The organism is Chitinophaga sp. (assembly GCF_039596155.1).
Classification (GTDB): domain Bacteria; phylum Bacteroidota; class Bacteroidia; order Chitinophagales; family Chitinophagaceae; genus Chitinophaga.
Genome location: NZ_JBCNKF010000040.1, coordinates 1 through 57,671 on the forward strand (window position 1 = coordinate 1; position 57,671 = coordinate 57,671).

Below are 57,671 nucleotides of genomic sequence, written 5' to 3' on the forward strand. Positions count from 1 at the left end.
CTTTTAAAATTTACCCACATGCAAGAGTTAAACATCGTAGAACTGGAAAACCGCGTAGAACTGGCGGCAGCTGCAGCAGCAATCGACATCACGATCAATTGCTAGTCCGGCAGGGTGCTATTCAAAAGAAATAGCCAATTGAACACCATTTTCAACCTTTTAAAATTTACCCACATGCAAGAGTTAAACATCGTAGAACTGGAAAATCGCGTAGAACTGGCGGCAGCTGCAGCAGCAATCGACATCACGATCAATTGCTAATCCGGCAGAGTGCTATTCAAAAGGAATAGCCAATTGAACACCATTTTCAACCTTTTAAAATTTACCCACATGCAAGAGTTAAACATCGTAGAACTGGAAAACCGCGTAGAACTGGCGGCAGCTGCAGCAGCAATCGACATTACGATCAATTGCTAATCCTGCAGGGCGCTATTCAGAAGGAATAGCCAATTGAACACCATTTTCAACCTTTTAAAATTTACCCACATGCAAGAGTTAAACATCGTAGAACTGGAAAACCGCGTAGAACTGGCGGCAGCTGCAGCAGCAATCGACATCACGATCAATTGCTAATCCGGCAGGGTGCTATTCAAAAAGAATAGCCAATTGAACACCATTTTCAACCTTTTAAAATTTACCCACATGCAAGAGTTAAACATCGTAGAACTGGAAAACCGCGTAGAACTGGCGGCAGCTGCAGCGGCAATCGACATCACGATCAATTGCTAATCCGGCAGAGTGCTATTCAAAAGAAATAGCCAATTGAACACCATTTTCAACCTTTTAAAATTTACCCACATGCAAGAGTTAAACATCGTAGAACTGGAAAGCCGCGTAGAACTGGCGGCAGCTGCAGCAGCAATCGACATCACGATCAATTGCTAATCCTGCAGGGCGCTATTCAGAAAGAGTAGCAAAATATCACCTCTATTTAACAACCAATTAAAACCTGATAACATGCAAGAAACAAATATCGTAGAACTGGAAAGCCGTATCGAACAGGCAGCAGCTTCCGTGATTGATTCTATCACAATCAACTGCTAATCACGGCAGCCTGTAACCACCGGCAGGAGCACGCGGAACCCTCAATTATAACAGTCTAAAATCGATTCATATGAAAAGATCAGATCCTTGTTATAAGTCATTACCCAAAGTTGGTGTTGGTGTATGTTACCCGGCAATATATGATCACTAATGATGGGCATTTGATAAAAATGCCCATCATTTAAAAACCCTTCAAATCAGTTGATATGAATACTCTGCAAACAGAAAATTCCTTGTTGAACTATGATTACACAATTACCAGTGCATCCAACAACGAATTTGTACTTTCCTACGAGGGCAGGTACTTTAAGATAGGCGAGTTCATGTATCAGATCTTAAGGGAAGGCCAGCAAGCCAAATACCTCGAAGACTTACAAGCCCGACTTGGTAATGTCAGCCTGGCCGGCCTGAAAGAGATAATCGACACGAAGATTCTGCCCATCTTCAAAACCACAGAAAGCAAAGCCAGTGCAGCGCCCGACGATGGATTCTGGTATAAGAAACAAGTTCTTTCCAGCAGGCAATCCACCACACTAGCCAAACCGTTATCTTTCCTGTTTGGCAAATCATTCTACTTCCTGTTCCTGTTACTGACAGGTGTGAACATTGCCCTCTATTCCCGCACGCACACCATCGTGGCCAACGATGATCTGCCACTGGGAACTGAGATCCTGACCTGGGTCGCCTCTTATTTTTCCCTTTTCTTCATCATGTTTGTGCATGAACTGGGACACACGGCCGCCGCCTATAAGTCAGGTATCAACGCACGAAGCATCGGCCTTGGCTTTTACACCATCATGCCCGCGATGTATACTGACCTGACAGATGTATGGACAGTATCCAAAAGCAACAGGATCAAAATTAACCTGGCAGGGATCTACATCCAGCTGATCATCAACCTCGGCCTTGTAGCAGCCTTGCATACGATAAGTAATGACTTTGCGCAAAGCTTTGTATGGAAGATCTACATCTTCAACAGTATCCTGATGGTGGCCAACCTTGTACCACTGCTGAAACTCGACGGCTACTGGGTACTATCAGACTTCCTGGGCGTGCCCAACCTGATACAGACATCCAATCAGCTCCTCCTGAATGCGGTCACTAAAAAGGACCCTTTCGAAGAAGAGAAGCCGCGCGATTATAGTGTCAAAAAGATCTTACTGATCGTATATACCCTCATTCGCGTATCGTTTATAGCATTCGTCACCTTCATGGCATTTGCCTTCATATATGCCTCCATATTGAAGACCATCGCACTGATCAGGTATATACCTTACTTAAGTTTTAATTTCGAGACGGCCATTGAAGTGCTCAAGCGCATAGTGACCATAGTGATCATATCACTGTTTACCCGGAAGTACAGGAAGCTATTTTCAAACGTCATATTAAAACGTGTAAAATGGTACAGAGCATAAATAAAAATGCGGATGAATGCCTGATATTCTTCAACCCCATGAGTTCAGACAGCCGCTTCTGGACAACCAATATCCCCAGGGAATTATTGGAGCGTTTTGAGGTCATCTTTTATGAATATCCAGGCTACAACAGGCCATTTATCAAGCTGGAAAATTTTAAGGAACTGGCCCGGTTTATCGACAAGGAAGTATTGGAAAACATTCATAAACCCATACACCTGGTTGGTTACAGTTATGGCGGTCTCCTGGTACAGCACCTGCTGAATCTGAATCGTCACAATATCAAGTCAGCCGTACTCATAGCCTGTGCGAACAGGATCCTGGCAAGAGATAAAGAGCTGTTGTCTGTACTGAAAAAAGTGAGTGATGTAGATATGTACCTGTTCTGTAGGGTGCTTAGTCTCTTCTCTCACGGATACGAAGACTTTAACAAGAATCCTTTGATCGGATTACAGAAGTTTTCAAACCTGAAACTCTCTATTCCTGATAAGGTGCCTATCATCCAGCAAATGAATCACATTATTCGTACCGCACGCATTGAGATTCAGAAGCAGCCTACCAGGACCATGCTGATATATGGATCAGAAGACAGGATGATCGATATGGACACATTGGATAGCTTACATGAATATTTGGAAAATCTGAGTTTTAAGAAGTTGACTGGCGAGGCACACATCATCGATCCGGCAAAAATGTTTCACCACATTCATCAATTCCTAAAAGAAGAGGAATATGCAATCTAAAAGTTTAAGGCTCGAAATATTCGAGGAAAGCAAACAGGAACTGAAAGTATCATTTGAAAAAAAGTGGGAAAGCCACAGTCTGCAGACGTTTCAGTTCCTGTCTGCCAACCTTTTCCGATGCTTTCCTGATATGCCGGAGTCTGCGCACAAGAAGGCCTACTTCGACATCCTTTCTTACAAAGTGCTACAGGGAGTAGACACCCAGTTTAGCTCAAATTTCAGTGGGTTGGATGATTTTAATGAGTTTAATTTTGAGGAGATTAAAAAGCACTTACCTGCGTTGTTTGTTTCTCATCATATAGGTTCTTATCGATCCGCCATCGCGTTCCTGGTGAAATATAATATCAATGTAGTGATGATGGTTGATCCATTGGCTTACAGGTATAGTTTGGAAAAGATGCAGCATCAGTTCCAACAGGTGAAAGATACTTTCAACTCTACTTCTGATTTTATCATATTTCCTTCAGACAAGGCGGACCTCACGTTGCAGATCATGGGGAAGGTAAAACAGGGCTATTCTGTACTGGCTTTTATGGACGGTAATTCAGGTGCGAACGGCTACCTCAATAGGGATAACAGTATGCAGATCCCATTTTTCGGACAGGAGATGTATGTAAGAACAGGTTTACCCACTTTATCATTCTATCTGAAGATTCCGATTATACCGATGTTATCCTACTATGATGACAACTTAACGCCCAGGTGGAATGTGTATGACCCCATTGTACCGCCCACGGGAGAGAGGAACCCGGCTGCATATGTAGCACAAAGTACCCGTTATCTGTATGGTATATTGGAGAATGCGCTGCAGCAATACCCTATGCAGTGGGAGGGCTGGATGTTTATGCACCGGTACCTGACTTTAGCACCTGTAGACGCGGGGATCCCGGATAGTCTTTCTAATATCGGGATTAATGATAAAGCAGGATTGTTCATGCTCGATGGCAGGTACTATATACTCAACAGAGAAAATTACAAACTAATGGAGCTGGAGGAAGAAGTCTTCCATTTGTTTAATAATAAAAACCGCGATGCTATTCTGGAACGTCCATTGGCAGATGTTCACTTGCTTTATAAAAACAGATTCTTAATTCATAACTAATCACCATGAAAAAAATATTCACAGCCATGTTGTTGTTGACAGCAGCTACGGGCTTCGCACAGCGGAATTGTTCTATCAAGGTCAATGTAAAAAATGTGCTGATCAATAAAGGAGATTTCTATTTTGCACTTTACAATAAGGAAGGTGACTTTATGAAGACGCCTTATTCAAAGATCAGGATACCGGCCAGCCGTGTGAAGAACGGTGTAATCTTTACGAAGTTGCCTGCAGGAGATTATGCAATAACTATCTTCCAGGATCTGAACAGCAATAAGACGCTTGATAAAGTAATGTCAGTGCCTGTAGAACCGTATGGTCTTTCGAACAATGTGCCCGCGTATCCGACTTATGCAAGTACTAAGTTTACAGTGACAGATCAGTCGTCTATTACTGTTAGCTTACGTAATTAGGACTTGTCAATATATTGATTTCTGGAAGTATAGTCCTGTCCAGTTAAATGTTAGCTTGTACAATTAGACATATCAACATATTGATTTATTATCGGCCGGGAGCGTACAGTTCACCCCTTGCTTCCTTACATATACTTACACTGATATTACTACTGCCGCTTCACTTTAGGGAAGGGGCAGTCAGGCTTTTAAGCCATATTAGACGGGTTAGTTATCCTCCACCCAGCAGCAATTCCTTTACCGTTTCATTACCCGGCAAATCGACCGCTACAGCTACTACTTTACCCCCGGCTGGCAGATGGGTTGCTTTATAATACCAGTTTACGCCATTCCTGCCTAAAACAGCTTTACCTCTTTCTAATTGCGTTCCAGTGGCATCAATTACCCTTACATCCACTTCTGCCACCCTGAATTCATCTTTCGCAGTCACGACTATCGTGGTGTCTTCCAGCTGGATCTGCTGTATTTCCGGTGAATTGTAGGCGTCTTTTACCGCCATGTTGTAGGCGTTCTGCCCGGAACCGGCTTTGGATTTATAATACGCTTTCACTTCGGGATCGGTCAATATGGCTGTGGCATAAGCAGCTGCGATCTTCATCTTTTCCCGCGCTAACAGCTGTTTTTGCGTTGGCTTTTTCTTTGACGGGCCGCGTTTTTTCGCCAGTATAATCTGGTCGTCCCTTTCGTAGATCGTGAATTGATTGCCGAGGGAACCCCGGACAAATTGGAGCAACATATTGCCTTTAACTAGTGCCATAATAGACAATTTTTAATGGGGTGAAAAACAATATTCAATTTTAAGAAATAGTAGTGATATATAGCACGTTTTCGATACAAAATGAGTATTAATACATCACTTATTTATCACTATAAGTACACTTCAATATCCAATCGATATTGAAGTGTACTTATAGTGTCCTTATAGTGTACTAATGATGATATGATAGCATAGATGGCGCGCACCGGAATGGGAAGCGCCTGTCCAGGTAAGTTCCAGCCTTATTTATATAGATTCCTTACCAAATTATGTAAGACGGGTACTTTATTATGCTCTTTCAATAGGGATGGACATGCATACTGAAAGAATGCTGTAATTGCCGGGGATGTTGATGCTACCTTGCCGCCATTAATCGTAATGATCCATGGGATATAAAAAGCATTCGGCTTAGAATAGCTGCATTGCACCGACAGTTGGTTGCCGGCTTCATTTTCCAGTGTTACGCTGATCCAATTGGTAGTCGTGCTAAAAAAATGATTCAAATCAGGGAGCAAATTGTTGAGTGTAATCGAGTCAATGGTCCTGATGCTATCGACAGTTACAAGGAGCTTATCGAAGTCGATATTGTTTCTGTGAAAGTAGAAGTCTGTTTTAGTCCCATCAGTAGTATTTTGATAGGCTTTTATATCTGCTTTACATTTTTGGTAATCTGCTTCTGAGAACTCCAGGTCTTTGATGACTGGACATCTGTTATATTTTAAACATACTTCTTTTACGAATTGTGCCACTTTCTCCCGGCTTAATTCTTCTTTTTCAGGTTTTAAACTGGTAGTGTGTTTTCCTCCCCACGAAGGATTATCAGCCAGTACAAAAACATCATGATCTGATTTGTAGACCAGGTTATCGGAATAGGAATGAAAACATCCGTTAGAGCCTTCTGAGAAGATCACAGTTGTTACCTGGTGCTGGATAAAACTGGTCAACAGGTCTTTTGTCGTCGTGACTGTTTGGGTCTGCTTCACAATATCGTAGTAATATAACGAATCAGGGGTGGTATAAACGACGGTGTTTTTATTAATTGAAATGTTTTCTGAAGTAGTCACTGTAAATGGCAAGGAAAAGGCATATTTCCATTTTTCTTTAGTCTGGATAAATATCATGTTGCCTTTTGCTCCATATATTTTATCAGTATTCAAAGTATAAATGTAGGAGGGCGCAATATCTTCGGTAGCTATCGTTTGCAGGGGATACTGTTGAAGGTGTCCTTTGGTATCTACTTTACAAATACCTGCATTGGCCAGTACGAACAGTTGCCCGTTCCGGGTGAATAGATCACTTATTCCTTTGATGGTTGCCGTAGTTTGTAACGGTTGTAATTGTTCATCAGTTTTTACAACCTGTTGGGAGGAGTTGATCAGGTATAAAGCAGTATTAGCTGCATCGCTACTAAATGATATGTAATCAGGCAGTAATTTCCAGTGGATGCTATCTTTTTTAGTGTAGAAAACCATGCCCTCTTCAATTACAAGGAGCAGGTCCTTATAAATGCACACTTTGTTTATCGTTGGCCGGCTACTCTTATCGGTTTTATTGTATGCCTGCTGGTCTAGTGGGGTAGGGATTTTCTCCCAGGAGTAGCAGTTATCTTTGGTATAGGCAATGGTGTTCCATACTGACCCGATCATTCCTTCATGTTGCTGATTAAAAAAGATCGTGTGATAGCGTTGTTTTGCATCATATACCGCCAGTTTTTTCCAGGTAAAGCCATAATCTTTTGAATAAACAACGCCTTCGCCGCCGATAGTCATCCAGGCTTCTCCATTGGGAAGGTTCCATGCACAGTCAGCCCAGCCTGAGGTGCCGAAGTCTACTTTGGACCAGCTTTTTCCGCCATTTTGTGTATGATAAATGATATTGTATTTGCGATCATTATAAATAAACCCTGATACGAAGCCGGTATCACGATTAAAAAAGTTAGCATTATCCAGTGTATTTGAGATGGGGGATGCAATCTGAGAGAAATGCCATAGCCCATTCAGCGAATCGGTCATGGCTACCTCCCCGGCTTTTGTACAGATGATCAATTGCTCATCTGGCAGCACATAGAGCTTTTGTGCAGAGCTCTGGAAACGCAGGGGGATTTGCTGTGCAATAATCTGGCAGGAGAGATGGATAAGCAGCAGGAGAACAATGAGGATCTTTTTCATATACAGCAGGTAGTTTTGTGGTATGATTCAATTTATAATGAAATTCCATAATTTGGAGAAGGTTGATGGAGGGAGTGGGGGCTATTTATATACCAGGAGGGGCAACTATTGGTAAAATAAAAAAGCCGGCAAATCTGCCAGTCATGGTAGGAAGATTTATCCTCCGGCTTTTTAATAATAGATTATTTGTTAATAATTTATTGACAATCAATATTATGAATCGATGAATATCAATCTGAGAGACGGCTTTCTATTAGTGCTTTACGTCAAATTCTAAATCAGCTAAAGGATTTACCTTTTTATCGGAATGAAAGTTAACTGATAATAAATTTTGACCGATTACTAAATACCTGACGAAAACTAAATCATTTGGCCTTTTTTCATCATAGTAAAACACATGTGAAAGTGCTGCAGGATGTGTTTCTATATAATAAACCCCTTTAAATTTATATCCGGCAATCTCCATGGGAATTTTCTTCAGATCTTCGGAATGGTTTTTTGTTTCGTTTATAAATCTGGAGGGCGGTTCGTTTCGATTAAAGGTTACAGTCAAGTCTCCATTCTCTTCTTCGTGACATTTAAAGTCTCCTGCTGGAGTTTCTTGGATAGGACGCCAATGAGCATGGCCGGAAGTGTCTCCCAGGTACAAAGCGATGTACTTTGCAGTGATATCCAACTTGCCTTTATTTTGGCAAGAGCCCATTAATGGTAGAACAATTAAGAATATTAACCAGATATTTTTCATCATAGAGAAGTTTCGTTTAATGTATGGCACGGCTTGCGATGGCCGTCGCATTATAAGTTACATTTGGATTTAATGGGTCATTATAAGGTCAAAAGCATGCATTATAATCAAGTTTCCACCTCGGAGTACATTTTGGGTTACAATTCATTTTTATTTTATTTAACCGCTCTTTTTCTTCCTTCATCAGAATATCCACAACTGTAAAAGAAAACAGCCAATTCCGGAGAAACCGAAATTGGCTGAAAATGTGTTTTTGTAGCCCGGACAAGAATCGAACTTGTATCTAAAGTTTAGGAAACTTCTATTCTATCCATTGAACTACCGGGCCGTCACTTCAGGAAAAACCCTCCTTTAGCGGAGTGCAAAAGTAAAGGATTTTTCCAAAATTCCTTCACACAATTAATTAATTATAGATTTTCTCAATCTGATCTGCATATTTCTGGGCTATCACCTTCCGCTTCACTTTCAGCGTACCCGACAGCTCTCCGTTTGCAATCGTCCATTCATGTGGCAGCAACTCAAACTTCTTTACCTGTTCTATGTGGCTGAAATAAGCATTGTACTTTTCTACTATCTGTTGAAAGAGTGTCTGGATCTCCGGCAACCGGCACAAGGCCTCGTGGTCACTGACCTGGATCCCTTTCTTCTGTGCCCAGCGTTCCAGCTGTGCGAACGATGGTACGATCAGCGCCCCGGTGAACTTCCTGTCTTCACCTACGACCATCATCTGCTCAATGAATACCGATTCCTTGAACTTGTTTTCGATAGGCTGGGGAGCAACAAATTTCCCCCCGGAGGTCTTGAACAGTTCCTTCTTGCGGTCTGTGATCTTCAGGTATTTATTATTCACCAGTACCCCGATATCTCCTGTATGAAACCAGCCATCTTTAATGGCTTCCGCAGTGAGGTCGGGGCGTTTATAATAGCCGATTGTCACGTTCGGGCCTTTGGCCAGGATTTCACCATCTTCGGCAATTTTCACTTCTACATTGTTGATCAGCGGGCCTACGGTACCAAACATGCGGTCTTTTTCTTCCGTACGGTTTACGCTGATCACGGGAGAGGTTTCAGTCAGTCCATACCCTTCCAGGATAGGTATTTGTGCAGCCGTGAATATCTTCAGTAATCTTACCTGGCAGGCAGCAGAGCCTACTACGATCACGTCAATGTTTCCACCCAGGGCTTCCCGCCATTTGTTGAATATCAGTTTGTTGGCAATAGACAGTTGCACTTTGTACCACCAGCTCTGTGCCTGGTTGATATCGAATTGCTTGCCCAGGTCCACGGCCCAGAAGAACAGTGCCCTTTTGATGCCTTTCAGTTCCAGTCCTTTGCCCATGATCCTTTCATACACTTTCTCCAGCAGCCGTGGTACGGTGGTAAAGATGCTGGGTTTTACTTCCCGCAGGTTATCTGCAATGGTGTCCAGGCTTTCCGCATAGTAAATGGGAACACCGGCGGTCATATAGATGTACGAGACAGTGCGTTCGAAGATGTGGTTCAGGGGCAGGAAGCTCAGTGCCTTGGCAGTAGAATTGACTGGCAGGCAGGGAATACAGGCATGTACATTGCTCATGATGTTTTCATGGGTCAGCATCACGCCTTTGGGAGTACCGGTAGTTCCTGATGTATAAATGATAGTTGCCAGTTGGGCAGGATCAATACTTTCTTTGATAGCAGCGATCTTTGGGAAGTCTGCCTCGTCGGCCATTGCAGGTATTTCTAACCAGTGCCTGGCATTGGGGACCTGGTTAAAAGAAAACACCTCTCTGAGGTGTGGCAGTTTGCCCCGGATGGCCGAGACCTTGTCGTAAAGGTCTTTGTCACTCACAAAAAGCAGGCTGGCGGCAGCATCATTCAGAATATATTCCAGGTCGTGCTCGCTTAAGGTTGGGTAAATGGGAGCCAGTACGGCGCCCGCCTGCTGGCAGGCCAGATCCGTTATGAGCCACTCTGGTCTGTTGGGCGATAAGATGGCTATCTTATCAACTCCTTCAGGCGTATGGTCTCCATTGCCAATACCTAATTTCAGCAAGCCAGCACTGAAGCGCAGTGTCAGATCGGCTACATCCTGTGTGCTATATTTTTTCCAGGCGTTGTTTTCTTTTCCTACCAGCATGTCAGCTTTGGGAAAGTGTGCCAGCTGGTATGCGATAATGTCGAATAATCTCCTTGGCTGATCAGTCATGTTGCTTTTGATTTATTACAGGCCTCTTTGTTCTTTCTCAGCTTGTAACTTCTCGTATTCTCTGAGGGTATCTCCAAAAGGGTCGCGATGGAATGCATTGAAGTATTGGAATGCAATAGCTAATCCCCATCCCAGACCAGGCCATACCGGCCATGGAGTGCCTCCGTAATAGTGCCCGGAAGTGGCATACCAGATAGCCCAGAAGAAGAGGTTCATAACGAGGTATACAATCAGGGAATTCTTAAAAGCAGTTCTGGATTTTGCAATCTTCCAGAGCCTTTCATCCCTCTGTTGTGTAGTTTCCATATGTTTCGTGGTTTAAGAGATAGGCGCGTATCTAAATATAGATATTTTTTTTGAATTATCCGGGAGGAGGTATTACAACCGTATGCGAGTGGTTGTATTGATACAGGGAACCCGAACACCGGGAAGCCTGCCTTACATAGCCGGCAGACCCATAGTTTTTTCAGGTACTATTCGAACAATTACAGGGGTACTTAGGTGTGAATTTTAAGCCTGCTGTTATCAGAAAGCAGGTAAAATGCAAAATGAGTCGCTGATCTTATGGCTGCAATAATATTTCAGCGGAAGAGATTAATTTTGGTTAGACAGCCAGACAGACTACGAACAACTTATAACTACCAGATCAGCGCATTACGACATTCCACGGAATTACACATAAACTTATTGACGATCATTACCTGCAACGATATTCAAAGATTGTGTCTTAATGGTTATTTAATTGATGAAACCCAGGGCGTTTTGTTTAATAATGCACTCACCAGTCCCTGGTGATATATTTATCTTTTATCAGCAGGGACCGGTGAGCTGGTTTTTACGCAACGTTATTGATGGGATTTCTCAACATCCGGCAATAGTCCTGTTAATAAACCTATCAATGGCAGATAGGCGCATAACTGGAATACATAATCTATGCCCTTGCTGTCTGCCAGGTTGCCCAGTACTGCAGATCCAATACCTCCCATGCCGAATGCAAGGCCGAAGAAAAGGCCGGCAATCATACCCACTTTTCCCGGTACTAACTCCTGTGCGTATACTAAAATAGCCGAGAAGGCTGAAGAGAGTATAACACCTATAAATATACTCAGTACACACGTCCACATCAGATTGGCATGTGGTAACAACAGTGAGAAAGGGGCGACACCGAGAATAGAGATCCAGATTACATATTTACGTCCGATGCGGTCGCCCAGTGGGCCGCCGAAGAAAGTACCTGCCGCCACTGCAAAGAGAAATACAAACAGGTAGATCTGCGAGGCCTGTACACTCACGTTGAACTTATGCATGAGATAGAAGGTGTAATAACTGGTCATGCCTGCCATGTAGAAATACTTGGAAAATATCAGTACCAGCAAGATGCTCAGCGCAAAAAGTACTTTCCCGTTTGACAATTGATTACCTGTATGTACCTGTACTTTTTTGGGTTTCAGGCGATGTGTATTCAGCTTATACCAGGAGCCGATATTGATCATTACCACGATAGCGAGAATAGCCAGTACAGAGAACCAGCTCAGGCTGGATTGTCCATGTGGTACGATGATCAGGGCTGCCAGCAATGGTCCGAGTGAGCTGCCGGCATTCCCACCCAGCTGAAAGAGTGATTGTGCCAGGCCATGCTGCCCGCCGGAAGCCATGTGTGCCAGCCGGCTGGATTCGGGGTGAAATACAGAAGAACCGACACCGACCAGGCCTACAGAGATCAATACAAAGTAGAAGTGATGTGCCTGCGAAAGGCAGACAAGGCCCAGCAACGTAAAGCCCATACCGATGATCAGGGAATAGGGTTGTGGTTTCTTGTCTGTATACAGACCTACCAGGGGTTGTAACAGGGAGGCGGTGAGCTGGTAAGTCAGGGTAATGTACCCTACCTGGCTGAAGTTGAGACGCAATGAGTCTTTTACAATCGGGTAAATAGCGGGGATCAGTGACTGGATAGCATCATTGATCAGGTGTGAGAAGCTGAGGGCCAATAAAACGGAGAATACGGTCCTCTCGGCAGCCTGTTGTACAGGCGCTTTGGCAGTGGCGATCTTTTCCATAAAATGTATCAGTGAAATAATAGGTAATACAATCCCTTGCTGCTTTCCGGCAGTGAAAAGCAGTTTCAATAGAAGTTGATATTACCGGTTGAAAATGACGGTATAAATACCGTTTTGTAAAAGTGACCGGATTGGCTGGATGCTGCGTCGATCAAGGCAACAATTAATAGCTATCGTTAACGCCGATCTGTAAAGATGGCCGGAACTACCAGATGAATGCTGCTCCATCTTCGCGATTGTTATCCACTGCGAATGCCGATCTGTAAAATTATCGAACCTTCAGGTGCAAAACCGATCAACAGTATTGATGAATAATTACCTACTCAACATGTAAGTTAATTGCTGTCATTGTGGTCAATGATCTTCTGTACACATTGCCATGCTTTCTGATCATCCTGCGCCACAATACTATTCAATAGATTTTTGTGCAGTTGCTGCGTATTCGTAAAAGTATCAGTTGTTTTAAATCGTTCCAGGAACGTGGCCTTCAGGTGCATGGCAACGGTTTTGTACAGATCCGTCAGGATGCTGTTGCCGGAAGCCTGTGCAATGGCAAGGTGAAAATCAATATCAGCCTCAATACAGGCAGCTACCTCATTGGCAGCGCCGTATTCCTTCCTCTTTTTCAGCGCTTCCTTCATCCGCTCTATGTCCTGATCAGTCCTGTTGAGCGCTGCTTTCTGTGCTATTTTCAGTTCCATCAGCTGTCTTACCTCGTCCAGGTCTTCAAACTGTGCGCGTTTTAGCCGCTGGGGGAGGGGTTCCACAATGCCTGTCTGCTCTTCGACAAAAGTGCCCAGACCCTGCTGTACTCTGAGTACCCCACTGTTTGCCAGGATGCGTACGGCTTCCCTGATGGTAGAACGACCTACCCCGAAGGTCTCCATAAGCGCCGGTTCGGTAGGTAATTTTTCCCCGGTTTTATAAGTTCCCAGGGAAATCTGTTCTTGTAGCCGCTGCGCAACCTCGTCTGCAAGGCTGTTTCGCTTAATTGGTAATAGCTGTTTATTCATCATATCATCTGATGATTCAAAGGTAGTAATTCCTTTTAAATCCTCACATCTTTTTTTATTTATCTTTGCGCCTCTTGTAATAGATTTGACAGATGAAAGCATTAAACTTATTTATTCGTTATAGGTTACCACTGGGTATCATTCTTTTGTTGGGCGGGATTGCGCTGGGTGTTTCGGTAGGTTGGTGGGAAGCCACTATTGTGCTGTTGCTGGCGGTGATCTGTCTGGTTACACATTTTATGTTTGGCCCGATGCGGTTGGTACAGGAAGCGGTTGAAGCTGGTGATATCGATGGTGCCATGGCGATGATGAATACGATTAAATTCCCTAAGCTGTTATATAAGCCAATCCAGTCTGTTTATTATTTTATGCAGAGTAACCTGGCCATGTACAATAAGGATCTGGACAAGGCGGAGGCGACTATTCGCCAGAGCATCAAGTCTGGTAGCCCGATGAAGGAATATGAGGGCATGCAGTATTTCCAGCTGGGTACCATTGCTTACCAGAAGAATGACCTGAAGGAAGCGGATTCAAACCTGAAGAAAGCGGTGAGAATGGGCCTGCCTGATAAGGAGAATACCGCTGCTGCGCTGCTAACGCTGGCATCAATTGCTATGAGCCGCAGGGATTTTAAGACTGCAAAGGACTTTTTCCGCAGGGCAAAGGCGCAGAAGCCGACGACTGCCCAGATCGTAAGCCAGATCAAGGAAATGGACAAATATATTTCCCGTATGCCTGGCTGATGCCGGCTATGGAACTTTGAAAAGGGTGCTCCGGTGGGGGGCACCCTTTTTTATTGGACGCAATTCTTACTACTTTCAGGGATATCACCAGCGCATTCCCCTCTGCCAGGCATTTTCATTCCTGAAATAGTACCCCACTTCCCGCCCTTACGACAATCTTTAATAGCCAATTAAATATTACATTTGCAGGAAATACGAACCCTGCATGTTTCATTTTGACCAGATCTTAGCCATCACCTTTACACTATTTGCTGTAATTGATATTGTTGGTTCCATACCTGTTCTCATTTCCATGAAAGAAAAACTCGGACATATTGACTCGGGCAAGGCTACTTTGGCTTCCGGTGTACTGATGATCCTTTTCCTTTATGTAGGTGAGCCGTTCCTGAAATTATTAAGTGTAGATGTTCACTCTTTTGCCGTAGCAGGGTCGATTGTGATCTTTGTGATCGGGTTGGAGATGATCCTGGGCGTGGAGTTCTTTAAGAGTGAGAAGGATACTAAAACAGGGAGCCTGATTCCTATAGCATTCCCGCTGATCGCGGGTTCCGGTACTTTGACCACGATTATGTCACTGAAAGCGAACTTTGACCAGTGGAATATTTTTGCGGGTATTCTCATTAACCTGGTGATCATATATATAGTGCTTCGCTCTCTTTCCTTTATTGAAAGGATCCTGGGTAAAGCGGGGTTGATGGTGGTGCGTAAATTCTTCGGCGTCATCCTCCTGGCGATCGCAGTGAAGATATTTAAGAGCAATCTTAACCTGTAGTTTTTGTAATTGAGATATAAAACGTTAGTTTTGCCTTCCTTGCTCAAAGAGAGAAGGTGTTTTGGCCTCGTAGTACAATGGATAGTATAAGAGTTTCCGAAGCTCCAGATACAGGTTCGATTCCTGTCGAGGCTACAAAGGCCTGTAAGCAATTAGCTTACAGGCCTTTTTTCTAATGATCGGGTGGTACGGCTTAAAACGTATTTAAAAAATTCATATAAGCTTCCACACTCCCCTCTATCCGATCAGGGGTAGCAAAATATTCCAATCCATAAAAAGCGAAGAACGGGCGAAAATCAGCTTTTATGTACCTGAAAGTCAGTTCAAATGGTGCAGTGAGCTGCTGCATCGTGTACTTGTATTCGCCATCAGCACTATATTCTGCTTCATCAACACCCACGGATATAGCCAGTGTTACACGTTTGTCCTTCATCTTATACCCGCTTTGACTCCCGTATGCCCAACCATGAGTCAGCACTTCGTCCAGCCATTTTTTTAATAATGGCGGAGAACTAAACCAATAAAAAGGAAACTGGAAAACGATACGCTCATACTGTTCCATTAACATTTGTTCCTTTTGCACATCTATATTTCCTGATGGATATAATGCATACAGATCGTGTATTACATAATGATCTGGCCACTTACTTAATGCTTCTACCCATCTTTTATTCACTACCGACTCTTTCAGGTTCGGGTGAATCACAACAACCAGTACTTTTTCCATTTATCTTAGATTTTTAACCTCGGCAAAAATATCTAAGTTGCATAACTTGTAACTGCCTGCAACCTGCTGTTAGCAGCTAACACTCGTGTAAGTATGACCAAAATTAAACCGACATCAACACATGATGAAAACAAGCGTCTGCTGGAAGCAGAATGCCTGGAAATATATGCAGCTAACCAAATTAGTGGCCAATGGACCCTGGCAATTTGCAGCTTCCTGGCCACAGGTAAAATGCGCTTTGGCGAACTGAAGAAAAACCTGCAGACGATCACGGACCGTATGCTCACGCTGGAACTGAAGAAAATAGAAGAGAAAGGATTGATTACACGCAATGTGTACCCGGAAGTACCCGTAAGAGTAGAATATGAGTTGACAGCGCTGGGTATGGATTTATTACCTATCATCAGAGAGCTGGAAAAATGGGGCAAAAAGCATAAGGAGCACTTTGCGGCAAAAAACACATTACCGGCCCCGGCTATTGACAACCGGTATTAGTTATTATTGACGCCCGGCAATGCCAGTAGATTGAACAGTGGTGGTTCCAAATTTCCCCCTACATTTGTGCCGTATGTTCAAGCGTTTTATTTGTACTGCCATCCTCTTTTTGTCTGTACAATTACTTTGGGGCCAAAACTATCAATACCATACATTCAAAAACATCGCGATCGGGCCGGAAGCAACTACCATCAATGCTTTCGCCCAGGATAGTCTTGGCCTGATGTGGCTGGGCACCAACAATGGCCTCTATAGCTACGACGGCTTCTCTATACAACCCCACCTTGGCAACGACACTTCTCATAAAACCTTTGTCTACGATATCATCGTTATCAACAAAGAATTGATATGCCTGGCCATGGAAAATGGCATCTTCTTTTACAACTATCAGAAAGATCTATACGAACCCAACCCGGTACAGTTCCCCACCGACGTACGTACCCTGCTACTGGAAAACGATAACCTGTGGATAGGCTCGTTCAAAGGACTCTTTAAATATAATCTCACCCACAAAAAATTAGAAAGTGCCGCCTATAAAGGCCTTTCGAACCACACCATCTATTCCCTCACCCGCACCAGTGCCGGCGATATCTTTATTGGTACCTACAATGGGCTTTATTGTCTTTCTGCCGATAAATCACAGATCCGGCAAATCCCATTATCCGACCTCCATAAGCGCAGCAACCTCTTTGTGAATGCTTTGCTGGAAGACACCACCCGGAATATGGTTTGGGTAGGTACGGAAGGTGGCATCTATTATTATAATTTTACTACTGGTCAGGCCGTTAAATTGCCCATTCTCCAGGACCATTCTGTCAAGTCGCTGATGACTGATAGCAGGCATAACCTGCTGATAGGTACAGATGCCGGGTTCTATATTTATAACCCGGCTACTGAACAGTTGGAACATATCGTACATGATGCCCGTAATAAAGGCTCTATCGTTAACAATATTATCTGGAGCCTGTTTACCGACAAAGAAGCCAATGTATGGTTAGGAACTGATTACGGTATCTCCCTGCTGCAAAGCCAGAAGCGCCTGCAGGTGATCCCTATTTTTGAGATCACCCACGAAAAGGATGGTAACCGGTTCTATAATATCTATAAGGACAGTTTTGGTACCTATTGGCTGGGTGGTAATAATGGAATTATACGGTCATCTTCGCCCACAGGTACATCCGGCGCTGCTTCCGAAGGACGTGATCCCCTCTCTGCCTGGTATAAGATGGGAGATAAGACCCTGCCTATTTCACACAACCGCATCCGCGACATCTTTGAAGATAAAGACAGGAATGTATGGGTCGCTACCGATGGGGGGATCAACCGGTACAACCGGCAGACAAAGGCATTCGTCAATTACAATATTATCGACAGCTCCCAGACCCGCAATGCCAACTGGGCTTACAGTATACAGGAAGACGATCAGCAACGGCTATGGATTGCCACTTACCTTGGAGGCATCTTTGTAGTAGACAGATCCATGCTGACAGGCGTCGCTCACACGGCTTCAAAATCGCTGGTGGCTACTCCCGGAACAACAACCGGAAATTTGGTGCCTGGCTCAAACCAGACTGCCGGCCCACTGGTCGCTGCTTCCCACATCGCTGTCCACAACCTCGCCGCACACAACGGCCTCGCCGGCAATTCCGTGAATCAGCTCACCAAAGACCAGCAGGGCAATATCTGGGCACTGATCTATAACAGGGCGATACATAAGATCAATCCCCACACCTTCCAGGTGGAAACCGTAATTGATGCTTCAAAACACCCCTCTTATCTCATTTCCGACGACGCGGGGATTATCTGGATCGCCTGCCAGGGAAGTATTGTTCAAATAAAAAACGGCCAGGTCAGGTCCATTCCTTTTAAAGCCGACCAGGTTCTCAGCATGGAGCAGGTGGAAGGAAATATCTGGCTCTCCACCAGCGAAGGGATCTGGATGCTTGACAGAAATACGACCACCCTGCAGCGCTTTAACAGTAGTCAATCTGCTTTTACTGCTATGTACTACGACAAAGACCTGCACGAGGTATTGATGGGAGGCGCAGATGAACTGGCCATCGCGTCTCCGGCTACCCAACCTGCTACAGGCGCCGGGAACCGGTTGTACCTCACCGCCCTTTATATCAATGGTAAGTTATCAGCATCTATAAGATATAAGGATGAGATCCGCCTGAGCCACGAACAGAATAACCTGGCTTTTGCCGTTTCTGACCTGAACTACTCCGATCCCGAAGGGACTCGCTATGTATACCGCATCACCCAGATCGACGATGACTGGAATACTTTGCCACTCAATAACAACCTGGTTACGTATAATAATCTCAGCTACGGACACTATACCCTGTTGGTGAGCAAACTTGATGCATATGGAAAACCATCTGCCAGCCCGCTCAGCATGTCCATCACCATTGTTCCACCCTGGTATTACACCAACCTGGCCAAAGCGATCTATTGCCTGATCGTGGTCGGACTGGGAATTTGGGTGATCAATTTCTTCAGGGTAAGACACAACCTGAAGATTGAACGTATCGAAAAGCAAAAGACCGTAGAACTGACCAACCTGAAGATCAACTTCTTCACTGATATCTCTCATGAGCTAAAGACGCCCCTGAGCCTTATTCTGGCACCCGTCAGCCAGATGCTGGCGGAGACAAGAAGTCCGCTGAAGAAGAAGCAATTGGAAGGGATACAACAAAATGCACTGAAATTGAACGCTTTAATTCATAGGGTGTTGAAGTTCAACAGGGAAGATAGCAGTGCACTCTCTGCACTGGTAATGTCAAAGCTGGAACTGGTTGCATTTGCCCGTAAGCTCTATGAATCTTTTATTAACAAGCAGCTATCTTACTCCTTCACCTGCAACAGGGAGGAGATCTATATTGATACCGACATCATTAGAACAGAGGCCATCATCAGCAACCTGCTGTCCAATGCCAGTCGTTATACGCCTGATGGGGGAGCCATCCACCTGGATGTCAGGGACCAGGGGAATACGGTAACGATCAGCGTGACGGATACGGGTATCGGCATTCCCGCCGCCGATCTTCCCTATGTTTTTGAGCGGTTCTTCAAATCTTCTATTACAGCCAGAAACAAAGAAGGTTCCGGCATTGGCCTGTACCTGGTAAAGAGCTACACAGAACAGCTGGGCGGATACGTGAACATTGAGTCAACAGAAGGAGAGGGGACTACGGTCACCGTGACCCTGCCTGTTCCGGAAACCACACCCCTGTTCCACCCGGAACAACCCGGGCATACCGTACTGCCCGGTGAGCAGGAACCTACCGGTCAAATCATGCCACCTGCTGGGGGGAAAAAGATCCTCGTAGTAGACGACAACCAGGAAATAACTGAATTTCTCCAGCAGGCGCTCAGCGCCCGATACCAGGTGAAAGTGGCACACGACGGTAAAAAAGGAGAGTTCCTCAGCCTCGAATGGCAACCAGACCTGATTATTGTAGACGTGATGATGCCGGTGATGGACGGCCTGGAAATGAGCAAACGTCTCAGGAAACAGGTGATGACTGCGACCATCCCCATTATATTATTAACAGCAAAAGACGACAGGAAGACTGAACTGGATAGCATCGACCTCGGTGCCGATGCCTTCATGTCCAAACCTTTCGACATCAACATCCTGTTCTCCCGGATCGAACAACTCCTGAAGCGCCGGGAAGAAATGGAAAATCAGTTGAGGATTTCGTCTCTCACCGACCCTAAAGAAGAAAAAACCTTGTCACGGGATGAGCAATTCCTGTCCGACATCACCCAGATCATAGAAGAAAAAATGGATGACCCCCAGTTCAATGTGCAGGTGCTCAGCGAACTGAGTTTCACGAATTCCAAACAACTGTACCGAAAAATAAAGCAACTTACCAGCCTGACCCCGGTAGAATACATCCGCTCTATCCGGATGAAAAAAGCGGCCGTTCTACTCCAGCAGAATAAATTCTCCGTGGCTGAAGTTATGTACATGGTCGGATTTTCAGAGGCGTCTTATTTCTCGAAATGTTTCCAGGCAGAATTCGGACTTACTCCTTCTCAATTCATTAAGAATAATTTATAAATATTTATTGTCAATATTTATTCCCTTTGTCTGAATTTTATCCTATTATGTCCGATATCAGCCGCCCTTGAAATCGAATCTTAAATAGTTTAGAACCGTACAAAAACTGATACGGTTAATTATGTCCCTAAAGGCAATTCCACTCCTTTGCATGTGTTTGTATTTTACAGCCACGTTCGCTCAGCAGACTATCTATGTAGATAAGTCCGGGGTCATGCGTTGGTCAGGTAATCACCAGGAGGCCTCCTTTTATGGCGTGAACTATACCCTTCCTTTTGCCCATGCTTACCGTTCAGTAAAAGATCACAAAGCAGCCATTGATAAAGATGTATATCATTTTTCCCGACTTGGACTGAATGCTTACCGGATACATATATGGGATGTAGAAATTACAGACTCCCTCGGAAGGTTACAACAAAATGAGCACCTGGATCTGCTTGACTACCTGATTGCCCGGGTGCAGCAAAGGGGTATCAGCGTGCTGATCACCTGTATGACCAACTTTGGGAATGGCTACCCGGAAAGGAATGAGCCAACCGGCGGGTTCTCCTACTTATATGACAAATGTGACGTACACCGGCATCCCAAGGCCATTGCCGCCCAGGAAACGTATGTTCGCCAGCTGCTCTCTCATGTCAATCCGTATACCGGAAAGGCTTATAAAGAGGAGCCTGCGATAGTAGGCTTTGAAATCAATAATGAACCCTGCCATACGGGCGACCCGGCGCTGACCAAAAAATACATCAGTACTATGGTCGCAGCTATCAAATCAACAGGTAATAAGAAACCGGTATTTTATAATGTCAGCCACAACCAGGAGCATGTGCCGGCTTACTATTCATCTGATATTCAGGGTACGACTTATCAATGGTACCCTATTGGCCTGGTAGCCGGGCATACCCGTACCGGCAACTTTTTGCCCTATGTGGACCAGTACAATATCCCTTTCTCCAACGAAAAAGGATTTGCGACCAAAGCGAAAGCTATTTACGAATTCGATCCGGCAGATATTACCTATAGTTATATGTACCCGGCTATGACCCGTACATTCCGGAGTCAGGGCTTCCAGTGGATCACCCAGTTTGCCTATGACCCCATCGATATCGCGGCTTATAATACTGAATACCAGACCCACTACCTGAACCTGGCCTATACACCCAGGAAGGCGCTGAGTATGAAAATCGCGGCAGAAGTAGCGAAGACAGTAAAACGAGGGGAACATTTCCCGGCCTATCCGGCTGATACTGCTTTTGGTGATTTCCTGGTGAGTTACATGCAGGATCTTAGTCTGCTCAACACTCCCACGCAATATTTTTATTCCAACAATACAGCTACTCCACCGGTAGCTCCGGCACAGTTAACCACTGTTGCTGGTTATGGCAATTCTCCTGTCGTAAAGTACGAAGGCACAGGCGCGTATTTCCTCGACAAACTGGAAAACGGGGTATGGCGGTTAGAACTGATGCCCGATGCTGTTCAGGTGGCTGATCCTTTTGCCAAACCTTCTCCTGACAAGCAAGTGGTGAGCATCGCCTGGAACAAGTGGCCTATGCAGTTGCAGCTACCAGATCTGGGAGATCATTTTATGATCAGGAATCTTCATTCAGAAAGAGATACCATCGCCGAAAAAGGTGCTTTTTCCGTTAGTCCTGGTGTTTATATACTGATGAAAGAAGATACCAGGCGATGGTCTGCTTCCTCTGATTGGGGGCATATTAAACTGGGTGAATATGTAGCACCGCCTGCTCAGTTAAAGCAATTCGCGGTTATACACCAACCCCGTACAACGGTGGAAGGTGGTAAAGACATTGCGATACGCGCAGAGATCGCAGGACCTGCTTTCCCTGACTCTGTGATCCTGCAAACAGATCGCGTCTCTTTCTGGTCAGATCGCAATCCATATATTCGCCTGGAGCGCGTACACGGGTATACCTACCAGGGTACAATTCCAGCCAGTATGGTAAAAGGAAGTGAATTAAAATATACCATCACTATCTTTACTAACGGAAGAAAATATACGTTTCCACAACAGGAAGCAGGCGCTCCGCTTGACTGGAACTTCACTGTTACCCGCTACTGGGAAACAGTGGTCACCACACCGGCAGACCCTGTCATACTGGATGGAGAGCTGGAATGCTTCTCAATGACCGATAAGTCTTTTATGTCTGCATCCCGCTACCGGGAACATCCTTATACCGCTACAGTGCAGCGATATACCATGCATGTGAATGATGATAATGCCAGCTTTTTCTGGAGAAAAACAGTGAACAATGAAAGGGACTTACAGGCTGTTAAATACCTGTGCATTTATATTCCGGCCACTACCATCAAAGCATTGAATGTCGGGTTCATTACAACAGATGGATACACTTATTCGCAGCATCTGCCGATAGACAACAAGCAGCATATTTATAAGGTGCCTGTAGCCACTTTACAACAGGATAGTACAGCATTATTACCGCGTCCATACCCGGTCTTTCTGAACCGGTATTTTATACCAAAAACCAACATTGACTTTAACATTAATAACATTGAATCACTAAACATTTCCACATCAGACAAGGTGCCAGATAACGCTTCAATAGACATCGGAGCTATTTGGCTGGAGTAATCAGATCGTTTAAAAATTTTAATTCCACAATATGAAGAAATCAATTTTCCGCAAATTCCTATTCTGCCTATGCATGGTGATGAGCAGCCTGGGTGTTTATGCCCAGGAACAAAGCCGTACCGTAAAAGGTACTGTGACCGACGAGGGCGGGAAAGCACTTGAAAGAGTGTCTGTATTAGTCAGCGGTACGACCACCAGCACCCTTACCAACGCCTCTGGTGGGTTTACGGTGCAATTACCTCCGGGAAAAGATGTATTGGAATTCACCTACGTAGGTGCTGCCAAAAAAATGGTGAAAGTTGAAGGAGACACACTGCATGTAGTGATGACCTTCGAAGACAAAAAACTCGACGAAATAGTCGTGATCGGTTACGGTACCAAGACGAAGAAGGACATGACCGGTTCCGCTGTCAGCATTAGCAGTAAAGAGTTTAACCCCGGGTTGGTAGGTTCTTCTGAACAGCTGATCAGTGGTAAATCTTCTGGTGTGCAGATCATGACAAATGGAGGTTCTCCGACCGCAGGTAGTACCATCCGTATTCGTGGTGGGGCCTCTTTGAGCGCCAGCAATGCACCACTGATCGTACTGGATGGGGTGCCGCTGGAAACAGGCGGTATCAGCGGGAATTCATCCAACTTCCTCAGTATGATCAACCCGAATGATATTGAAAGCATCACGGTACTGAAAGATGCCGCATCTACGGCTATCTATGGTTCACGTGCATCTAATGGGGTGATGATGATCACTACTAAAAAGGGGAAGGGCGACCAGTTAAAGATTAACTTCTCTACAGTGGTTACCCTCCAGCAAAGAAAGAACGTGGCCGATATGATGTCGCCTGCGCAATTCAGATCCGTGATCAATGCTGAAGGAACAGATGCTCAGAAAGCCCTGTTAGGTAGCGCCAATACTGACTGGCAGAAAGAAGTATTTAAGAATGCCATGGGTACAGACAATAACCTCGGTGTAACCGGTAAGATCGCGAAAGCCATTCCTTTCCGCGCTTCCGCGGGTTATTACAACCAGCATGGTAACCTGCAGACGGATAAAACACAACGTTTCACAGGATCACTGGTAGTGACGCCCAGCTTCTTCGACAAACATTTAAATCTGACATTGAACCTGAAAGGTGCTGCCAATAATAACCGGTTTGCCAATACAGATGCTATCTGGAATTCCGTGGCCTTCAATCCGACACAGCCTGTCTACTCCGGTAAATCAGCTTTTGGCGGTTTCTATGAAAGTCTTGATAACAGCGGCATACCTGCTACGGGGGCTAACCGCAATCCGGTAGGTTTGTTGGAACAGGAAACAAGAAAAAGTGATGTATACAGAAGTATCGGCAACTTCGATGTAGACTATCGTTTCCATTTCCTGCCTGATCTGAAAGCCCACGTAACGGTAGGTTATGATTACAGTAAAGGGGAAGGTTCTGTATGGATCCCTGCTACTTCTGCAAATGGCTATAATGTGGGCGGGTCTAATAATTCATATTCACAGACGCTGAAGAATAAATTGTTCACCGGTTACCTGAACTACAGCAAGAATATCAACAACGTTCACCGTTTTGATGCAACTGCCGGTTATGACTACCAGCACTGGAGTGCAAAGGCGCCGGCTATCACTTACTACAATGAAAAGGGGCAATTGCAGTCTACCGCCAAAGCGTCAGATGAGCGCCACGTATTATTATCTTACTATGGAAGAGTGAACTATACCTTATTCTCCAAATATATGATTACAGGAACCGTGAGAAGAGACGGTACATCCCGCTTTAGTCCTGAGAACAGGTGGGGTACTTTCCCTTCCGTAGCAGTAGCCTGGAATGTAATTGACGAGAATTTCCTGAAATACAATAAGGTACTTTCCAACTTAAAATTAAGGGCCAGTTATGGTGTGACCGGACAACAGGATGGTATAGGCAACTATAGTTACATGTCCGTGTATCAGCAAGGTAACAGCTATGCTAATTACCGCTTTGGGGATGAATATTTATACGTATACAGACCATCTGTGTATGTCTACGATCTGAAATGGGAGACAACAAAAGCATTTAACTACGGTGTAGACTTTGGATTCCTCAACAACAGGATTGCCGGTTCTGTAGAGTATTACACCCGCAAAACCTATGACCTGCTGGCGAATGTATCTGTACCTGCAGGTACTAACTTTGACCAGACTGCTACTACCAACGTAGGTAACATCGAAAGTCACGGTTTTGAGTTCCAGCTGAATACGACACCTATCAGTCAGCGTGATTTCAAACTGGATGTGAACTTCAATGCAACCAATCAATATACTAAAGTGACCAATATTACACTGGTAAAAGGCGCAACCACAGTCGGTACTTATGCGGGCCCCGCTGTAGCCGGCAGAGGTATCCAAATCCTGACACCCGGTTACCAGCCCAATATGTTCTATGTGTACAAGCAGGTATATGATGCTGCCGGCAAACCGCTGGAAGGTGTCTATGCTGATCTGAACAAAGATGGTGTGATCAACGAACAGGACCTGTATCGTTATCATTCTCCCGCTGCTACCTGGATGTTAGGTTTTAATACGCAGGCGACATATAAGAAATGGTCTGCCGGATTCACCATGCGTGCTAACATCGGTAACTATGTATACAACAATACAAAGATGGGATTGAGCGCCTGGGAAACCGTACAGTATGTAGATGCTGCGCTGAACAACCTGCATAAAGATTACCTGCACACCGGTTTCAAAACCCGTCAGTATTATTCAGACTATTATGTAGAGAATGCCTCTTTCCTGAGAATGGATAATATGTCTGTCGCTTATAACTTTGGAAAAGTAGCAAAGCATGTGAATATGCGCATTGGCGCCATCGCACAGAATGTATTCACTATTACGAAATACAGCGGACAGGACCCGGAAGTAACCAATGGTTTTGAAAGTGCATTCTATCCTCGTCCACGTACTTATTCCATCAACATTAATCTTGAGTTCTAACGTTTATGAAAAAGATACTATCACTCATATTAATAGTCAGCCTGCTGGCATCCTGTACCAAGGATCTGAACCAGGTACCCAGTGTGGAAGCGACTTCTGAATCTGTATATACCTCTCTTGCCAATTATAAATCTGTATTGGCAAAACTCTATTCCTCATTTGCCGTAGCGGGTATTGAAAAAGGAGATGGCAATGCGGATATGGCCAGCAGCACGGCATCGTGGGGGTATTTGAGAGTATATTTCAACCTGCAGGAAATACCCACTGACGAGGTGGTTTATACCTGGGCTGGTGGCGATAATCTTACCAACATCCAGTACATGACCTGGGGCGCTTCAGATACCTGGGTAAGTGCCATGTACTACCGTATATATTACACAGTGGCACTTTGTAATGAGTTCCTGAGAAATGCGACTGACGAGAAGATCGCTTCTTTTTCTGCAGCTGATCAGGCATCACTGAAAGTGTTCAGGGCAGAAGCCCGTTTCCTGCGTGCATTGGCGTACACACATGCGATGGACCTGTACGGGAATGTCCCTTTCGTAACCGAAGCTGACAAAGCAGGTGCTTTCATCCCTCCACGTATCAAAAGAGCAGATCTGTATGCTTATATCCAGTCTGAATTGCAGGCGGTAGAAGAAGTGCTGCCAGCCCCGTTACAGAACGAATACGGCCGTGTGAGCAGAGCTGCTGCATGGACATTGCTGGCCAGGAATTACCTCAATGCCGCTGTATATACCGGAACGGCAGATTATACTAACTGCCTTACCTATTGCAATAAAGTGATTGCAGGTGGTTATACGCTGGAGCCGGTTTATAAAAAACTTTTTAACGGAGACAATGACAAACGTACTAAAAATGAGATCATCTTCCCGATTGAAGCAGATGTAACGCATACCACCACCTGGGGCGCTACCACTTACCTGGTGAATGGTCCTATTGTAGGTAGTATGAAAGCCGCTGACTATGGTGTAGTATCAGGCTGGAACAGTATTCGCACACTCAGGGAGTTCGTTAGTTATTTCCCTGATCAGACAGGTACCGCTGATAAGCGTGGTGATTTCTGGACGAATGGGCAGACATTGAATGTAGATGATCCGTCTTCTTCCAGCCAGGGATATTCCATCGTTAAATTTACCAACCTGAATGATGATGGTAGTTATACCACAGATGGAGGTTTGGTAAACACTGATTTCCCTATGTTCCGCCTGGCTGATGTATACCTGATGTATGCAGAAGCCGTATTAAGAGGCGGTAGCGGTGGTACTGTGGGCGACGCAGTGAACTATGTGAACCTGATTCGTGAACGTGCATATCTGAATAAAACAGGTGATATCAATGCATCTACCTTAACGCTTGATTTCATCCTGGCAGAGCGTGCCCGTGAACTCTTCTGGGAATGCACCCGTCGTACAGACCTGATCCGCTTTGGCAGGTTTACAGGTGGCAATTATTTATGGCAATGGAAAGGTGGCACCGTGAATGGGGTGGCTGTTGATGCAAAGTATAACCTGTATCCAATCCCGACAACAGACCTGGCTTCCAATCCTAATCTCATCCAAAACACTGGCTACTAAACACCTTTCCATGAAAAGAATACTTAGCTATATACAATTACTGGCGCTGGGCATGCTCTTGTTTGCCAGTTGTAAAAAAGATGGCTCACAGCCCGTATTAAGCGGCTTTACAGATGCATCGCTGACAGCAACATCTACACAGTTAGCGTTATCACAGTCTGCAAAAGATAGTGTGGTATTGCAGTTGATGTGGGATGCAGGAAAATTAAATGTTTCCGACGATTACGCGGTAAAAGAGGCGCTTATGCAAACGACTGTGCAGTATGCAGTAGATGCCGGTTTTAGCAACATCAAAAAAGAAGTGGCCGTGACCAGTTCATCGCTCTCCTATACCAGTGCTGCATTAAACACATTGGTATTAGGGTTTGGGTTGACGGCCGGTGAAAGCGGTACTGTATACGTTCGCGTAAAATCCGTACTGACTGCTAATACAGCTGCCAGATACAGTAATACATTGACACTCCGCATTACGCCTTATGAGGCGGTGAGTGATGCTGCATACTTATACATGGCCAGCACAGATCTGACTTCCTTCCCCTGGAAATTGTGTGCGAGGAATAAGGATGGAAAGTATGATGGGTTTGTGAAGGTAGACCAATGGCACAATTTCCTGCTCACCAGCGAAGAGAGCAACAGTGCTGGTGTGATCTATGGCGGCTACCCTGCAAACGGTAACCAGTATGTATTGTATAAAGGGAGTGATCGCTGGAATTGCTGGACGGCAAACGGTGGTTACCTGTATATCACTGCCAATACAAACGCACTGACCTGGAGCGAAACAGTCGTCAACTCACTCAGTGTGGTAGGTGACTTTAACGGCTGGAATACGACTGCTACCCCTATGACCTATGATGCTGCCAATAAGATCTGGACAGCAACCATTACCACTACCTCAGCAGAGCAATGGGGCATCAAAGTCCTGATCAACCAGAGCTGGAGCTGGTTCTTTGGTGCGGGTGATGAAGCCGGGGTATGTACGCTGTATACTGCGGATAACAGCGGATTCCCGTACACGAAGGTAGGTACTTACACATTGAAACTGGACCTGAGCGATCCACATAAATTTAAATATACTGTAGAATGAAACAGTTCAGAATAATAGTAGCCATCATGTTGTTGCTTGCATGCAATAAGAACGACGGGGCTACAACCATCAATACAGATACGTCGGGCTTTGCCAAAGGTGCAGATATCAGCTGGATCACAGAGATGGAAGCCTCCGGGAAGAAGTTTTATAATAGCGCCGGTACAGAAATGGATGGTATCCGGTTATTGCAAACGTTGGGTGTCAATTCAGTGCGCCTGCGGGTTTGGGTAGATCCGGCTGACGGTTGGTGCAATAAGAATGACCTGCTGGTAAAGGCGTACCGGGCGAAGAGCCTTGGCATGCGGATCATGATCGATTTTCACTACAGCGATAGTTGGGCAGATCCTTCCCAGCAGGCCAAGCCTGCCGCCTGGGCCAGTATGAACTTTGATGCATTGAAAACAGCGGTAGCGGGTCATACGAAAGAAGTGTTGACACTGTTGAAAGAGAAAGGGATTACGCCTGAGTGGGTACAGGTGGGCAATGAAACAGGCAACGGTATGCTATGGGACGACGGGAAGGCATCTGTGAGTATGGCTAACTATGCAGCGCTGACCAGTACAGGTTATGATGCAGTCAAGGCAATCTTTCCGGATGCCAAAGTAATTGTGCACCTGCAGAACGGCCATGACAATTCTCTCTTCAGGTGGCTGTTCGACGGATTGAAGGCGAACGGCGGTAAGTGGGATGTAATTGGAATGTCGCTGTATCCAACCAAAGATAACTGGCAGACATTGAATACAGCCTGCTATCAGAATATGCAGGATATGATTTCCCGGTATGGGTCTGATGTGATGATTTGTGAAGTAGGGATGGATCAGCAGCAGGCCGCCGCAGCAAAAGCGTTCCTGGCAGACCTGGTAGCGAAAGCAACATCTGTATCCAACAACAAGGTTTTAGGGATATTTTATTGGGAGCCGGAAGCGTATGGCGCCTGGAAGAACTATACAATGGGTGCATTCGACGACGCGGGTAAGCCTACTGAAGCGCTGGACGCATTTAAATAAAGAGAAGATATGATGATATTACGATGGTGCCTGCTCTTTGTATTGCTCGCAAACGGCATGCAGGCGCAGGACAGAAAGGAGTTTTTGCTGCAGAAGAACTGGCAGTTTACCAAAGGCGATCCACCAGGGGCCATGGCGCCATCCTTTGATGATAGAGGTTGGCAAACGGTGTCCGTGCCTCATGACTGGGCGATATTTGGTCCGTTCGATCGTAAGAATGACCTGCAGGAGGTCGCGATCAAACAGAATGGAGAAACCGTTGCCAGTACAAAAACCGGCAGAACAGGGGGTCTGCCATACGAAGGGATAGGCTGGTACCGTAATCATTTTGATGTACCCGCTGGCAGTACCGTATCCCTGTTGTTCGATGGTGCGATGAGCGAGGCAAAGATCTATGTGAACGGGAAGGAAGCGATTTACTGGCCGAATGGTTACAATTCATTTTATATAGATGTTACACCCTATCTGACTGCAGATGGGAAGAATAACCTGGTAGCTGTCAGGCTGGAAAATAAACCACAGTCTTCCAGGTGGTATTCCGGCGCTGGTTTGTACAGGAATGTACACGTGATCACTACGCAGCAGGCGCATGTGCCGGTATGGGGTACTTATATCACTACACCCTTTGTATCGGATGCATATGCCGCTGTCAATCTGAAAACTACTATTGAGCATACAGGAGATGCAGACGTCAGGGTCGTAACGGAATTGCTGAATGCAAATGGAGTGGTGGTGGCTAAGAAAGAGAACACCCAGAGAATAACGCATGGCAAACCGTTTGAACAGAATTTCATCGTTAACCAGCCTGCATTATGGTCTCCGGAAACTCCTGCATTGTATACTGCCAGATCGGTGATCTACGTGAATGGGGTACAGACCGATACTTATACCACTCAGTTTGGTATACGTGATATCCGGTTTGTAGCAGACAAAGGATTCTACCTGAACGGGAAACTGCGCAAATTCCAGGGGGTATGTAATCACCATGACCTGGGGCCTTTGGGGGCGGCCATCAATGTAGCCGCGTTGCGTTATCAGCTTACACTACTGAAGGAGATGGGATGTGATGCCATCAGGACATCACATAATATGCCTGCTCCGGAGCTGGTATCCCTGTGTAATGAGCTGGGATTGATGATGATGATAGAACCATTTGATGAATGGGACATTGCTAAATGTGAGAATGGGTATCATCGCTTTTTTGCCACATGGGCGGAAAAGGATATGGTGAATATGATACGGCATTACCGTAACGATCCGAGTGTGGTGCTCTGGAGTATTGGTAATGAAGTGCCGACACAATGCAGTCCGGACGGCTACAAGGTAGCGTCGTTCCTGCAGGACATCTGCCACCGGGAAGACCCTACAAGGCCGGTGACTTGTGGTATGGACCAGGTAAGCTGTGTATTGAGCAATGGCTTTGCGTCTATGCTGGATCTGCCGGGATTCAATTACAGGGTGCACCGGTATAAGGAGGCGTATGGAAAATTGCCACAGAACCTGGTGTTAGGTACAGAAACGTCTTCTACAGTGAGTTCAAGGAGTGTGTACAAATTCCCGGTAGAAAGAAAGGCAGATGCGATGTACAAGGATCATCAGTCCTCTTCTTATGACTTTGAATATTGCTCCTGGTCTAATTTACCAGACGAAGATCTGGCGATGGCGGAAGATAATGAGTGGGCTATTGGTCAGTTTGTATGGACAGGTTTTGACTATTTAGGAGAGCCTTCACCCTATGATGTGGATGGCTGGCCCAATCATAGTTCAATGTTCGGTATCATAGATCTGGCAGGTATTCCAAAAGATCGTTACTACCTGTACCGGAGTGTCTGGAATAAGAAAGCACCTACGTTGCATATATTGCCACATTGGACGTGGCCGGGCCGTGAAGGACAGGAAACACCTGTATTCGCTTATACCAGTTATCCTTCGGCGGAGTTATTTATTAATGGGAAAAGCTATGGCAGGCGATTTAAAAATGATTCTACCGTACAGCATCGTTACCGGCTGATGTGGATGAATGCCGTGTATGAGCCTGGAGAAGTAAAGGTGGTCGCCTATGATGAGCAAGGGAAAGTGGCGGCAGAAAAGGTGGTGCGTACAGCAGGTAAACCCCACCATATTGTACTGGAAGCCAACAGTAACAAAATCGCTGCAGACGGGAATGACCTGGCATACATACGGGTGAAGGTAGTAGATAAGGATGGGAATGTGTGTCCGGCGGATCAGCGGTTGATCACCTTCACTGTATCGGGTGCAGGTATTTACAGAGCTGCTGCCAATGGAGATCCGACTTGTCTTGATTTATTCCATCTTCCTCAGATGCATGCTTTTAACGGGGAATTGACCGCCATCGTTCAGTCAAAAGAACAGGCAGGAGAAATCAGGGTAGAAGCAAAGGCCAAAGGGCTAACGCCCGGGAAGATCCTGTTAAAAAGTGGTAACTGACTTGTAAATATAAAAGGCGCCGGCAACACGGCGCCTTTTATGTATTAAAATATAACGCATAAAGCATTGTAATTATAATTAATATTAACCTGGCTGCCCCTATCCCTGACATTCCCTTAAAAACTTCACTAAATATTAAAGTTCAGATTAACGTAACCCGAAAAATCTCGTTATTTTTAAAATACTGACAAAGGGACAGGCCTATAAACGTCAAGCAACAGGCATTCTTAATCATTGCATGACACGTATAATCTACTTGTGAAACTTAAACGTTTGTTAAACTAATGACATCTACCTATTCATTACATAAGATTTTCCATCCGGACAGCTTTGGTTTCCCGGCCGACGCCTATAGCCGTTTTAAGTTTGGGGATGATGCCGTGGCAGCAGCTTTTGGTACAGCTCTTGCCGAAGGATTTATCAGGGATCACCTGCGTTATGCCACGCTGGATAAGCAACTGGTTGTTGTTTCCAGTCCATATGCGTTTATTCCCACGGCTACTTTTGCCATGAAGAATCATTTCGTATTCCGGTTGAACAGGTGGTTGGCAGAAATGGGTTATCCTATTTTACAGGAAGCCAAAGTGCACCGTACGATCACCTACAAGGAGGACTATGGGGAGTTGAATGCGTCGCAGCGGCTGAATCTTATCGGCAATGATGCGTTTCATATCGATAAGTCGTTCCTGGATGGAAAAACCGTAATTTTCCTGGACGATATCCGGATTACGGGCAGTCATGAGAAGATGATCCTGCGTATGGTAGACGAATATGAGCTGAAGAACGACCTTTACCTGTTATATTTCGCAGAACTGGCCAATCCTTCAATTCATCCGAACATAGAAAATTATTTAAATTATCACTATGTGAAGTCTATCTTCGATCTTGAAAAGATAATACAAGGGGATAGTTTTATGATAAATACAAGAATTGTGAAGTATATCCTCAATTATGACTATGATTCGTTTTGTATCTTTTTACAGAATCAATCAGACAACTTTGTAAATCTGTTGTACAATATGGCCCTGGGCAACGGGTATCACACCATTGACGCTTATGCCCGTAACCTTGGCTTCATCAAAAGATTCATATATCCGACAAATAATATAAAAGCTTAGAAAATGGCAATTAACCTTCAAAAAGGACAAAGAGAGGCAATCAATGCGCCTAAGTTCACAATCGGGCTTGGTTGGGACACCAATAGCTCTTCCACGGGTGGCAGCTTCGACCTGGATGCATCTGTATTCATTCTCGGTGAAAATAAAAAGATCTTATCAGACTCCCATTTTGTATTCTATAACAACAGGAAATCTCCGGATAACGCGGTGGAGCATTCCGGCGATAACCTCACTGGTGAAGGTGCAGGCGATGATGAGCAGATCCATGTAGATCTGTCTAAGATCGATCCTAATGTGACGGAGATCTGTGTGGTAGTAACCATCCACGAAGCAGAACAAAGACGCCAGAATTTTGGCCAGGTAAGGAACAGCTATGTACGCATTGTAGATTCGTCCAACAACCAGGTATTGCTGAAGTATGAACTGGAAGAAGATTTCTCGATAGAAACAGCCGTTGAGTTTGGCCGCATCTACAAGCGGAACAACGAATGGAAATTTGAAGCTGTAGGTGCCGGTATGAAAGGCGGTTTACAGGATTATCTGAATAAATACAACTAATCGGACATGGCTATCAACTTACAGAAAGGACAGCGCATCTCCCTCGAAAAAAGCAATGGTACCAAACTGGAGAAGGTTTGCGTAGGCATCAACTGGGGAGCTATTGAAAAGAAGGGTTTATTCGGACTCGGCAAAACCAGGGAGGCTGTAGACCTGGATGGTAGCTGCGTATTGTACAACGAGCAAAAACAAGCCCTTGAAGTTGTCTATTTTGGTAACTTGCAATCTAAGGACAGGGCAGTAAGACATAGCGGGGACGACCTTACCGGGGATGTAAATGGTAATGACGGACTGGATAACGAGGTGATCACGCTGGATTTTTCCATCCTCAATCCTTCCGTAAATTATGTTGCTTTTGTGCTCAATAGCTTCAGGGGACAGGATTTTGGTTCCATCCCATTTGCATCGATCCGCATTTATGAAGGTACACCAAGCCGGGTGACCGAAGTATTTGCGAAATATGACATAGCACACGATGCCGCTTTTGCAGGACATGTGTCTATGGTAATGGGCGTATTCTACAAGAAGAATGGTGAATGGAAATTCAATGCCATCGGAGAAGCGACCAGGGATAGAAAACTGCAGGAGACTGTTGATACAGTCACCCGCCAATACTTATAAGACTTAAAAATTTGCGTATATGGATATTAATGCAAATACCACCACTGATGTAGTCGTTGCCACCCCGCATATAGACCGGGAAGGAAATGTAGACCTCACGACCGTGACTTCGGAGGAAAGCAGGAAGTATGATGAAGTGAGCAAGTCCCTTGTACCGGGCGATGTAAACGCGATCCTGAACTATGGTGCTGACGTGGAGAAATCCATGGACAAGTACAGCAATGACTTCCTGACTTCTGTACGTACCTTCAATTCCGGTGAAGTAGGGAATCACATCAATGACCTGCTGACAGAGCTGAACTATATAGATGTAGATGAACTGGAACAGGGAGGATTTAAATCCTTCATGTCTAAAATCCCCTTCTTCAAGAAGCTGGTAGTAGACGTGAAAGCCATGTTCCAGAAGTATGACACAGTTATTGCCAATGTAGACAAGATCACGAACAAGATCAAAGCGGGCCGTATCAACTCCCTGAAGGATAATACTGCCCTGCAGACGATGTTTGACAACAACGTGAACTACATCAAGCAGATGGAAGAGCTGATCATTTCCGGTCAGTACAAATACAATCAGCTGAGCATTAAGCTGGCTGAGATGGAAGGTAACCCGACTGCATACCAGGATTATGAGATCGCCGATATGCGTGAGTTCCTGCACCGCCTGGACAAGCGCCTGGCAGATATGAAGATCGTACGCTTCATCATGATGCAGTCACTCGCCCAGATCAGGGTTGTGCAGAACAACAACACTGCCATCGCAGAAAAGGCACAGTCCATCGTATCTACTACCATCCCTGTGTGGAAAAACCAGCTGACCATCGCTGTTGCGCTGCAAAGACAGAAGGCGAATGTGGAAATGCAGAAGAAAGTAGCGGATACTACCAACACTATTCTGCAGAAGAATGCTGAAATGCTGAAGCAAAACAGTATTGAAGTAGCGAAGCAGAATGAAAGCACAGTAGTATCTATCGATACCTTGAAGCGTACTACTTCTTCCCTGATCGAAACGCTGAACGAAGTGAAACGTATCCATGATCAGGGTACAGAAAACAGGAAGCAACTGAACACAGAATTGCAGTCACTTGAAACAGAACTGAGAAAGAATGTAACCAACATTTAGGTACTCATTTTTGCAGTTGATACTCAGGAAAGAGGTGTTGTTAAGCATACACCTTCCCGATACAATGGGAGCATGAGATGAAGCGATTTGTCTTTTATGCCAATTCGGAATCATGGGATTACCTGGAGATAAATTCTGCCAATTGCCCTGCGGCCGGCTTTTGGAATAGAAAATGAGTAAGTACTAATCAACAATAAGGAACGCCAGATAATGGAGGAGAACCGGGCTATCATATTAAGTGAGTCACAAAGAACGATCAGCAAGTTACAACTGCTGTCTGTCTTTTTTGAAGATGAAATAATCTATAAGATCTTCCTGCGTACGCAGGTGATCCATAAATTATTTGAGAACAATGCTGACCTGAATGTGAATAAACTGGAACTCTTTCATGTTCAATATTCGCTGACCATTATCGAACTACTCAGGAAAATCAAAAGTGCCAACGAGCGAAATGTATTGATCCTGCACGATGAGATACAGCTCAACAGGGATCTGATAGACAAACTGAATAGCAACGTATTCACCGAACAGAGTTATAACCTGGAAAAGCAGCGACAGGCACTGAAAGTAAACCAGTCCCTGCGCAGGCTTTTCCAGTTATTGTCAGAAGAAAAAGATGAGTCGCCTTTTTCAAAGAACATCCATGCATTCAGCGCCCGTTTTGCGGCCGATTTCTTCTTTGATATCCCCTTTGACCTGGTTGAAAAACTAACAGACTACAATCCTGCAGAAGTATATCGTAATGCATATGCTACCATTCACAGGAGGCTGATGGGCATCCTGAACAAGGTGGAATTCAAAAGCGAATTCTATTGCGGGTTGACAGCTGGCAGCCTGATACTGGAAGTATATCATATTGTTGGAGTAGACAGGTATTTTGTGTTTGTACCCTCGCGCAATTTATTCCTCTTCCTGGAACTGTCAGATATTGCAGGCATAGACCTGCATAACAATATTTCCAAGAAGGCTAAAATCATACAGGAGATAGCGGATAAGAACGATCAGCTGCTAAGTACGGCCAGCGTAGTGAAAACGCAGATCCCACCTGATATTAAGAAGCTGATATCAGATTATCACAACAAGATTGATGATGTGAACTTCCTGCAAAACCTGAGCGATGTTGACATTGAGGCAAATATCCTTAAAGCCATGTTGAACACAGATAGTTTGTAACCATGCAGTTGTCCGAAGCTATTCAGTTTATACAGTGTGATGTATTGCAGCATGCGCCTGTGAGCCAATGGGCCGACCTGGGATGTGGCAGTGGATTGTTCTCTACCGCATTGTCGCATTACCTGCCCGTAGGAAGTACCATTTATGCAATAGATCATAAGCCGGGTACAAGGATAGCAGGACATGGCATAAAGATTTATGACCTCGATTTTGTAACAGATCCTTTGCCCTTTGGGCAGATAGATGGGATATTGATGGCGAATTCGTTGCACTATGTAATGGATAAGGGGGCGTTTCTGCAAAAGCTGAAAAGGCACAGCGCAACTTTATTAGTGATTGAATACGATATAGAAAGGCCGGTACCGACCTGGGTTCCTTTTCCGGTTAGTTACAGAAGTTTACCCGCTCTTTTCCCGGATAAAAAAATTGAAAAATTAAGTGAAAGACCTTCTGCATATGGGCAGGGAAATATGTATGCAGCGCTGATTTATTAGTATCTTTAGGGGCTATGACCATAACCGAAAAACTACGCCTCGCCAGCATCTCTCTATTTGGTCTCTCGATAGGAGACGCCTTTGGAGAAACCTTCTTTGGCAATGAAGACCTCATCACCAAACGACTTATTTACAAAGAAATAGAACCTGAGAACTGGTGCTTCACCGACGATACTGTCATGGCAATCGGTATCTACAAACTCCTTGAACAGGAGGGAAAAATAGACCAGTCAAAGCTCGCCACCATTTTTGCAGACAACTATAAACTGGATAATTACCGTGGTTACGGGGGTACTGCCCATGCTATTCTACGCGCGATAGGAGAGGGAGAAGACTGGAAAACCGTGAGCAGCAGTGTCTTTGATGGCATGGGTTCTATGGGTAATGGCGCCGCTATGCGGGTAGCACCCCTGGGGGCTTACTTCCACGATGATGTAGAAATGCTCATAGAACAGGCACGTTTGTCAGCAGAAGTGACGCACTTCAATGAAGAAGCTATTGCCGGAGCGATCGCCGTAGCACTGGCAGCCAGTATCGTGATTCAGCAACCTAATATCACCCCTGCGGAATTTTTTGCATTTATCATTCAGCACACACCAGACAGCGATACCCGGTCTAAAATTAAAAAAGCCGCCACATTACCAGCCAATTACGATATCAGGACCATCGTTTCTATACTTGGTAGCGGGCTGAAAATGCTGGCCCAGGATACGGTTCCTTTTGCCCTCTGGTGCGCAGCCCACCATCTCCATGATTTTGAAGCTGCCCTCTGGACTACCGTGAATGGCCTGGGAGACCGGGACACCACCTGTGCCATCGTCGGGAGCATCGTCTCCTTACCCACTGGTACTGAATCTGTTCCGAAGGAATGGGTAGCCCGCACGGAAGATTATAAAACCACACAATTTTTCAACAGTTAATGGGGGTAACTCCTTCTTTGTTCGAACCTTTTTTTTCTACAATTTGCACCCTCTATGAACAAAGACGATTTATTCTGGCTCATTTCCTCTTCACCTGCTATCCAGATGCTGCGCCTGCGCAACACGCATTGGATACTTCCATTCCTGTACAGCGTGTTCAAGGAAGAGAATCGTTTCTCTATCCCTGAGTCGCAGCTGGTACAAATGCTGGCTGAAACGCTCAGCTTACAGGAAGACGGCGTGGAAGACCTGGAAGAAGCAAGGATCAACTTTGGTGAAGACGAAGAAACACGTAGCCGAAAATATATACTCAACTGGGTACAGAAACGCATCCTGCAGGACCTGCCGGATGCCGAAGGGAATACCCGCTACCAGCTGAGCGCTTATACTGAAAAAGTTTTCCAGTGGATGCAGACCCTGCAGTTGCGTCAGCACGTAGGTACTGAAAGCCGCTTTAAGCTCCTTTTCAACTCTCTCCGCGATATCGTGGAGAACACAGAAGATGACAGGGGGAAAAAGCTGGAGATACTCAAGAATAAGCGTGCAGAAATTGATAAAGAGATCAAGGCCCTGGAACTGGGTATCACGCCGGACAGGTACAATAATGCACAGGTCCAGGAAAGGCTGGAACTTTTTACCCGGCTCTGCTATGAACTGATCAGCGATTTCCGGGAGGTGGAAGACAATTTCAAGCAGATTCACCGCACCATCGTAGAGCAGCATACCCGTGCTGAACAAAGTAAAGGAGCCATCATCGGATTTGCATTTGAAGCCTACGACTCCCTGCGTAACAGTAATCAGGGGAAGAGTTTCTATGCCTTCTGGGATTTCCTCATTTCCCGTGCCGGCCAGGAAGAATGGCGTGAACTCACTGAACAGCTCATGCACCTGGTGGGAGAGCGGGGGATCCAGGCAGATGAGTCCTTCCTCACAAATATCAAATCCCTGCTGCTGGAGCAGGGCAAGAACGTATATGATGCCAACGATAAGATGGCGGAGAAACTGAGCCGTATCATTTCGGAAAAGGAAATTGCACGTCACCGCCGCCTGCGTAAGCAGATCAACAGTATCAAGGAGCTGGTATTCGGTTTCAAAGAGGAAGAGGAGGACGTAGATGCCGGTATCAGCATTGACGACAGTGCTGAGATCAGGATGATCCTGGAACGAAAGCTCACGCTGGACCAGAAGAAAACACTGGCAGAGGTGAAGCAGCCAGCAGCTGCTACGGAAAAAATTGAGGATATGACGCGCTTCAGCCGCCTGCTCAATACCTCGCACATCAATAAAAAATACCTGTGGACAAAAGTGGAAAGCGTGCTGAAAGACAAGCAGACGGCTACGCTCAAAGAAGTACTGGAAGCCTCTCCACTGGAGTATGGTCTCGCTGAGATCATCAGCTATTACGACTTTGTAAGGGAAAAAGGCGGTAAGGCCTACACCGTACAGAATACCACAGAACTGATACCTCTCAATGCGGAACAGACCCGCTTTTTGGAAGTACCTTATCTCTTATTCGGAAAATAAATTAGTATGAGTACACCTGTCAAAATATTACCCTACGCTTCTTTAGTAGTCAAGTTGCTTAAAGGACCGGTAGAATATGTGGAAAAAAGTGCCTGGGAGAAACTGTTGCAATACAAGGTGGAACTGATCATCTTTTTGCAGCAACTGGGCCTCACACTGGTGCTGGACGAGCAGGACGGATATGCATTTGTAAAGCATGCCATGTCTGAAGACGAAGAAGCTTATGTAAGCTGGGTACAGCGTCGTTCTTTCAGTTACGAGGAAAGTATTATGCTGGTGCTGCTACGCGAAATGATGGCAGAATTCGAGATCAGCGACTCCTCTTCCCGTGAGTTGATCAAGAAGAGAAGAGAGATCAAGGAATATGCAGAATTGTTCTTTAAGGAAGGCGCCAGCCGCATCCGTTTCCTGAAAGATATAGACCGGCTGATCGACAAGGTAGAGGAAAACGGTTTCCTGCAGAAGATAGAAAACCACGATCTGATCGATGAACAGAAGTTCCGTATCAGGAAGATCATCAAAGCTAAAGTAGACAGCGAAGCGCTGGAACAATTCCAGCAACAACTGCTCGCCCATCAGGAAAGCCCTGTGGAAGCCGAGTAAGCTAAACCAACTAATCCAATGCAACTAAACGTATTCAGTACAGATAGTCAAAAGACCGGCTTCCGCCTGCAATATATGGAAGTGTTCAACTGGGGCACCTTTGATGAACACATTCATACGATCAGGCCAGAAGGAGAGACGAGCCTGCTCACCGGTGCCAATGGTAGTGGTAAGACTACCTTCATCGATGCCCTGCTCACCCTGATGGTGCCGGAAAAGAAGTATCGCTTTTACAACCAGAGCAGTGGTAGTGAAAAGAAAGGTGACCGTACAGAAGATTCCTATGTGATGGGAGGTTATGGTATGGTGAACAACGAAGCAACAGGGGTCACTAAAACCCTGTACCTGCGTGAGAACAAAGAAGAAGCTTACAGTATTCTGCTGGCCAACTTTGCGAACGAAGCAGAACAGTTTGTGACCATCTTCCAGGTGCGTTATTTCGTGAATGGCGATATGCGTAAGATCTTCGGTGTGGCACACAGAGCGATGCACATTGCTGAAGACTTCCGTCCATTCGATCTGGGAGGCCAGTGGAAAAAACGTATTGATCAGCTTTACAACAAAGGTGCGCGTAAACAGGTAGAATGGTTTGATGCCGCCAGCAAATATGCACAGCGACTGGTGGATGCCCTGGGTATGCAGAGTATACAGGCATTACAGCTCTTTAACCAGACGGTAGGTATCAAGGTATTAGGGAACCTGGATGACTTTATCCGTACCAATATGCTGGAGCCCCGTAACATGGAAGAGCAGTTCCAGGAACTGAAAAAGCACCTGACCACCCTGCTGGATGCACAGCGTAACATTGAAAAAGCAGAAGAGCAGATCCGCATGCTGGAGCCTATTAAGGAGCACCATGCGAACTTTGCTAACCTGTCGGCTAAGATCGCGGGTTACAAACAGGACCTGAATACAGCTGCCATCTGGAACAGCTTTACCCGTAGCCAGTTGCTGGGACAGGCCTTGCAGGAGAAGAGAGAAGAAGTGACCTTCCTGCTGCGGAATATCGAAGAGTCGAAGCGACAGATGAATGAACTGCTGGAGCAGGAGCGTACTACCCGCAATCTGCTTGAGCAGAACAAGGCTGGTCAGCGCTTGCAACAGCTTGAAAAGACAATTGAAGAATTACGTCAGAAGAAAGTTGCGGCCGAAGCAAATCTACAGGAATTCACCAGCTGGTGCGAAACGCTGCATATCAGGGATAATGAAATTAATGATGAGGCGACCTACACCCGTCTGCTGAAAGAAGCCAGTCGCGCAGCACTGAAGCTGGAAACAGAACAGCGGCTCAATGAAGAAGACGAGTATAGCGCCAAACGTGTAAAAGAGAAAGCAGATAGTGAAAGAGAAAGTCTGGAGAAAGAAATAGAGCTCCTGCACCAATCTAAAAATAACATCCCGTCTCACCTGATGCAATTGCGCAAAGACATGTGCAATACATTGAGGATAGATGAAGGTGAGATCCTTTTTGCGGGTGAACTGATCCAGGTAAAACCTGAAGAACAGCATTGGCAGCCTGCTATAGAGAAGTTGCTGCATTCCTTTTCATTGCGCCTGCTGGTGCCGGACAAGCATTACAAGAAGGTGACCAGTTATGTGAATAACAATAACATGCGTACCCGGCTGGTGTACTACCAGATTAAGGAAACGGCGCTGAACCTTTATCCTGATGAGAATACAGTGTATGAGAAACTGGATTTCCATCCTGATCACAAACTCACTGAGTGGGTGGAGCAGCAGATCATTCAGCACTTCAACTACACCTGCGTGGAAAATGAAAAGTCCCTGCAGCGTTATGATATGGCCATTACCATCGAAGGGCTGATCAAGAACAGGGATCGCCATGAGAAGGACGACCGTTCCGGCCGGAACGATGAAGCCCGTTATGTAATGGGATGGAATAATGACAGGAAGAAAGAGGCACTGATTGCGAAGCGTAACAAGCTAAATGAAGCGATTACGTCCAGCACTGAAATATTACAAACCTGCAAAACCCGTTCTGCACGCCTGCAAAAGCAATTTTATGCGGCCGGCCGCTTAAAGGAACACAAAGGTTTTGAAGAGTTGAACATTCCTAAGATCCAGAAGAACATTCATAAAGCAGAAGAGCAGATTGCCTCGATGCGTGATGAAAACAATGAGCTGGATGCAATGACAGAACAGCTGCAGGATATAGAACGTTCAAAGCAGCATGTGCAGGATGCACAGGCTACCCTGATCAGGAACGAAGCGCTGGCCCAGCGCACCATCTCTGATATGGAAACAGAGCAGGAAAACCTCCAGCAGCTGTTGCAGCATATCACCAATACAGATAAGGATGCACTGCTGGAATTTCAGCAGCAACATAGCCAGGAGCTGAGTGAAGTGACGCTGGATAACATTAACAGCATCTACAGGTCACTGCGTGAGCGAAAGGAACAGCAACTGAAGCAGGCAGAAGAGGCCAGTCATAAGGAAGAGGTATTGCTGAACCGCAGCATCAATCGCCTTAAGAACCCTTCTCCTGAGTTATTAGCACGTTTTCCTGACTGGAGTGCAGATGTACATGCCATGTCAGAAGAGGCGAAAAATGCGGGTGAATACATCGAATGGCTGGATAAACTGAGCAATGATAACCTGCCTCGTTTCAAAAAAGATTTTGAAAGCTATATCAACGTTACCATCACTTATAAGATCGGTGGTCTGAACGAAGAGATGGAGAAGTGGGAGCGGGATATCTCCAATACGATCCAGAAGCTGAACCAGTCGCTGAGTGGCATCAACTTTAACCGGCTGCCGGATACTTACATCCAGTTGGTAAAACGACCTGTACCAACGGGTACCGAAGTCAGGGAATTCAAAAGCCGCTTACTCGATGCCTTGCCACAGGCTGCTAACTGGCAGCAAAGTACCTTCGAAGAAAAGGCAACGCACTTCAGGGAAAGAGTGATGCCATTGATCACGGCACTGGATGAAAGCGAAACGTATCGTAGTCGCGTAATGGATGCCCGTAACTGGTTTGAATTCTGGGCAGACGAAAGGTACCGTACCACCAATGAGTCCAAGAAGATCTATCGCCAGATGGGGCAGTTGTCAGGTGGTGAAAAGGCACAGCTCACTTATACCATTCTCTGTAGTGCGATTGCATACCAGTTTGGCATCACGAGAGAGGGTAAGAACACCCGCAGTCTCCGCTTCATAGCGGTGGATGAGAGCTTCAGTAACCAGGATGAGGAAAAGGCTACCTACCTCATGGAGCTGTGTAAACAGCTGCACTTACAGTTGCTGGTAGTGACGCCGAGTGATAAGATCTCTGTCGTACAGCAGTTCATTGCGCACGTACACCTGGTACAGAGAGTGAACAACAGGCACAGTGTACTTTACAATATGACAGTAAAAGAATTACAGGATAAAATATCCGACGCTGAAGTCGCCTGACGAATGAAGGGGTCGCTGGAACAGCGGCCCCTTTTTTTATATATTGCAGTAAATTCGAAGCACAGTGATGATATCTGTCGGACTTTGTACCTACAACAGTGAAAAATACCTTCCGGAACAACTGGAAACTATCATTCACCAGACCTTACGTGTGAATGAAATCGTAGTGATCGACGATGCATCTACTGATCAGACCATCCAGATTTTAAATGACTATGCCAGGCGTTACCCTGATCTTTTTCGCATTATTCGCAATGAAAAGAACAGGGGAGCGCGTAAGAATTTTGAACGTGTGCTGGCAGAAGCGAAGGGAGAGGTGATCTTTCTAAGTGACCATGATGATTGTTGGTTGCCCGGCAAGGTGGCCAGGGTAGTCGCCTATTTCAATGCGCATCCGGCAGACAAAGTCGTGTTTACAAATGCGCTGTTCATGGATGAGCATAGTGCCACGCTGCCTGCCACGCTCTGGGATGTGGTAGGTTTTACGGCGGCCGTAAGGGCGCATATACAGGCGAAGGATGATCTGCTACGCTATTTGCTAAAGCACGGGCGCATAGTAACGGGTGCAACGCTGGCAGTAAAAAAGGAATGCCTTGGGCAGATCCTGCCTTTCCGCCTGATGCACAAGATCTGGCATGATGCATGGATTGCCCTTGTAGCTGCAAATGCGAAGATGCTGGGATATATAGAAGAGCCATTGATCCGCTACCGGGTGCATAGCCAGCAACAGGTAGGATGGGGGTACATGCAAAAAATTAACAGTATTATAGCAGGGAGCAATCCTGTGCCAGACCTGCAAAAGAAGGAGCTGGAGGGAGAAATAGGGGATGAGGAGCTGGTAGCACTCATTCATTTAAGAAGAAAAAGAGTTAGATTGGTGAAACGTCTTTCGCGCTATATAAAGGTAGATCCTGTAATTCATAGAGAAATACTTCAGGAACGTAAGGCATCGGAACAAGCATTCACCCGTGCAAAGTCACTGCCGGTGAGATTGCTGGAATCATTCAGAAAAATGTTTAAATAGTTATGATCAGGGCGTATAAATTATACACGGGCAATGACGGCCATTCTTATGTACAGGTAGGTACAGTCTCGAACCTGCAGGTGAATCCTGCTGCCTCTATTATGTTCAACGAAACACCGGCGCATAGTTTTTATGACTGGCATCCGGCACCCACTACACAGTATGTGATCACACTTTCCGGCACCTTATTGTTTGAAACCGGTCCCGGTGAAACATTTACCTTACAGCCTGGCGATATCCTTATTGCTATGGATACTACCGGCAGTGGTCACAAATGGCAACTGATAGATGATCAGCCATGGAAGAGGGTATATGTTGCTTTCACTGACGAAGCGGAAATCAACTTTGTACCGGATGCAGTGTAAATGAAAAAAGCAACCCATTACAGGTTGCCTTATTCTCCACATCCATCTATAGGTTTTTACTATCGTCTCATATTATTGGGCCTGGTATACACCAGCTGCATGACATTAATATTGCGCATGGCAAATGCTGCCTCACAGTAACAGAGGTAGTAATTCCATTTGCGGATAAATGCAGCGCTCATGTCTGGCCGCAAGTTGTCATTGAAGGCATCGAACCATGCCTTCAATGTTCTTGCGTAGTCTATCCCCAGATCTTTTAAATCTACCATTGTCAGATCGCCGGTGCTATTCACAGCATTATTGATGGCGGCCACAGATGGTAACAACGACCCCGGAAAGATATGTTTCTGAATCCAGTCTACCCCCTTTCTCAAACTATCATACCTTGAATCCGGGGCTGTAATTACCTGTATCGCCAGGATTCCGTCTTTCTTCAGTAATTCATGACATTTTGAAAAGTACACAGGCAGATAATCATGGCCCACTGCTTCCAGCATCTCGATGGATACAATTTTGTCAAAGCTGCCTTCCATCATCCGGTAATCCTTTAACTGTATACTTACTTTGTCTTGCAGGCCTGCTGCTGCAACCCGTTCTACAGCGAGTTTATACTGCTCCTGCGAGATGGTGAGAGAGGTCACTTTACAGCCGTATGTCTGCGCCATATAAATGGCATTGCCTCCCCAGCCACTGCCTATTTCCAGTACATGATCATCTTTTGTAAGGCGTAACTGCCGGCATAATCTTTCGTACTTGGCCAGCTGCGCTTCCTGTAACGACAGTCCATCTTTATAGTAGTATGCACTGGAATAGGTCATTGTCGGATCGAGAAAGCTCGCAAAGAAGTCATTGTCCAGGTCATAATGCGCAGAGATATTTTTGCGGGATCCCTTTATAGTATTCGCTCTCCTGTTATGATATAACCTGTTGAACCAGCTGAACAGATTATAAGCAAATTGTTTTGTTTTGCTGCCAGACAAGCCGGGGGTATTCTCTACATTATATAATGCCCATTTGATGACATTGGTGATATTGTCTGTATCCCACAGCCCGTCTACATATGCTTCGCCAAATCCAACATCACCATATAACAGTATCCTGCTATAAAACGCAGCATCATTGATCCGGATATTTGCACTGATATTACCTTCGCCATTTCCAATCGTCAGTTTTTCGCCATCCTGCAATGTCAGGTGTAGTAATCCCTGGTTCATACCAGCCATTACTTTCAGTACAATATCCTGGTAGATACTCTTACTTTTTTTAGCATATGGAAGCGTTCCTGTTTGCATGTCAGTATAAATATGGGAGTGCCGTTACCATCAACAGCTGTTAATAGTTTCCCTTGTTAAGAAATATATTTATGATTTATAAGGTCGATATAAGTCACGCTGCAGGTGTTTGTTCGCTGCTTTTGCGTGGTACGGCAACTTCTTCAGCCATAAGCGAAGTGCCTGCCAGTGGATCATCCAGATCACTTTGAGCGTAATAAGCGGAAAGCTGAAAAAGTAATATAACAGCATTCCATCTGTTAGTGGTTTTCTTTCTCCTTTTAGTGTACTGATTAAAAATCGTTCTCCACTTTTGTGGCAATCATCTATGCGTATATTCAATTGTTCGCCTGGTATACTTAGGTCAAAATCAAACTGCGTATCCATGTCTGAGAAAGGCGAGACGTAGAAGTACTTGCCTGTATACAACCGGAATCCTTTCTGGGTATGTGTTGTATGGTCCAGCAGATATGGTTTCAATTCTCCGAAAGTATTGCATACTTCTACCACCGCACAAACAGGATGGCCCTGCGTATCGTAACAGTAATAGAAAGAGACCGGATTAAACTGATAGCCTAACGTGCATAAATTAGTCAGCAGCATGATACGGCCAATAGGCGTTGTAATGCCCTGCTGTTGAAGGTATGCAAGTATCTGCTCCCGTACGTTTCCAGTGCCGGTCTGCAGGTGATCTTTATCGCGGAAATTAAATAAGTTAAAACGGTTCCTGCTCATAAAGCGCAGGTGCCTTGACAGGTAATCCACTTCATCCAGATCGATGTAGAACATGAACACCTGGTAGTTGAACTGGTGGCGCTTTGGCGACAGCCGGTGGTGCATTACCTGTGCCCTGTATAAACATGAATGAATAAAGGTCCCGCTCATGAAAATATCTACGGAATTAAATGCTGTATGGATTAAATAACGGTACGCTTTAACAAATGCGTACAGAGATTTACAGCACTTGTAAATGCATCTTCGTGGAAACCATATTTAAAGTAGCTACCGCAATAGTAAACGGGGCCATTTGCGTTCAACGCAGGTAAAGCAGACTGGGCTTCTATAGCCGCCAGATCAAACAGGGGGTGCTCGTAGTCTATTTCTTTAATGATCTTACTGTTATCCAGTTGTGCGTGGGGATTGATAGATACAAAGTAATTCTTCTTTTCTGATACCCCTTGTAGTTTATTCATCCAGTAGATAGTACTGGGAACCATTTCACCATTTTCTTCCTGTATGCGATAGTTCCAGCTGCTCCAGGCAAGTTTGGCAGCAGGCATGGTTTTTTCGTCGGTATGTAGTACTGCTTTGTTGTACTGGTATTTAAAGGCGGAAAGTAATTCCTGTTCCCTGTTCGTAGGTTCAGCCAGGAGTGCCAATGCCTGGTCGCCGTGGCAGGCCAGTATGGCCCTGTCGTATTCTTCTACAGTGCCATCTGCTGCATGTACGTTTACTTTTCCGTTGGGCATACGTGTTACCTTTACAGCTTTCCTGTTGACGTGAATACGGCTCCTGAACGGGGCGATGAGTATCTCCCTGTAAGATTGACTGCCTTTGTCCAGGGTATACCACTGGTGTTGTGTATGCAGGCCAAGAAAGCCGTGGTTGTAAAAGAAGCGGATAAGTGTAACCGCCGGGAAATCCAGCATCTGCTGCATGGGAGTAGACCATACTGCGGCGCTCATAGGCACGAGGTATTTCCATAGCATGTCGTCACCAAAGCCACCTTCCCGAATGTATTGCCCGATGGTATGGTGAGCGTATCGGGGATCATCCAGGATCTTTACGCTCTCTTTATTGAAGCGTGCAATCTGCATGAGCATCCTGATATAAGAAGGATTGAAGATGTTTTTGCGCTGGGCAAACAGGTGATTGATACCTGAACCGCTATATTCAAGACCGGAGGGTACGTGTTGCACACTGAAAGACATATCTGTCTTTTTTACGGGTGCTTTGATCTGTTCGAACAGTTTACAGAGGTTGGGATACGTTTGGTAGTTGAATACCATAAACCCGGTATCTACATATACGGGTTTTCCATCTTCATCTACAGTCACTGTGTTAGTATGACCACCTACATAATCGAGTTGTTCATAAAACGTGATGTCGTCAGTAGGGTGTAGGAAATGTCCGCATCCCATACCGGCAATGCCGGTTCCTATGATTGCTGTTCGTAACATATATTTTGTAAAAATCTTAATACCGTGTAGGTGGATAATTGTCCGCCCGGGCCTTTCAGGTTGTAATCGAACCCGTGGGTAGCCCAGGGCAGGGATAAAAAGAAATATTTAATACCGTTTTCCTGTAGTTTCTTTTCCAGCCTGGTGCTATGCTCGTACGCGACGAGTACATCATTTTCACCATGGAGGATTAACGTAGGTACGGTGTTTTTGTTCACAAATTCAACAGGGGAGCTGGCGGCATAGTTGGCAGGTACAGCGCTGTAAGTGCCTCCCAGATAGTTTTCCATTACTTTTCTGGAATCCATTACCAGCGGGCTGGCAGGCAGGGAGTAACCCCATACCATATCAGCAGGGCCATAGAAATCTACTACGCCTTTTAATCCAGGTACCTGTTCGCGGTAGGCTGCCAGCAAAGCAATCTGGGCACCTGCAGAACGGCCCATCAGCACAAAGTTATTAGTATCTATTCTTAATTCGGCTGCATGTATGCGCAGGTAGTCCATTGCCTGATATACATCTTCCACAGGGGCGGGGCAAATGTTTTGCGGTGCCAGCCTGTAGTTGATGGCAGCTACATGGTAGCCATGGTTTGCCAGGTAAGTATTCAGTTCAGGAAGATCCTGACTATTGCCGCTGCTCCAGGAGCCGCCATGTACAACTACCACACAGGGGTGATTGCCGGGATGAATGGCAGGGTAGAAGTCCATGTGCAGGTCGCCGCAGTAGGGCAGGCTTTTGTATGCAACAGGTGCTTCTTTATAACCAGAGAGCAATACCGCAAGACTTAGCGGAGTGGCAGCAGAATGGGTGCCCAGTGCTTTGTCCATCGCTTTGGGTAGTTGACTGGCTACATCATATGCCCTGACAAGTGGAGAGAGGAAGAGGACGATGGCAATAACGCCTAATACTGTTGCTATCGTATTGTATTGATGAGCGAAGAAGCCACTTAATAGCACCAGTAACGTAATAGCAATAAAGACCCACGCAAACTCAGCTGCGCCAATGGCGAGTTTCCAGAGATTGTAGGTAGGTGCTTTGAAAACTGTGAGTAATGAAGTCAGCAGTAGAAGCGTAATTAAAATAAGACGGATCATACGGTGTTTTTGCGAAACAGGTAATGACTGACAATCCATTCATTCCCGTTGTTATAATTCCATAGTTCGGCGCAGGCCATATAGAACAGGCGCCAGTACACCCACCATTTCAGTGCCTGATCTTTTCCGTAGGTGGTTTCGAACAGGGGCATTATTTCCGCTTTATGATCATCCATATTGCGCAACCATGCTTCTGCTGTTTTGCCGTAATGTGTGCCGGTTACATGCCAGTGCTTACTGACAGAAAGATGGTCATTAAAGTAGAACATCAGGTCATCGCCGGGCATTACGCCGCCGGTAAAAAAGTACCGGCTCATCCAGTCGGTTTCATCCTTCACTTCAAAGAGGTAGGTATACTCTTTATGTGTAAAGATATGAATGAAGAGCTTCCCTTCTGCTTTTAAAAAAGAAGCGACTTTTTTGAGCAGCAATTGGTAGTTACGCATATGTTCAAACATTTCAACAGAGACCACCCTGTCGAACTGCCTATCCGTATGAAATATATTCATGTCAGCAGTAATCACCGTGAGGTTGGTGATGCCGCGTGCAGCGGCTTGTGCGTCGATATATTCTTTTTGTGTGCGTGAGTTGGATACAACTGTAAACTGACTACCCGGGAACTTTGCCGACATGAAGAGAGACAATGATCCCCAGCCACAGCCGAGTTCCAGTACATCCATGCCATTCGACAGTTCTGCTCTTTTGCAGGTCAGTTCCAGCATATCTTTTTCCGCTATATCCAGTTCAGTAACACCGGGTAGCCAGTATCCGCAGCTATATTTCAGGTATTTACCCAGGCAATATTGATAGAATGGAGTAGGAACTTCGTAATGCTGTGTATTGGCTTCCGCTGTACTTACAGCAATGGGAGAAGCTTTGAGTTGCTCAATCAGTGACATAAGGTGGGCCTGTTGTGCTTCGGCATCTCCTTTGTTTTCGTCATCCAGCCTTTGCTTCAGCAGTTTTCGGATGCCTTTGCGCAATAATATATCAGGAACGGTATTTTTTTCAATGAGGGTATCGTACCACATGTTGAATATGATTGAAAGTAATAAACACAATATGTAAGAGCGGAATCTTATGAGCTGGCCGGGAACCAGGGAATGAAGGCACTGGTGCTGCGCTGATAGGCTTTATAGGCTTCTCCTTTGGAACGCAGTGACTGCTCTTCGGTGGCTGGTATGCCTGTCACTTTCAGCAGCAGGTAGAGGATGATGAGAGGGCTGATCAATCCCAGGTATCCATAGGGAGATCCGAGAGCAAAGATGCTGTATGATACCCACATCATCCATTCAAAAAAGTAATTGGGATGCCTGGAATACCTCCATAGCCCGGTATTGCATACTAAGCTTTTGTTTTTAGTTTTGAATACATGCAATTGCCTGTCTGCAATTGCTTCGCCTGTCACACTGATCACCCACAGTATCATGCCTGTATATTCTGCAATGCCTATAGCAGTTTCCTTGTTGAGTGCACTAATGATGAATGGTACGGATAACAGTACATTTGAAAGCCCCTGAAATTGAAAAAACCAGAAGAACTTTTTGTCTGCATGTGGTGCCCATTCCTTTCTCAGTTGCTGATAGCGACCGTCTTCTGTTTCCATGTGGGCTGAAACCCTGATGAGCAGATGCGTGCCGAGCCTGATACCCGCAATGATGACCATGCTACAGATCAGGTATTTGCGGATATGATTACCACTTGCCAGTAACAGGAGTAATATGCCTATGACCGGAAAGTTATAAGACCAGAAGATGTCTACTACGCCTGCATTGTGAATAGCGCGTGCCCATCCCCATACCATGGCCATGATCATTCCACATACCAGGATAAGTAGTAAGACGATTGTAAGGTTATCCATGTTTTTTTCCGAATAATTCTTTAAGACCTTCTGCTGGCGGGAGGCGGAAAAGCTGGACCAGCATATAAATACAACTGGCAATACTGCCTAATGTAATTAATAACAGGAGCCAGATCCCTTTGCTGATGATAGTTTTTTCCTTGTAACAGATCCATATAAAAATGACCAATACATTCGTATAGAAATCCCAAAGTGTGGCCCGCATCCAGGGTATACTGCCGAGGAAATTCCATTCTTTGAACAGGCTGCTTTCCATACTGGTCGTGATCACTACATAACACATCCAGATTAATAATGCGCTGAATAAAATTTTCAGAAAAGTGATCATGAGCAGCCGGCAGATTTGCTAACGCCGGTATGATAACATACGTAAGAATAAATACCTTTGGTTTCAGCGTACAATTGAATACGCTGGTTCAGGCTGCTGTAGAGGATGCATGGAACCGCCATTTATCCATTTTTCTAACTGGTTAACGATAATTTAGTTTGCCTAATTTCTATAATAGCAGTATCTTTTCTATACTATCACTTTTTTTAAGGACGAACCCGAATCATAAACTTAGAATTTTAGAGTAATATGGCAGAAAGAAAGACTAATTCGTCTAATTATCAGAATCAATCGTTCCTGGAGAGCAAGTGTCCGCTGAATGAATTGTTGTTTTCTATGAGCCGTCGCTGGACTACAGATATTTTATTTTGTATAGAAGCGGGCAATAATAGATTTTCAGGAATCAGGGAAGAGCTGACTTATATTACGGATCATATCCTTTCAGACCGGCTTAAAACGCTGGAGAAAACAGGACTGATCACCCGGCAGCAGTTTCCCGGCATGCCACCTAAAGTTGTTTACTCGCTAACAGAGAATGGAGTGGAACTTTGTGGTTTACTGGAAAAGTTGTGTGAGTTTTCCAGTGTCATTTACGACGAGAAAGCAGTCGCCGTATAGTATTGCCTTGAGTATTTCACGTTGTGAAAAACGCTCTGCGTAAGCATACTTTTAGTATCTTACTGCAATACAACCCACACCATGAAGAAATTACCCCTTTGGTTTTGCATGGCTGCCCTGTTGATCTCCCGGGCACATGCGCAGACACCCGCTAAAGAAGACCCCCGGTTTGCCGGATTAGATAAAGAATTTAACAAGATCCTGAGTACCTGGCATGCAGCCGGTTTTGCTGTTGCCGTGGTGGAAAAAGATAAGATCATCTATGCCAAAGGATTTGGTTACAGGGATTACGAACACAAAGTACCTGTAACCCCTCATACCGTCTTTGCTGTGGGCTCCAATACAAAGGCATTTACAGCAGGTCTGCTGGGCATACTCAGGGATCAGGGGAAGCTGGATTTCGAACAACCTGTGCGCAATTTTCTGCCGGAACTGGTCTTTGCTACCAATGATCTGAATGAGCAGGTGACGCTTCGCGATATGATGACCCATCGTACGGGCATTCAGCGATATGACTATTCCTGGCTTTTCTTCCCGCCCAAAAGCAGGGATACTCTTTTGTATCGTATCCGATATTTCAAGCCACACACGCCATTGCGTTCACGGTGGGAATACAATAATTTCATGTATCTGGCGCAGGGGAAGGTGGCGGAGAAACTGACTGGCAGAAGTTGGGAAGAGAATATCCGCCAGTACTTTTTTGACCCGCTGGGGATGTCACATTCTGATTTGTCAGTCACTGACATGGAAAAGGAGCAGGATAAAGCGTTGCCATATAGTGTGGCATTGGACGGCAGTATCAAAAAACTGCCGTACCGCAATATAGATGTGATAGCCCCTGCGGGGAGCATTAATAGCAGTGTATTGGATATGGGGAACTGGGTGAGTATGTGGTTAAATAGTGGAAAGTACAAAGGGAAAACAGTGTTGCCGAAGACTTATGTACGCGAGGCCCTCGGTTTACAGATGGCTATCTGGTATAATCTGCCGGATAAGGCACATCCTGATCTGCATTTTAACGGATATGGACTCGGCTGGTTCCTGCGTTCGTACAGGGGGCACTATCAGGCAGAGCATGGAGGTAATATAGATGGTTTTACTGCCCTGACTTGTTTATTCCCTTCTGATAGTATTGGTATTGTTGTGTTAAGTAACCAGGGTGGTTCTATTGTGCCGGATATAGTACATAATATACTTGCAGACAGGGCACTCAGGTTAGGTAAGATAGACTGGTATGGGGAGGCTGAAAAAAGGCTGCATGCGCCTCCTCCTCCTGCTGCTTTACAAGTCAGGAAGGACACGGTTATTATTAAGGGCACAGACGTGCATCGTTCACCAGGAGAAATGACAGGTACTTATACAAACAACCTGTATGGTAGTTTTGAAGTGTTCGTGAAAGATGATTCGTTGTTTGCCAGGCTTCCGTTAGAGACGGTGTATCTGAAGCATCGCGGATATGATATATTTGATGCGACGAGCAGCACTGATTTTACGGTAGGTAGTATGGCGGTTATACATTTCCTGATGGATGATAACGGGGCTATCAACAGGCTGGGTATAAGGCTGGATGACGAAGAGCCAGCGGTTTTTGTAAAGCAGAAAAGGAACTAAATAAAAACTGTCCTGAAAGCGGGGATTCATCAACGGGGATGAAGGCCATTTTCAGGAAAAAGAGGCCGGATCAAAATTGAATTGCTCCGACCTCTTTTTTTTATTGTTTTGCGACGAGTTTAAACTGAATATTTACCTGCGAATTAATCAACTTATCCTGCATCGACTGATCTGCCCTGTAAGTCATTCCCCACAGGGTTCTGTCTATGTTAAAATTCGCCTCCGCCCTGATCACACCTTTTTCTCTTGTAATAAAGGCCGGGAATGAAATGTTCTTGGTCGAATCTTTAAGCGTGAGATTACCCTGTACGGTATAGTTCGCATCTTTCATTAATACTTCATTTCCTACAGACGGTTTGAAATTTGTCACACCAGTAATTTCAAAAGTCGCCACCGGATATTTCTCAATATCAAAGAACATCGGTCCTTTCAGTTCGGCTTCCAGCTTGTGTTGCAGCATGGAATCGGTAGGTGCCAGATCTATGTCGGCGAGCGTACTCATATTGATCTTAATACTACCTCCTGTTACCATTGTATCTTTTACATACAGTTTGCTTTCCAGTAGTCTGAAAATACCGGTATGCTTGCCTGTGGGCTTTGTGCCTATGAACTGGACCACACTCACGGTAGTATCCACATGATATGATCTCCCTTCTCCTTCCGCAACGGACTGGACATCCTGGATCGTTGCTTTGTCCGCTTTTGGCGCCTGTTCGCAGGCTGCCAGGAATGTAAGTAAAATGATTGGAACTATATATTTCATAAACTATATTATTCGCATCTCAGCTGCCAGTCACTTCCCGGTTGCCTACCCAAACGAAACGTCTGAGAATAAATTCCGGGTTTGTAAAACTTGCGTTCCCTGCGGGATTACCGCCGGTCACATGGAAATCGGAAAAAGCTGCGTGTTGGTTTACCCAGATAAAGCCGGTAAAATTGAAAGAAACCGGTGTAAACACGCTATTCATAGCCTCAGTTATTTTTTCCTTTGTGTCCGGGTTTACGGCATATGCAGCACAGGTAATAGCTCCGTGTTGCTGTGCCATCTGACGGGCCAGTTGAATAGACTCGTCTGTATCTTTTGTTTTTACGAGTAACAAAACCGGGCCAAATAATTCCTGTTCGAAGATGTGCCTGTCTGCACTGTCTACCTGCAGGATGGCTGGCGTAAAACCTCTGGCGTGTGTGAACTCTTCGTTCACCAGTGGCTGACCTTCCAGGATTACTTTTGCACCCAGTTTGCCCGCATTGTGTGCCCGTTGCAGGGTGGTATCGTTTTGTAGTGCTCCCAGTGTACCGGCGCCCATTTTAGGATTTGTAACCAGTGCGGTGACCGCGTTTTTGAATTTCTCCACTACTTCATCAAAAGAAAGCGTGCCATTAGGTGTTTCTATGCCTCCTGCCGGTATAAAGAAGTTCTGCGGGGCGGTACACATTTGCCCGGAATAGAGGGAGACAGAAAAGGCCAGATTCTGCATCACAGCATCTATGTCTGTTACGCTATCCAGGATGACAGAGTTGACGCCGGCTTTTTCGGTAAAAACAGACTTACCAGGCAGGGATTCCACATAGTTCCCGAACTGGCTGCCCCCTGTATAATCAATAAGTTTGATACCAGGATGTTCACACAGCGTTTTGGTGATCGGTGCAGCAGTGGTATCAGCGGCCAGCTGGCACAGGTTAGGGCTAAAGCCTTTCTCCTGCAATACCTGCTGTATGGCACTTACCGCAATTGCGATAGGTAGTATGGCCCTGGGGTGAGGTTTCACGATCACAGGGTTGCCAGTTACAAGATCTGCATATATACCGGGTAGCGAATTCCATACCGGGAATGTGGAGCAACCGATTACAAGGCCGGGTCCTTTGGGCATTGCTCTGAAATTCTTTTTGAGTTGCAGGGCAAATTTCCCCATGGGTTTCTCCCATAACTGTTCGGCAGGGTAGCGGTTCAGCTCATGGTAGCCCATAGCGATTGCTTCGAGCGCGCGGTCGTTGGCGTGCGGTCCTGAAGCCTGGAAACTCATCATAAAGCTTTGACCGGTCGTGTGCTGGGTAGCATCAGCGATGTCAAAAAAATAAGTTTGTATGCGTTCCAGTGTTTCTACCAGTATATCGGCCCGTATATCCACAGTTGTATTACGCCATTGGGGAGCGGCAGCAACAGCTTTTTCTACAAGATCGTCCGCAGTGAAGAGGGGGTAGGTGATGCCCAGTGGCTCCATGGTGTATGGAGATACTTCCTCACCGGCCCATCCGGATTCACCGGTTTGCAGGAGTTGTGAGAATGGCTTGTTGAGCAGTGCTTTGTACCTGTTGCGGCCTTCTTCGGGGGCTTGCTCGCCGTAAGCTTTGGGGTGCTCAGGATACTGCGAGAAAAAGGCCCGTTCATGGTTTGCCTTTACGGCTTTCTCGATGGTGCTTTGGTGTTTGATGGTAAGCATATGTGGAATTTGAATAATTAGCTTTTCATGTAGGGGCTTACACTATCTGTAAGCCCCGGGTCGAGATTGTTACCATCCTTGGGGCGTTATCTTGCCAGAGAGAAGCGATTGTCGTTGTAGTACTCATCTGGTCTCAGCTTCAGAGGATGGCTGCGCTGATATTGTAAAAATGCGTCGTATTCTGATTTATGCAAATTTGTCCAGGCTTTAAAGGCGGACTGGTTGCTTACCGGACCAAAGATCCACTGTGTGTAAGCATCGAACAGGCCTTCTTTCAGCAGGGTGCGCTGGTAGTCAAATAATGCGTATGGGAATTTCACACCTGAGAAGTTAAACCAGTCCAGCAGGAACCTGGTTCTGACCATCACGAGTGTTTCGGGGTCTATACCCGTCATCACAACGGATGTCTGTTTGCCCATGGAAGCTTTGTAGGCGTCAGCAAATTCAGATGCTGAGGGCTTCCTGCTTTTGCGCTCACTTTCCAGGTCAGCGAGGGCCTGGGTCATGAGACTCGGATCGTTATATAATTTCTTGTAAGCGTCTATCAGCATGGTACGTACTTCGGCAGTACGTTCTGTGTAGCTTTCCAGGTTCACAAAGATTTCACCGTAGATGATGATCCAGGAAGGGTCTTTCACATAAGAATACGCTCTGCAGGCGTTGTAATAATTGCCAGGGAAGGTGGGATCTTTTTCAATACCCTTCAGCCAGTTGGCCATACCACCCTCATAGATTTTCAGGAACATCAGCAGCTGGCCGTTGTCATTATACAGTTCTCCGCTTTCGGGGAAGCGTTTCAGGCCTTTTTCGTATAATTTCTGGGCTGTTTTCCATTCCTGTTTTGCCTGGTAGATATTACCGGCTATCTGGTAGAGTTGTGCATCTGCGTCCTTTTTATTCAGCAGGGGCTCGATGGTGCTCTTGGCTTTGCTCATATCGCCCTGTAGCCAGTAGGCAAATCCCAGCTGTTTTTTAAACTGGGTATTGTCTGGTTCCATTGTAATGGCCTGGTTCAGTACCAGAATGGCGTTGGAGTAATCTCCGCTGCGAATGAAGCCGGTAGCAGTGTTGAATAATTCATTGGCATCTTGTGCGAAAACCGGTATGGTCGCGAAAAAGAAGCCAATACATATAGCTATTTTCAATAAAGAAGCCCTCATGTACATCCTTGA

Annotated in this window: 50 protein-coding genes and 2 tRNA genes; 33 read left to right on the forward strand and 19 right to left on the reverse strand. The window is 45.4% G+C overall.

Annotated features, from left to right (window positions below):
- The first annotated feature begins 138 nt into the window (after positions 1-138).
- The 8 genes from ABDW33_RS27710 to ABDW33_RS27745 all read left to right on the forward strand — a co-directional run bounded on the left by ABDW33_RS27710 (position 139) and on the right by ABDW33_RS27745 (position 4,714).
- Positions 139-261, forward strand: a complete 123-nt coding sequence (locus ABDW33_RS27710; protein ID WP_343689644.1) for a hypothetical protein — start codon at positions 139-141, stop codon at positions 259-261.
- 33 nt (positions 262-294) lie between these two features.
- The gene (locus ABDW33_RS27715; RefSeq protein WP_343689644.1) at positions 295-417 is read left to right on the forward strand and encodes a hypothetical protein; all 123 of its coding nucleotides are present in this window, start codon (positions 295-297) and stop codon (positions 415-417) included.
- A gap of 189 nt (positions 418-606) precedes the next feature.
- Positions 607-729, forward strand: coding sequence for a hypothetical protein (locus ABDW33_RS27720; RefSeq protein ID WP_343689644.1), 123 nt, complete (start codon positions 607-609; stop codon positions 727-729).
- Positions 730-762: 33 nt separating this feature from the next.
- On the forward strand, positions 763-885 hold the full coding sequence (locus tag ABDW33_RS27725; protein ID WP_343693358.1) for a hypothetical protein: 123 nt from the start codon (positions 763-765) through the stop codon (positions 883-885).
- Between the two features lie 365 nt (positions 886-1,250).
- Positions 1,251-2,459, forward strand: coding sequence for a M50 family metallopeptidase (locus ABDW33_RS27730; protein WP_343693359.1), 1,209 nt, complete (start codon positions 1,251-1,253; stop codon positions 2,457-2,459).
- Entirely contained in the window at positions 2,444-3,202 is a 759-nt protein-coding gene (locus ABDW33_RS27735) for an alpha/beta hydrolase (protein ID WP_343693360.1), read from the forward strand. Before ABDW33_RS27730 ends, ABDW33_RS27735 begins: the two co-directional genes overlap by 16 nt.
- A complete protein-coding gene (locus ABDW33_RS27740) occupies positions 3,192-4,304 on the forward strand; it encodes a hypothetical protein (protein ID WP_343693361.1) in 1,113 nt (370 codons plus the stop codon). Before ABDW33_RS27735 ends, ABDW33_RS27740 begins: the two co-directional genes overlap by 11 nt.
- Positions 4,305-4,309: 5 nt before the next feature.
- Positions 4,310-4,714: a DUF2141 domain-containing protein gene (locus tag ABDW33_RS27745; protein ID WP_343693362.1), complete on the forward strand. Its 405-nt coding sequence runs from the start codon at positions 4,310-4,312 to the stop codon at positions 4,712-4,714.
- Positions 4,715-4,925: 211 nt separating this feature from the next.
- Here ABDW33_RS27745 and ABDW33_RS27750 read toward each other — a convergent pair whose 3' ends face one another.
- From ABDW33_RS27750 to ABDW33_RS27785, 8 genes are all read right to left on the reverse strand, one after another.
- Positions 4,926-5,471, reverse strand: coding sequence for a hypothetical protein (locus tag ABDW33_RS27750; RefSeq protein WP_343693363.1), 546 nt, complete (start codon positions 5,469-5,471; stop codon positions 4,926-4,928).
- A 242-nt stretch (positions 5,472-5,713) separates the two neighbouring features.
- On the reverse strand, positions 5,714-7,639 hold the full coding sequence (locus ABDW33_RS27755; protein ID WP_343693364.1) for a hypothetical protein: 1,926 nt from the start codon (positions 7,637-7,639) through the stop codon (positions 5,714-5,716).
- Positions 7,640-7,892: 253 nt separating this feature from the next.
- Positions 7,893-8,387: a hypothetical protein gene (locus ABDW33_RS27760; protein WP_343693365.1), complete on the reverse strand. Its 495-nt coding sequence runs from the start codon at positions 8,385-8,387 to the stop codon at positions 7,893-7,895.
- 253 nt (positions 8,388-8,640) lie between these two features.
- A tRNA-Arg gene (locus ABDW33_RS27765) sits at positions 8,641-8,712 on the reverse strand.
- A 75-nt stretch (positions 8,713-8,787) separates the two neighbouring features.
- Positions 8,788-10,572 (reverse strand): long-chain fatty acid--CoA ligase, encoded by a 1,785-nt coding sequence (locus tag ABDW33_RS27770; RefSeq protein ID WP_343693366.1) that lies wholly within the window; start codon positions 10,570-10,572, stop codon positions 8,788-8,790.
- 15 nt (positions 10,573-10,587) lie between these two features.
- Complete coding sequence (locus ABDW33_RS27775) at positions 10,588-10,878, reverse strand: 2TM domain-containing protein (RefSeq protein WP_146970882.1); 291 nt, start codon at positions 10,876-10,878, stop codon at positions 10,588-10,590.
- A 539-nt stretch (positions 10,879-11,417) separates the two neighbouring features.
- On the reverse strand, positions 11,418-12,701 hold the full coding sequence (locus tag ABDW33_RS27780; RefSeq protein WP_343693367.1) for an MFS transporter: 1,284 nt from the start codon (positions 12,699-12,701) through the stop codon (positions 11,418-11,420).
- Positions 12,702-12,967: 266 nt separating this feature from the next.
- Entirely contained in the window at positions 12,968-13,648 is a 681-nt protein-coding gene (locus tag ABDW33_RS27785) for a FadR/GntR family transcriptional regulator (protein WP_343693368.1), read from the reverse strand.
- 89 nt (positions 13,649-13,737) lie between these two features.
- Between ABDW33_RS27785 and ABDW33_RS27790 the strand changes: the two genes are divergently transcribed.
- The 3 genes from ABDW33_RS27790 to ABDW33_RS27800 all read left to right on the forward strand — a co-directional run bounded on the left by ABDW33_RS27790 (position 13,738) and on the right by ABDW33_RS27800 (position 15,295).
- Complete coding sequence (locus ABDW33_RS27790) at positions 13,738-14,388, forward strand: hypothetical protein (protein ID WP_343693369.1); 651 nt, start codon at positions 13,738-13,740, stop codon at positions 14,386-14,388.
- A gap of 205 nt (positions 14,389-14,593) precedes the next feature.
- Positions 14,594-15,160: a MarC family protein gene (locus tag ABDW33_RS27795; protein ID WP_343693370.1), complete on the forward strand. Its 567-nt coding sequence runs from the start codon at positions 14,594-14,596 to the stop codon at positions 15,158-15,160.
- 63 nt (positions 15,161-15,223) lie between these two features.
- Positions 15,224-15,295, forward strand: a tRNA-Arg gene (locus ABDW33_RS27800).
- A gap of 58 nt (positions 15,296-15,353) precedes the next feature.
- Here ABDW33_RS27800 and ABDW33_RS27805 read toward each other — a convergent pair.
- Positions 15,354-15,887: an NAD(P)H-dependent oxidoreductase gene (locus tag ABDW33_RS27805; protein WP_343693371.1), complete on the reverse strand. Its 534-nt coding sequence runs from the start codon at positions 15,885-15,887 to the stop codon at positions 15,354-15,356.
- Positions 15,888-15,980: 93 nt separating this feature from the next.
- Here ABDW33_RS27805 and ABDW33_RS27810 point away from each other — a divergent pair, with 93 nt between their 5' ends.
- From ABDW33_RS27810 to ABDW33_RS27905, 20 genes are all read left to right on the forward strand, one after another.
- Positions 15,981-16,382: a helix-turn-helix domain-containing protein gene (locus tag ABDW33_RS27810; protein WP_343693372.1), complete on the forward strand. Its 402-nt coding sequence runs from the start codon at positions 15,981-15,983 to the stop codon at positions 16,380-16,382.
- 73 nt (positions 16,383-16,455) lie between these two features.
- The gene (locus tag ABDW33_RS27815; RefSeq protein ID WP_343693373.1) at positions 16,456-20,451 is read left to right on the forward strand and encodes a two-component regulator propeller domain-containing protein; all 3,996 of its coding nucleotides are present in this window, start codon (positions 16,456-16,458) and stop codon (positions 20,449-20,451) included.
- Between the two features lie 121 nt (positions 20,452-20,572).
- Positions 20,573-23,062 carry a hypothetical protein gene (locus ABDW33_RS27820; protein WP_343693374.1) on the forward strand — a complete coding sequence of 830 codons (2,490 nt, stop codon included), beginning with the start codon at positions 20,573-20,575 and terminating at the stop codon, positions 23,060-23,062.
- 31 nt (positions 23,063-23,093) lie between these two features.
- Complete coding sequence (locus tag ABDW33_RS27825) at positions 23,094-26,036, forward strand: SusC/RagA family TonB-linked outer membrane protein (RefSeq protein WP_343693375.1); 2,943 nt, start codon at positions 23,094-23,096, stop codon at positions 26,034-26,036.
- Positions 26,037-26,041: 5 nt separating this feature from the next.
- A complete protein-coding gene (locus tag ABDW33_RS27830) occupies positions 26,042-27,613 on the forward strand; it encodes a RagB/SusD family nutrient uptake outer membrane protein (protein ID WP_343693376.1) in 1,572 nt (523 codons plus the stop codon).
- 10 nt (positions 27,614-27,623) lie between these two features.
- A complete protein-coding gene (locus tag ABDW33_RS27835) occupies positions 27,624-28,697 on the forward strand; it encodes a DUF5111 domain-containing protein (protein WP_343693377.1) in 1,074 nt (357 codons plus the stop codon).
- Positions 28,694-29,707, forward strand: a complete 1,014-nt coding sequence (locus ABDW33_RS27840) for a glycosyl hydrolase 53 family protein (protein WP_343693378.1) — start codon at positions 28,694-28,696, stop codon at positions 29,705-29,707. Before ABDW33_RS27835 ends, ABDW33_RS27840 begins: the two co-directional genes overlap by 4 nt.
- A 9-nt stretch (positions 29,708-29,716) precedes the next feature.
- Complete coding sequence (locus ABDW33_RS27845; RefSeq protein ID WP_343693379.1) at positions 29,717-32,155, forward strand: DUF4982 domain-containing protein; 2,439 nt, start codon at positions 29,717-29,719, stop codon at positions 32,153-32,155.
- Between the two features lie 284 nt (positions 32,156-32,439).
- Positions 32,440-33,273, forward strand: coding sequence for a phosphoribosyltransferase family protein (locus ABDW33_RS27850; protein WP_343693380.1), 834 nt, complete (start codon positions 32,440-32,442; stop codon positions 33,271-33,273).
- A 3-nt stretch (positions 33,274-33,276) separates the two neighbouring features.
- Positions 33,277-33,831: a TerD family protein gene (locus tag ABDW33_RS27855; protein WP_343693381.1), complete on the forward strand. Its 555-nt coding sequence runs from the start codon at positions 33,277-33,279 to the stop codon at positions 33,829-33,831.
- Between the two features lie 6 nt (positions 33,832-33,837).
- Positions 33,838-34,452 carry a TerD family protein gene (locus tag ABDW33_RS27860; RefSeq protein WP_343693382.1) on the forward strand — a complete coding sequence of 205 codons (615 nt, stop codon included), beginning with the start codon at positions 33,838-33,840 and terminating at the stop codon, positions 34,450-34,452.
- A gap of 19 nt (positions 34,453-34,471) precedes the next feature.
- Complete coding sequence (locus tag ABDW33_RS27865) at positions 34,472-35,572, forward strand: toxic anion resistance protein (RefSeq protein ID WP_343693383.1); 1,101 nt, start codon at positions 34,472-34,474, stop codon at positions 35,570-35,572.
- 210 nt (positions 35,573-35,782) lie between these two features.
- The gene (locus tag ABDW33_RS27870) at positions 35,783-36,745 is read left to right on the forward strand and encodes a hypothetical protein (RefSeq protein WP_343693384.1); all 963 of its coding nucleotides are present in this window, start codon (positions 35,783-35,785) and stop codon (positions 36,743-36,745) included.
- A 2-nt stretch (positions 36,746-36,747) separates the two neighbouring features.
- Positions 36,748-37,239, forward strand: a complete 492-nt coding sequence (locus ABDW33_RS27875) for a methyltransferase domain-containing protein (protein ID WP_343693385.1) — start codon at positions 36,748-36,750, stop codon at positions 37,237-37,239.
- Positions 37,240-37,253: 14 nt separating this feature from the next.
- The gene (locus ABDW33_RS27880; protein ID WP_343693386.1) at positions 37,254-38,159 is read left to right on the forward strand and encodes an ADP-ribosylglycohydrolase family protein; all 906 of its coding nucleotides are present in this window, start codon (positions 37,254-37,256) and stop codon (positions 38,157-38,159) included.
- 54 nt (positions 38,160-38,213) lie between these two features.
- Positions 38,214-39,683, forward strand: coding sequence for a DUF3375 domain-containing protein (locus ABDW33_RS27885; protein WP_343693387.1), 1,470 nt, complete (start codon positions 38,214-38,216; stop codon positions 39,681-39,683).
- Between the two features lie 6 nt (positions 39,684-39,689).
- Positions 39,690-40,286, forward strand: coding sequence for a DUF4194 domain-containing protein (locus tag ABDW33_RS27890; RefSeq protein ID WP_343693388.1), 597 nt, complete (start codon positions 39,690-39,692; stop codon positions 40,284-40,286).
- 18 nt (positions 40,287-40,304) lie between these two features.
- Positions 40,305-43,703 (forward strand): SbcC/MukB-like Walker B domain-containing protein, encoded by a 3,399-nt coding sequence (locus ABDW33_RS27895; protein ID WP_343693389.1) that lies wholly within the window; start codon positions 40,305-40,307, stop codon positions 43,701-43,703.
- A 67-nt stretch (positions 43,704-43,770) separates the two neighbouring features.
- Complete coding sequence (locus ABDW33_RS27900) at positions 43,771-44,727, forward strand: glycosyltransferase (RefSeq protein WP_343693413.1); 957 nt, start codon at positions 43,771-43,773, stop codon at positions 44,725-44,727.
- A 2-nt stretch (positions 44,728-44,729) separates the two neighbouring features.
- The gene (locus ABDW33_RS27905; RefSeq protein WP_343693390.1) at positions 44,730-45,092 is read left to right on the forward strand and encodes a hypothetical protein; all 363 of its coding nucleotides are present in this window, start codon (positions 44,730-44,732) and stop codon (positions 45,090-45,092) included.
- Between the two features lie 59 nt (positions 45,093-45,151).
- Here the strand turns inward: ABDW33_RS27905 and ABDW33_RS27910 are convergent, their stop codons facing one another.
- The 7 genes from ABDW33_RS27910 to ABDW33_RS27940 form a co-directional block, all read right to left on the reverse strand.
- A complete protein-coding gene (locus ABDW33_RS27910) occupies positions 45,152-46,384 on the reverse strand; it encodes a cyclopropane-fatty-acyl-phospholipid synthase family protein (protein WP_343693391.1) in 1,233 nt (410 codons plus the stop codon).
- 69 nt (positions 46,385-46,453) lie between these two features.
- Positions 46,454-47,248: a DUF1365 domain-containing protein gene (locus tag ABDW33_RS27915; protein WP_343693392.1), complete on the reverse strand. Its 795-nt coding sequence runs from the start codon at positions 47,246-47,248 to the stop codon at positions 46,454-46,456.
- A gap of 32 nt (positions 47,249-47,280) precedes the next feature.
- Entirely contained in the window at positions 47,281-48,543 is a 1,263-nt protein-coding gene (locus ABDW33_RS27920; protein WP_343693393.1) for an FAD-dependent oxidoreductase, read from the reverse strand.
- Positions 48,522-49,640 (reverse strand): alpha/beta hydrolase, encoded by a 1,119-nt coding sequence (locus ABDW33_RS27925; RefSeq protein WP_343693394.1) that lies wholly within the window; start codon positions 49,638-49,640, stop codon positions 48,522-48,524. Before ABDW33_RS27925 ends, ABDW33_RS27920 begins: the two co-directional genes overlap by 22 nt.
- The gene (locus tag ABDW33_RS27930; RefSeq protein WP_343693395.1) at positions 49,637-50,671 is read right to left on the reverse strand and encodes a class I SAM-dependent methyltransferase; all 1,035 of its coding nucleotides are present in this window, start codon (positions 50,669-50,671) and stop codon (positions 49,637-49,639) included. Before ABDW33_RS27930 ends, ABDW33_RS27925 begins: the two co-directional genes overlap by 4 nt.
- Before the next feature lie 47 nt (positions 50,672-50,718).
- A complete protein-coding gene (locus ABDW33_RS27935) occupies positions 50,719-51,501 on the reverse strand; it encodes a DUF1295 domain-containing protein (protein ID WP_343693396.1) in 783 nt (260 codons plus the stop codon).
- Positions 51,494-51,829 carry a DUF1475 family protein gene (locus ABDW33_RS27940; protein ID WP_343693397.1) on the reverse strand — a complete coding sequence of 112 codons (336 nt, stop codon included), beginning with the start codon at positions 51,827-51,829 and terminating at the stop codon, positions 51,494-51,496. Before ABDW33_RS27940 ends, ABDW33_RS27935 begins: the two co-directional genes overlap by 8 nt.
- A 249-nt stretch (positions 51,830-52,078) precedes the next feature.
- Between ABDW33_RS27940 and ABDW33_RS27945 the strand changes: the two genes are divergently transcribed.
- Positions 52,079-52,447 carry a helix-turn-helix domain-containing protein gene (locus tag ABDW33_RS27945; RefSeq protein WP_146970855.1) on the forward strand — a complete coding sequence of 123 codons (369 nt, stop codon included), beginning with the start codon at positions 52,079-52,081 and terminating at the stop codon, positions 52,445-52,447.
- A gap of 81 nt (positions 52,448-52,528) precedes the next feature.
- Positions 52,529-54,058: a serine hydrolase gene (locus ABDW33_RS27950; RefSeq protein ID WP_343693398.1), complete on the forward strand. Its 1,530-nt coding sequence runs from the start codon at positions 52,529-52,531 to the stop codon at positions 54,056-54,058.
- Positions 54,059-54,158: 100 nt separating this feature from the next.
- On the opposite strand, the gene ABDW33_RS27955 is transcribed toward ABDW33_RS27950, so the two are convergent.
- The 3 genes from ABDW33_RS27955 to ABDW33_RS27965 form a co-directional block, all read right to left on the reverse strand.
- Complete coding sequence (locus ABDW33_RS27955) at positions 54,159-54,821, reverse strand: YceI family protein (RefSeq protein WP_343693399.1); 663 nt, start codon at positions 54,819-54,821, stop codon at positions 54,159-54,161.
- A 19-nt stretch (positions 54,822-54,840) separates the two neighbouring features.
- Complete coding sequence (paaN, locus tag ABDW33_RS27960) at positions 54,841-56,499, reverse strand: phenylacetic acid degradation protein PaaN (protein ID WP_343693400.1); 1,659 nt, start codon at positions 56,497-56,499, stop codon at positions 54,841-54,843.
- An 86-nt stretch (positions 56,500-56,585) separates the two neighbouring features.
- On the reverse strand, positions 56,586-57,659 hold the full coding sequence (locus ABDW33_RS27965) for a tetratricopeptide repeat protein (RefSeq protein WP_343693401.1): 1,074 nt from the start codon (positions 57,657-57,659) through the stop codon (positions 56,586-56,588).
- Positions 57,660-57,671 lie beyond the last annotated feature (12 nt).

Coding starts and splice junctions, on each gene's coding strand:
- ABDW33_RS27870 (WP_343693384.1), top strand. CDS start 35,783: ATGGAGGAGAACCGGGCTATCATATTAAGTGAGTCACAAAGAACGATC.
- ABDW33_RS27885 (WP_343693387.1), top strand. CDS start 38,214: ATGAACAAAGACGATTTATTCTGGCTCATTTCCTCTTCACCTGCTATC.
- ABDW33_RS27900 (WP_343693413.1), top strand. CDS start 43,771: ATGATATCTGTCGGACTTTGTACCTACAACAGTGAAAAATACCTTCCG.
- ABDW33_RS27860 (WP_343693382.1), top strand. CDS start 33,838: ATGGCTATCAACTTACAGAAAGGACAGCGCATCTCCCTCGAAAAAAGC.
- ABDW33_RS27735 (WP_343693360.1), top strand. CDS start 2,444: ATGGTACAGAGCATAAATAAAAATGCGGATGAATGCCTGATATTCTTC.
- ABDW33_RS27905 (WP_343693390.1), top strand. CDS start 44,730: ATGATCAGGGCGTATAAATTATACACGGGCAATGACGGCCATTCTTAT.
- ABDW33_RS27845 (WP_343693379.1), top strand. CDS start 29,717: ATGATGATATTACGATGGTGCCTGCTCTTTGTATTGCTCGCAAACGGC.
- ABDW33_RS27925 (WP_343693394.1), bottom strand. CDS start 49,640: ATGATCCGTCTTATTTTAATTACGCTTCTACTGCTGACTTCATTACTC.
- ABDW33_RS27740 (WP_343693361.1), top strand. CDS start 3,192: ATGCAATCTAAAAGTTTAAGGCTCGAAATATTCGAGGAAAGCAAACAG.
- ABDW33_RS27920 (WP_343693393.1), bottom strand. CDS start 48,543: ATGTTACGAACAGCAATCATAGGAACCGGCATTGCCGGTATGGGATGC.
- ABDW33_RS27755 (WP_343693364.1), bottom strand. CDS start 7,639: ATGAAAAAGATCCTCATTGTTCTCCTGCTGCTTATCCATCTCTCCTGC.
- paaN (WP_343693400.1), bottom strand. CDS start 56,499: ATGCTTACCATCAAACACCAAAGCACCATCGAGAAAGCCGTAAAGGCA.
- ABDW33_RS27815 (WP_343693373.1), top strand. CDS start 16,456: ATGTTCAAGCGTTTTATTTGTACTGCCATCCTCTTTTTGTCTGTACAA.
- ABDW33_RS27855 (WP_343693381.1), top strand. CDS start 33,277: ATGGCAATTAACCTTCAAAAAGGACAAAGAGAGGCAATCAATGCGCCT.
- ABDW33_RS27955 (WP_343693399.1), bottom strand. CDS start 54,821: ATGAAATATATAGTTCCAATCATTTTACTTACATTCCTGGCAGCCTGC.
- ABDW33_RS27965 (WP_343693401.1), bottom strand. CDS start 57,659: ATGAGGGCTTCTTTATTGAAAATAGCTATATGTATTGGCTTCTTTTTC.
- ABDW33_RS27775 (WP_146970882.1), bottom strand. CDS start 10,878: ATGGAAACTACACAACAGAGGGATGAAAGGCTCTGGAAGATTGCAAAA.
- ABDW33_RS27945 (WP_146970855.1), top strand. CDS start 52,079: ATGGCAGAAAGAAAGACTAATTCGTCTAATTATCAGAATCAATCGTTC.
- ABDW33_RS27895 (WP_343693389.1), top strand. CDS start 40,305: ATGCAACTAAACGTATTCAGTACAGATAGTCAAAAGACCGGCTTCCGC.
- ABDW33_RS27770 (WP_343693366.1), bottom strand. CDS start 10,572: ATGACTGATCAGCCAAGGAGATTATTCGACATTATCGCATACCAGCTG.
- ABDW33_RS27840 (WP_343693378.1), top strand. CDS start 28,694: ATGAAACAGTTCAGAATAATAGTAGCCATCATGTTGTTGCTTGCATGC.
- ABDW33_RS27750 (WP_343693363.1), bottom strand. CDS start 5,471: ATGGCACTAGTTAAAGGCAATATGTTGCTCCAATTTGTCCGGGGTTCC.
- ABDW33_RS27810 (WP_343693372.1), top strand. CDS start 15,981: ATGACCAAAATTAAACCGACATCAACACATGATGAAAACAAGCGTCTG.
- ABDW33_RS27875 (WP_343693385.1), top strand. CDS start 36,748: ATGCAGTTGTCCGAAGCTATTCAGTTTATACAGTGTGATGTATTGCAG.
- ABDW33_RS27890 (WP_343693388.1), top strand. CDS start 39,690: ATGAGTACACCTGTCAAAATATTACCCTACGCTTCTTTAGTAGTCAAG.
- ABDW33_RS27880 (WP_343693386.1), top strand. CDS start 37,254: ATGACCATAACCGAAAAACTACGCCTCGCCAGCATCTCTCTATTTGGT.
- ABDW33_RS27760 (WP_343693365.1), bottom strand. CDS start 8,387: ATGATGAAAAATATCTGGTTAATATTCTTAATTGTTCTACCATTAATG.
- ABDW33_RS27830 (WP_343693376.1), top strand. CDS start 26,042: ATGAAAAAGATACTATCACTCATATTAATAGTCAGCCTGCTGGCATCC.
- ABDW33_RS27805 (WP_343693371.1), bottom strand. CDS start 15,887: ATGGAAAAAGTACTGGTTGTTGTGATTCACCCGAACCTGAAAGAGTCG.
- ABDW33_RS27790 (WP_343693369.1), top strand. CDS start 13,738: ATGAAAGCATTAAACTTATTTATTCGTTATAGGTTACCACTGGGTATC.
- ABDW33_RS27940 (WP_343693397.1), bottom strand. CDS start 51,829: ATGATCACTTTTCTGAAAATTTTATTCAGCGCATTATTAATCTGGATG.
- ABDW33_RS27850 (WP_343693380.1), top strand. CDS start 32,440: ATGACATCTACCTATTCATTACATAAGATTTTCCATCCGGACAGCTTT.
- ABDW33_RS27915 (WP_343693392.1), bottom strand. CDS start 47,248: ATGAGCGGGACCTTTATTCATTCATGTTTATACAGGGCACAGGTAATG.
- ABDW33_RS27795 (WP_343693370.1), top strand. CDS start 14,594: ATGTTTCATTTTGACCAGATCTTAGCCATCACCTTTACACTATTTGCT.
- ABDW33_RS27730 (WP_343693359.1), top strand. CDS start 1,251: ATGAATACTCTGCAAACAGAAAATTCCTTGTTGAACTATGATTACACA.
- ABDW33_RS27865 (WP_343693383.1), top strand. CDS start 34,472: ATGGATATTAATGCAAATACCACCACTGATGTAGTCGTTGCCACCCCG.
- ABDW33_RS27935 (WP_343693396.1), bottom strand. CDS start 51,501: ATGGATAACCTTACAATCGTCTTACTACTTATCCTGGTATGTGGAATG.
- ABDW33_RS27910 (WP_343693391.1), bottom strand. CDS start 46,384: ATGCAAACAGGAACGCTTCCATATGCTAAAAAAAGTAAGAGTATCTAC.
- ABDW33_RS27745 (WP_343693362.1), top strand. CDS start 4,310: ATGAAAAAAATATTCACAGCCATGTTGTTGTTGACAGCAGCTACGGGC.
- ABDW33_RS27785 (WP_343693368.1), bottom strand. CDS start 13,648: ATGATGAATAAACAGCTATTACCAATTAAGCGAAACAGCCTTGCAGAC.
- ABDW33_RS27950 (WP_343693398.1), top strand. CDS start 52,529: ATGAAGAAATTACCCCTTTGGTTTTGCATGGCTGCCCTGTTGATCTCC.
- ABDW33_RS27820 (WP_343693374.1), top strand. CDS start 20,573: ATGTCCCTAAAGGCAATTCCACTCCTTTGCATGTGTTTGTATTTTACA.
- ABDW33_RS27825 (WP_343693375.1), top strand. CDS start 23,094: ATGAAGAAATCAATTTTCCGCAAATTCCTATTCTGCCTATGCATGGTG.
- ABDW33_RS27835 (WP_343693377.1), top strand. CDS start 27,624: ATGAAAAGAATACTTAGCTATATACAATTACTGGCGCTGGGCATGCTC.
- ABDW33_RS27930 (WP_343693395.1), bottom strand. CDS start 50,671: ATGTGGTACGATACCCTCATTGAAAAAAATACCGTTCCTGATATATTA.